Origin of the sequence: Klebsiella sp. C283, from assembly GCF_048822555.1 — a bacterium.
Taxonomy (GTDB): domain Bacteria; phylum Pseudomonadota; class Gammaproteobacteria; order Enterobacterales; family Enterobacteriaceae; genus Klebsiella; species Klebsiella quasipneumoniae.
This window is the reverse complement of the sequence record NZ_JBMEZS010000012.1, coordinates 55,770-113,440: the sequence shown is the minus strand read 5'-3', so window position 1 is coordinate 113,440 and position 57,671 is coordinate 55,770. Positions and strand designations below refer to the sequence as shown.

Sequence of the window (57,671 nt, the reverse complement as noted above, 5' to 3'; positions counted from 1 at the left end):
GGGGAAAACGGCTTACCAGCTGCCGGAGAAGCGGAGCCGGAATGGCCGCGGCCTCATCGACAATCAGCCAGGACGCCGTTTCTTTCGACGACAGCAGCGCATCAGGCGCCATAAAGCGAAACGCCTCGCCGGCAAAGCTCGCCAGCACATCGACGGCGCTGCGGGTCGGGGCGGTAACGATGGCCTCGCCCGCGAGCTGGCGCAGCAACATGCCAGCGAGGGCGGATTTGCCTCGCCCTCGTTCAGCCGTCACCGCCGCGATACCGGGCGGTAGACGCAACAATTGCGCAAGGATCGCCGCCTGTTCGGCCAGCGGGTGACCCTCGGCGGGATGCCAGTCAGGGCGCGGGACGGCCAGCGGGAGCCGCGGCGAGTCCGACTGCCGCCAGAGCAGCACATCGGGGTCGGCGATAAACTGCCGACAGCAGCGGAGAACAAAGTGGGGGGTAGAGATCGGGTCGGGCGTATCGCTCCAGCGCAGGGAGTCCTCATCCACCCGGGACGGCCAGTCGGCGAAGGGGGGCGTCAGCAGCACCAGCCAGCTTCCCGCCCGCAGGGTACCGCTCAGGGCCGCCAGGGCGGCTACATCAAATCCGCGCCGGGCATCGAAAAAGGCGTGCATGACTTCCCGCCCCAGCAGCGTCTTCAGGGCGCCAGGCGCCACCCCGGGCGCGAAAACCGGCTCGGGGCCCACCCACAGGCCATCGCCGGCGAGCCTCTCCCGCAGCGCCTGCGCCTGCTGCAGCGTCCAGGCCTCGTCGCCGCTGAGTACCAGCAGGCGGCGAATTCCCTCCCGCGCCATCTGCGCGGTGAGGTCAAGCAACGCGTCCATCATCGGTGGCGATTACAGGGCGCTGCCGAAGGTGTTGCACTGCGCCGGGTCGCCGCTGTCGAAACCGCGTTTGAACCAGGTGTAGCGCTGTTTTGACGTGCCGTGGGTAAAGCTGTCCGGTACCACCCGCCCCTGGCTCTGCTGCTGCAGACGGTCGTCGCCGATGGCCTCGGCGGCGTTCAGCGCCTCCTGCAGATCGCCGGTTTCCAGAATATCCTGCTGCTGCATATTATGGCCCCAGACGCCGGCGAAGCAGTCTGCCTGCAGCTCCATCTTAACCGACAGCCGGTTGGCTTCGGCCTCGGTGGCATGCTGCTGTTGCTGGCGGACCTTCGGCTCAATGCCCAGCAGTTTTTGTACGTGATGACCCACTTCATGGGCAATGACGTACCCCTGGGCAAAGTCGCCGTCGGCGCCCAGTTTATTTTTCATCTCATCGTAGAATGACAGGTCGATATAGACCGTGCTGTCGGCAGGACAGTAGAACGGCCCCATCACCGACTGGCCGGTACCGCAGCCGGTACGGGTCGCGCCGCGGTAGAGCACCAGCTTTGGCTGGGGGTACTGGCGGCCCATCTTTTCAAAGATCGGTCCCCAGGTATCTTCGGTGGTGGCCAGGATCACCGAAGTAAACTTCGCCGCTTCATCGTCTTTCGGACTGATGGAGCGCTGCGTGGAGGTCTGCTGCTGCGGCATCGGTTCGCCGGTCAGCATGCCGGTCAAATCCACGCCGTAATAGCCTGCCACCAGCACAATAATCAGCAGCACAATGCCGCCCTTCCCGCTCGGCAGCCGGAAGCCGCCGCCCCCGCCGCCAAACGGCGAGCCCGATTGACCGCGTCGATCTTCAACATTGTCGCTTTCGCGACGCCCTTGCCAGCGCATAAGCACCTCATTCCCTGTTATGTATCAATAGCAGAGATCGTAGGCGGTTCAGCGCAGGATTACCACAGGAAACAGCAAGAGACGCCAGAAGATGAGACCATCTTCTGGCGGCGGGCGAGTTAGTCGAGCTTAACGCCCAGGCGGTGAGCCACTTCTTCGTAGGCTTCGATCAGGCCGCCAAGGCTCTGGCGGAAGCGGTCTTTGTCCATTTTATCAAGGGTGTTTTTGTCCCACAGGCGGCTGCCGTCCGGCGAAAACTCATCGCCCAGTACCACTTCGCCTTTGAACAGACCAAACTCCAGCTTAAAGTCCACCAGAATCAGACCGGCGTCATCGAACAATTTTTTCAGCACGTCGTTGGCTTTGTAGGTCAGCTCGCGCATCCGCGCCAGATTCTCTTTGCTCACCCAGCCGAAGGTTTCGCAGTAGGAGTCGTTGACCATCGGATCGTGCATGGCATCGTTTTTCAGGAACAGATCGAACAGCGGCGGATTCAGCTCGATACCTTCTTCAATGCCTAAACGTTTTACCAGCGAGCCTGCCGCACGGTTACGCACCACGCACTCCACCGGCACCATATCCAGTTTTTTCACCAGGCATTCGGTATCGGAGAGCAGCGCTTCCATCTGGGTAGGGATGCCCGCTTCTGCCAGTTTGCTCATAATGAAGTGGTTGAACTTGTTATTCACCATGCCTTTACGATCGAACTGCTCGATGCGCGCGCCATCACCTGCTGACGTATCGTTACGGAATTCCAGTACCAGCAGGTCCGGATTATCGGTGCTGTATACTGTCTTCGCCTTACCACGATACAACTCAGCTTGCTTTTTCATCTTTCACTACTCCAGTGATATTGAGCCTAAAAATACGTTTCCACCTATACACAAAATCATTCAAAGTGCATCGAGGCGGCAACTGAGCGAATCCCCAGGAGCTTACAAAAGTAAGTGACTGGGTTGAACGAAGGCGGCCAACAAAGAGGCAATTTGAAGGATGATGTGTATACGCACACGTTTGCGTCACTATATATTAAAAGGGCCGGATTGCTCCAGCCCTTTTGATTACTTGTTAAATGCGGCCTGGAATACGGCTACCAGAGCGTCATTTTGCGACTGCGTCAGGGTGTGGCCTTTCGGGTCGATGAACTGCAGGCTACTGCGGTTATCGAGGTCGCCGACCTGAAGTTTGTAGTCACCGGAGACCAGCTGCGGGTCGCGTGCGCCCAGCTCCTGCCAGCTGCTGTCAGACAGCGGCTTGTAGGTCAGCGCCATGCTGCCCTGAGAGCGCGTGCTGTCGGTCACTTTCATCCCCACTTTCTCGAGGGCGCCCGGCAGACGCTGCCACACCATGTTAAACGGCGCGCGAACGACGAGCATTGGCAGGCCAGTATCGTCGGCAGCGCTCTGCACGTCGAAAGTGGCGCCCGCGCTGCGCTGAGCGGCGTTCTGGGCGCTGGTGGCGTTCATGTCCAGGCCTTCCGAAATGACGTTCAGCATGGCGGTGCTGTAGCGCTGCAGTGACGCCGGATCGGCAACCGGTTTACCCGCCTGCTCCAGATTCACCAGCTTGACCACAACCGCTTGCTGATAGCCCTGCGGTTTGACGGAGATTTGATAACGCCCGCGATACTGCTGATCTTCATCAAGACGGTTCCACTCAACCCAGTCGGTGTTCAGCGTCTGGCTCGCATCATCGCGCTTGGCGATAACGTAGTTCTTCGACTGAAGAATGCTGGTAACCTGCGCCCACAGCGAACCGCTGCGGCCGTTTTCGACCATCAGCGTCGCGGTATCGCCGTTGAACTGGGTGCGGGCGCCGCTAACCAATGCCAGCGGCTGCGCCGGCGGGCGAATGTCCAGCGCCTTGCCGACCGCGCCGGTGCTGTTGGCCACCGGAATGTTGTAATCACCCACCTGAATCGGCAGGATCATCCCCGCCGGCGCGTGAAGTTCGCTCAACGGTGACGCCTGTAAATAGGCCTCATCACCGCTCACCTGACGCTTATAGCGCGAGTCGGAACTACAGGCCGCGAGGAGTAGAACCAGCGAAACACCCGCAACCTTCGCCAGGCGCGACTTCTGTACTGAGTAAGCCATCAAATCTCCCTAAACTTTACAGCAAACCGGCATGCTTCAGCGCGGCGGTAACGGCTTCACGACCCTGGTCGGTGATAGGCGTCATCGGCAAGCGCAGCGTATCGGTCGCCACAAGACCCAACGCCTTGCATCCCCATTTCACCGGGATAGGATTGGGTTCGACAAATAATTTTGTATGCAATGGCATCAGACGCTGGTTAATCGCCCGGGCTTCGGCAAATTGACCCGCCAGCGCCAGACGGCACATGTCGGCCATTTCGCGCGCCGCCACGTTGGCGGTAACGGAAATCACGCCCACGCCGCCGAGCTGCATAAAGTCCATACCGGTCGCATCGTCACCGCTCAGCAGAATAAAGTCGTCTGAAACCAGCTCTTTGATCTGGTGAACACGACTTAAGTTCCCTGTTGCTTCCTTAATACCGACAATATTTTTAATTTGCGCCAGACGGCCAACGGTTTCCGGCAGCATATCGCAACCGGTACGGGACGGCACATTATACAGAATTTGCGGCAGGTCAGTATGTTCGGCGATAGCTTTAAAGTGCTGGAACAGGCCTTCCTGGGTCGGACGGTTATAATAAGGAGTGACCGTCAGGCAGCCGACAACGCCGCTGTCGTTAAAACGTTTGGTCAGGCTAATCGCCTCTGCGGTTGCATTGGCTCCCGTTCCCGCGATAACCGGGATACGCCCGTCAGCCAGTTCCAGCGTCATCATCACCACGTCGCCATGCTCTTCATGGCTCAGCGTTGCGGATTCACCGGTAGTCCCTACCGAAACGATCGCCGAGGTTCCGTTGGCGACATGGTAATCAATCAGTTTTTTCAGGCTTGTCCGGCAGACATTACCGTTTTCATCCATCGGCGTGACAAGCGCTACAATACTTCCCGTGAACATGGGCCATCCTCAGAGCAGAAGTGCGACAAGATTCTCAATGTTACGTTTGGAGCTGCAATAAAAGCAAGAGACCCGACGCCATCAGGGATGTTGTATGGCGGTTTTTTTTATGCTTTCCTAATGTTACCTCACCTTTTTAAAGGAAGAACAGGTTTGACAGCCTCATTACAACACTATCTGGTTATTACCGCCCTGGGGGCTGACCGTCCCGGCATCGTGAATACGATCACTCGCCACGTCAGCAGCTGCGGTTGTAATATCGAAGACAGCCGGCTGGCCATGCTCGGTGATGAGTTTACGTTTATCATGCTGCTTTCCGGTTCGTGGAATGCGATTAACCTGATCGAATCAACCCTGCCGCTGAAAGGCGCGGAGCTGGAGCTGTTGATCGTGATGAAACGCACCACCGCGCGCCCGCCGCAGGCCATGCCAAACACCGTCTGGGTCCAGGTTGAGGTGCCGGACTCACCGCATATCATCGAGCGCTTCACTGCCCTGTGCGATACATGGAATATGAATATCGCGGAACTGGTGTCCCGCACGCAGCCGGGAGACGGCGATTCCGCGCAGCTTTTTATCCAGATAACGGCTCACAGCCCTGCGACGCAAAATGCAGCAAATATCGAACAAGCGTTCAAAGCCCTATGTACAGAACTCAATGCACAAGGCAGTATTAACATCGTTAATTATTCACAGCATGATGAACAGGATGGAGTTTAACCCATGACCCCACTGAAAGCCGGTGATCTTGCACCGAAATTTAGCTTACCGGACCAGGACGGCGAGGAAGTAAATTTAACCGACTTCCAGGGACAGCGTGTCCTGGTTTATTTTTACCCGAAAGCCATGACCCCGGGCTGCACCGTCCAGGCGTGCGGCTTGCGCGATAATATGGACGACCTGAAAAAAGCCGGTGTGGAAGTGCTGGGCATCAGCACCGATAAACCGGAAAAGCTCTCCCGTTTCGCCGAAAAAGAGCTGCTGAACTTTACGCTGCTGTCTGATGAAAACCATCAGGTTTGCGAGCAGTTTGGCGTCTGGGGCGAAAAATCCTTTATGGGGAAAACCTACGACGGGATCCACCGTATCAGCTTCCTCGTCGATGCCGATGGCAAAATCGAACACGTCTTTGATGACTTCAAAACCAGTAATCACCACGATGTGGTGTTGAACTGGCTGAAAGAAAACGCCTGATGCAAAGCAAGACGCCGGGGGAGAAAACCTCGCCCGGCGTCTTTTTTTATCCTCAATGCCTTAGTCGTCGTCGACGACCAGGCCATCCGGCCAGGCATGCACCACCGCTTTAATTAACGTGGCCAGCGGAATGGCGAAGAAGACGCCCCAGAATCCCCACAAACCGCCAAAGATCACCACCGACAGGATAATCACCAGCGGGTGCAGATTCACCGCTTCCGAGAACAGCACCGGTACCAGCAGGTTACCGTCCAGTCCCTGAATAATCAGATAGACCGCGAACAGACTCCAGAACTCGGTGCCTGCGCCAAACTGAAACAGCGCCACCCCTACCACCGGAATGGTCACCACAAACGCGCCGATATAGGGGATCAGCACCGAGAAGCCCACCAGCACCGCCAACAGCAGCGAGTAGTTGAGGCCGAAAAGGATAAAGCCTATCCAGGTGGCGACGCTGACGACAATCATCTCCAGCACCTTACCGCGAATGTAGTTGGTGATTTGCTGGTTCATCTCCTTCCACACCTGCCCGGCCAGACCGCGGTTTCGCGGCAGCACGCGGCGTACCGCGTTGAGCATCTGCTCTTTATCCTTCAGCAGGAAGAAGACCATCAGCGGCACCAGCACCAGATAGACCGCCAGCGTGAGCAGCCCCACCAGCGAGGCGAGAGAATACTTGACCACCGAGTCGCCCACCGTCAGCATCCGGGTACGCATATTTTCCGCCATCGCGTCGATGATGCCGGCATCCATCAACGCCGGATAGCGCCGCGGCAGCGTGGCGGCGAAATCAGAGAGCTTGTTAAGCATGCCCGGCATATCGCGGATAAGGTAGATCCCCTGCTGCCAGGCCACCGGCAGCACCACAAAGGCCAGCAAGAGCAGAATACCCACAAAGAGGATTAGCACCAGCGAGGTCGCCCAGGTGCGCGACAGGCCGATGCGCTCCAGGCGAACGGTCGGCCACTCCAGTAGATAGGCCAGCACGATAGCCACCAGTAACGGGGCCAGCAGGCCGCTGAAAAAGAACATGATGCCGAAACCGGCAAGCAAAATAACCAGCAGCGCTATCGCCTCAGGGTCGCTGAATCGACGGCGGTACCACTGCATTAACATCTCGAGCATAAAACCTTCCCTGAAGCGCAACGCGGCGACAAACGGGGGAATTGTATCGAAATGTCACAAAAAAGACTTCGCTTTTTGATGCGCAGCAGACAAACCCGTCTCCGCCGTGAAGAACCTATTTTCAATGCGTCTAACGCCAGCTAAACTCGCTGGGATGCGGCCAGGGAACATTGCGTCGCACAATCGGTCAAACTGGCACACCCACATTACAGGACAGAGGTTATGTTCAGGCAGTTGAAGAAAACGCTGGTGGCGACCATGATCGCGTCGCTGACGCTGGGTTCGTTAGGCCCTGCTTTTGCTGACTCCGCAGATACCCTGCCGGACATGGGGACCTCCGCAGGAAGCACGTTATCGATTGGTCAGGAAATGCAGATGGGGGATTACTACGTCCGCCAGCTGCGCGGCAGCGCGCCGCTGATCAACGACCCTCTGCTGGTGCAATATATCAACGGGCTGGGCATGCGTCTGGTCTCGCATGCGAATTCGGTGCGCACCCCGTTCCACTTCTATTTGATTAATAACGACCAAATTAACGCCTTCGCCTTCTTCGGCGGCAATGTGGTCCTCCACTCCGCCCTGTTCCGCTACTCCGATAACGAGAGCGAACTGGCCTCTGTCATGGCGCACGAAATTTCCCACGTTACGCAGCGGCATCTCGCCCGCGCAATGGAAGATCAGAAACGCAATGCGCCGCTGACCTGGGTCGGCGCGCTGGGTTCAATTCTGCTGGCGATGGCCAGCCCGCAGGCCGGGATGGCGGCGCTGACCGGGACGCTGGCCGGCACCCAACAGGGCATGATCAGCTTCACCCGTCAGAACGAAGAAGAGGCCGACCGGATCGGTATTCAGGTTCTGCAACGCTCAGGATTCGACCCGCAGGCCATGCCGATGTTTATGGGTAAACTGCTTGATGAGTCGCGCTACTCAACGCGGCCGCCGGAAATGCTGCTCACCCACCCCCTGCCGGAAAGCCGGCTTGCCGATGCCCGTAACCGCGCCAACCAGATGCGCCCGGTTGTCGTACAGTCCTCAGCGGACTTCTATCTGGCGAAGGCGCGTACCCTCGGAATGTACACCAACGGCGACAATAAGCTAGGCACCGATCTGCTCAACGCCTGGGATAAAGGCAATATCCGCCAGCAGCATGCCGCGCAGTATGGCCGCGCCCTGCTGGCGATGGAAAGCAACAACTTTGACCAGGCGCGCAAAACGCTGCAGCCGCTGCTCAGCGCCGATCCGCAAAATCCCTGGTACCTCGATCTGGCCACCGATATCGACCTCGGGCAGAAGAAAACCGGCGACGCCATCAACCGCCTTAAAAACGCTCGTGAACTGCGCACCAATCCGGTGCTGCAGTTGAACCTGGCCAACGCCCTCCTGCAGGGCGGACAGCCCGGGGAAGCGGCGACCATCCTGAATCGTTATACCTTTACCTATAAAGAGGATGGCAACGGCTGGGACCTGCTGGCGCAGGCGGAAGGCGCCCTGGGCAATCGCGACCAGGAGCTGGCGGCGCGGGCAGAAAGCATGGCGCTGGTCGGCCAGCTGGAACAGGCGATTTCCCTGCTCAGCAGCGCCAGCTCGCAAGTGAAACTCGGTAGTCTGCAGCAGGCCCGCTACGATGCCCGCATCGACCAGCTACGTGAGCTACAGGCCCGCTTCCGCCCCTACCAAAAAATGTAAGGAGACCCCATGACCGACGCGGTAAAAATTTACCATAACCCACGCTGCTCGAAGAGCCGCGAAACGCTGAGCCTGTTGAAGAGCCACGGCATCGATCCTGAGGTGGTGCTTTATCTTGAGACGCCACCGGATGCCGGGACGCTGCGTCAACTGCTGCATCTGCTGGGTATGGAGAGCCCCCGCGAACTCATGCGCCAGAAAGAGGATCTGTATAAATCGCTCAATCTTGCCGACCCGGCGCTCAGCGACGCCGCGCTGATACAGGCGATGGTCGACAACCCTAAGCTCATCGAACGCCCAATTGTCGTCAGCCGCGGCCAGGCGCGTATTGGCCGACCGCCGGAGCAGGTCCTTGAGATCGTGAGCTAAGCCACCCGCGCCGCGCTTACGCGGCGCTTTTTTTACGTAGCTGATTCCAGATCTTCCACGCCAATCCCTCCCGCCCGTCTTGCAGTGCTACTGTTCATCTAACGCTCAATCCACTGGACGGATGAACATGAAAAAAACAACCTCAACGCCTCACGATGCCGTATTTAAGACCTATCTCTCCCACCCTGATACCGCCCGCGATTTTCTGCGGCTGTACCTGCCCGAGACGCTGCTTAAAGTGTGCGATCTACGTACGCTGCATCTCGAGTCCGGGCATTTTGTCGAAGACGATCTGCGTCCCTTTTACGCCGACATTCTGTATTCCCTGAAAACCACGGCGGGAGACGGCTATATTTATGCGCTTATCGAACACCAGAGCACGCCCGACCGGCATATGGCCTTTCGTCTGATGCGCTACGCCATCGCCGCCATGCAGCGCCACCTTGATGCCGGCCACGATCGGCTGCCGCTGGTGATCCCTGTTCTCTTCTACCACGGTCTGGTAAGCCCCTACCCGTTCTCACTGCGCTGGCTCGATGAATTCGTCGCTCCGGAGCTGGCCGGCCACCTTTATCACGGGGCGTTTCCGCTGGCGGACATTACCGTCATTCCGGATGACGACATTGCCACCCACCAGCGCAGGGCGACGCTGGAGTTACTGCAAAAACATATTCGACAACGCGATCTGGCGCAGCTCCTCGACAAACTGAGCGAATTATTATTGACTGGTCTGGCGACGGAATCGCAGGTACAAGCCCTGATGCACTATCTGGTGCAGGCAGGCAACGCGCGAGAGCCGATCAAGTTCATTCGCGAGCTGGCGTTACGTACGCCGCAGCACAAGGAGACGTTGATGACAATTGCGGAATATCTGGAACAGCAGGGTCTGGAGCGGGGCCTGGCGCAGGGACTGGCGCAGGGCCGTCAGGAAGGCCGGAAAGAAGAGGCGCAGCGTATCGCCGCCGCTATGCTACACAGTGGCCTGGCGCGCGACCTGGTCGCCCGGTTGACCGGGCTGACGGAGGAGGAACTGACTCCGCAGGCGGACTAGAGTTTAAGGATCTCTTTCACGAAGGGGATCGTCAGCTTGCGCTGAGCGGTAATCGAGGCATGATCCAGCTGATCGAGGGTCATAAACAGCGAGCGCATCTCGCGATCCAGCCGCTTCAGCAGGAAGCGGCACACGTCCTCCGGCATCTCGAAGCCGCGCAATCTGGCGCGCAGCTGCAGGGCCTGCAGCTTGTCTTCATCCGACAGCGGCTGCAGCTTATAGATCTGCCCCCAGTCAAGCCGCGAGGCAAGATCCGGCAGACCAAGATTCAGTTGCCGCGGCGGCCGGTCGCCGGTGATCAGCAGCCGGGTTTTACCTGATTCCAGGATCCGGTTGTAGAGATTAAAGATGGCCATTTCCCAGGGCTCATCCCCGGCGACGCACTCGATGTTATCGATGCAGACCAGGGCCAGCTGTTCCATCCCCTCCAGCACCTCCGGCACAAACCAGGTGCGTTTATCCAGCGGCACGTAGCCCACGGCATCCCCGCGCTGGGAAAGCTCTGCGCAGGCGGCGTGTAACAGGTGGCTGCGACCCGCCCCTTCACGTGACCAGATATAAATATACCCGCTGTGTTCCTGGCGCAGTACGTTCTGGAGGGCAGCAAGTAGAGAAGGATTATCACCCGGCCAGAAACTCGCGAAGGTTTCGTCGTCAGGAAGATACAGTGGCAAAGAGAGCTGTGCCGGTGCGTTCAGATGGACCTCAACATAGGCTTACAGAAAAACGCGAAGAGTTTATCACAGATTTAGGTCAGGAGAGAACCGGGCGGGATCGCCGCCCGGTCAGGCGATCGTTATTTAACCTCTTCGCTATCCACGGCGTCGAGAACCACCTCTTCCGGACGCAGGACGCTGATAAGCTTGAAAATCAGGCTGAGCGCGATACCCACGATGGTGGCCAGCGCCATCCCTTTCAGCTCAGCGGCGCCGATGTGCACTTTGGCACCGCTGACGCCGATGATCAGGATCACGGAGGTGAGGATCAGATTCTGCGCTTTGCTGTAATCCACCTTCGATTCAATCAGTACGCGGATCCCCGAGGCGCCGATCACCCCGTACAGCAGCAGCGACACGCCGCCCATCACCGGCACCGGGATGATCTGGATCGCCGCCGCCAGTTTGCCGACGCAGGAGAGCAGAATCGCAATGATCGCCGCGCCGCCGATAACCCAGGTGCTGTAGACGCGGGTAATCGCCATCACGCCGATATTTTCCCCGTAGGTGGTGTTAGGCGTCGAGCCGAAGAACCCGGAAATGATCGTCGACAGGCCATTGGCAAACATCGAACGATGCAGGCCCGGGTCGCGGATCAGATCGCGTTTGACGATATTGGCCGTCACCACCAGGTGACCGACGTGCTCGGCAATCACCACCAGCGCAGCGGGCAGAATGGTGAAGATAGCGAACCATTCAAAACGCGGCGTGTAGAAGGTTGGCAGCGCGAACCAGTGCGCTTCGGCGATCGGGGTGGTATCAACCACGCCCATCACAAACGACAGCGCATAGCCCACCAGAACGCCAATCAGGATCGGGATAATCGCCAGGAAACCGCGGAACAGGACCGAACCAAACACCGTCACCGCCAGGGTTACCATCGAGATAATAATGGTTTTGCTGTCCGGTGACTGGCCGTCGGCTGGCAGCAGCCCGGCCATATTGGCCGCCACGCCTGCCAGCTCCAGACCGATAACCGCCACGATGGCCCCCATCGCCGCCGGGGGGAACATCACATCCAGCCAGCCGGTACCGGCTTTTTTGACAATAAAGGAGACGAGGCAGAACAGCACGCCGCACATAATGAAACCGCCCAGCGCCACTTCATAGCCCAGCGGCAGCAGGAGCAGCACCGGAGAGATAAAGGCGAAACTCGATCCCAGATACGCCGGGATTTTGCCTTTACAGATAAAGAGGTACAGCAGCGTACCAATACCGTTGAACAGCAGCACGGTGGCCGGGTTGATGTGGAACAGGATTGGCACCAGCACCGTTGCGCCGAACATGGCAAACAGGTGCTGCAAACTAAGCGGGATAGTCTGTAAAAGCGGCGGTCTTTCACTCACCCCGATAGCACGGCGCGTCATAGTGTTTTCCTCTGAGATGGTTAGTTATGTGTGTTTTATTCAAAAAAAAGCCGACTCTCAAAGTCGGCTTATTTATCGTTATTCGATTATTTCGTACCAAAGATCTTGTCGCCGGCATCGCCGAGACCGGGAATGATGTACCCGTGTTCGTTCAGTCCCTTATCGACAGAGGCGGTATACAGCTCAACGTCCGGATGCGCTTTCTCCAGCGCGGCAATCCCTTCCGGCGCCGCCACCAGCACCAGCACCTTGATGCTGGTGCAGCCGGCGTTTTTCAACAGATCGATAGTGGCGATCATCGACCCACCGGTGGCCAGCATCGGGTCAACCACCAGCGCCATACGCTCATCGATGTTGGACACCAGCTTCTGGAAGTAAGGTACCGGCTCAAGGGTTTCTTCATTGCGATAAATACCCACCACGCTGATACGCGCGCTTGGCACGTGCTCAAGCACCCCTTCCATCATACCGAGGCCTGCGCGCAGGATAGGCACGACGGTAATTTTCTTGCCCTTGATCTGCTCAACTTCCACCGGGCCGTTCCAGCCTTCGATGGTCACTTTCTCGGTTGCCAGATCGGCGGTGGCTTCATAAGTCAGTAAGCTGCCCACTTCTGAGGCGAGTTCACGGAAGCGTTTGGTGCTGATGTCGTGCTCGCGCATCAGGCCCAGCTTGTGTTTGACGAGTGGGTGTTTGACTTCCACAATCTTCATTCTCTTTCTCCTCTGAGGGGCAGCCACAAAAAAAATCGCGGGATTATACCGCTTTTTTCGGATTAGGCCATACCCATCTTGCTTGACGTATATCAAGCAAAGTGATTTAGAGACAAAAAAAACCGGAGACGAGGCTCCGGTTTTAGCGCGGGGTTCTGCCGGGCGGCGCTAACGCTTACCCGGACTGGAAACCACGCAGGCCCGATAAGCGCAGCGCCATCGGGAAATTATAGCTGCTCCCCGTTGCTGGCAATCACCTTCTTATACCAGTCGAACGACTTCTTCTTACTGCGGTCCAGCGTGCCGTTGCCTTCATTATCTTTATCCACGTAGATAAAGCCGTAGCGTTTTTTCATCTCCCCCGTGCCGGCGGAAACCAGATCGATACAGCCCCACGGGGTATAGCCCATCAGGTCAACACCATCTTCGACCACCGCCTTTTTCATCTCCGCGATATGGGCGGAGAGATAATCGATACGGTACTGGTCATCCACGCTGCCGTCCGCTTCACGAACATCGATCGCGCCAAAACCGTTTTCGACAATAAACAGCGGTAGCTGATAGTGATCCCAGAACCAGTTCAGCGAATAGCGCAGGCCGACCGGATCTATCTGCCAGCCCCAGTCCGACTTTTTCACGTACGGGTTGGAGACCAGGCTGGTGGTTTCATCATAATCGAGCAATGGGTTATCTTCGGTGGCTTTGGTGGCGAAGGACATATAGTAGCTAAAGCCGATGTAGTCGACACAGCCTTCGGTTAACGCCTGACGATCGGCTTCGGTCATGTCCAGGCTAAAGCCGCGGCGGGCAAAATAGTTGAGCAGATGCTGCGGATAGCGGCCGCGCACGTGGACGTCGGTGAACCAGTACCGGCGGTGCATGGCGTTCATCGCCATCATCATATCGTCCGGCGCGCAGGTCAGCGGATAGATGGGACACATGGCGATCATGCAGCCTATCTGCAGAGCAGGGTTGATCTCGCGCGCCGCTTTCACCGCCAGGGCGCTGGCCACCAGCTCATAATGTGCGGCCTGGTACATCACCGGTTCCCGATCTTCACCCGGCACATACTTCAGACCGGAGTTGGTGAAGGGGGCAAAGTCCTCATGGTAGTTGGCCTGGTTGTTGATCTCGTTGAAGGTCATCCAGTACTTCACTTTATGCTGGTAGCGGGTGAAGACGACCCTGGCGAAGCGCACGAAAAAGTCGATCAGCTTGCGGTTACGCCAGCCGCCGTACTCGGTGACCAGGTGATAGGGCATTTCAAAATGCGACAGCGTAATGACCGGTTCAATACCGTATTTCAGACATTCGTCGAACAGATCGTCATAAAACTGCAGGCCAGCCTCGTTCGGCTCCTGTTCATCGCCCTGCGGGAAAATACGCGTCCAGGCAATCGAGGTGCGGAAACATTTAAAGCCCATTTCGGCAAACAGCGCCAGGTCCTGCGGGTAGCGATGATAAAAATCGATCGCCTCATGGTTCGGGTAGTTTTTCCCCGCTACCACGCCGTCGGTGATTTCCCGCGGCACCCCGTGGGCGCCGGCGGTCATGACATCCGCCACGCTGACCCCCTTGCCCCCCTCCTGCCAGCCGCCCTCTAACTGATGCGCCGCCACCGCGCCGCCCCACAGAAAACCTTCTTTAAATCCGGACATAATCTCTCCCTAAGGTCGATCGTCGCCAGGCGAACGATAGTGCTGATTGAAATGGTAAACCGCGCCAATCAGGCCGGCATCATTGCCGTGACTGACGGTATCGAGATAGTCGGCAATGCCGAACCAGGCCAGATGCTGGCGCAGCAGCGTCAGAAATCCAGGGCGTTCCACAATGCCGCCGCCGATAAAAATAGTCTGCGGATCGAAGATATTGACGAGGTTATAAAGGCCATGGCCCAGGCCATTGAAGAACTCGGCGACCAAACGCTGGCAAACCGGGTCGCCGGCGTCGTAGCGGTCAAAAATCATTTCACCAGTGACGCTATCCAGCGGCGCGCCAATATGTTCCGCATAGCGATGGCGCAGCACCCGCAGGGTGCAGTTTTCATTCATCGAGTAGCGACGGGGATCGCGTCCGCCAGGACGATCGGTAAGCATATAGCCGAACTCACCGGCGCGAAAACGCGCCCCGTGGATCAACTGATGTTGGCAAAAAATCGCTCCACCGATGCCAGTGCCGATAGTGAGCACCAGAAAATTGGCCATTTCCGCCGCTTTGCCCTGCCAGCGCTCAGCCAGCAGCACACAGTTGGCGTCGTTTTCCACCGAGACCGGCAGCCCGGTTCGCGTCTCGAGCCACGATTTCATGGCGAAGTTGTCAAATCGACGGATAGCGCCGCCCATGGTGATAAAGCCGCTGTGCGGATCGACATAGCCCGGCGCGCTGATGGCTATACCTTCGCACGACGGGTGGGCCGCCAGCCACGACAAGATGGTCTGTAAGATATGATCGCCATCGCTGTCATTGATTGACTGCTTCGCGGTTTCCAGCAGCCTGCCGTCGCGGGTCATGACGCCCATCTTTAGCGCGGTGCCGCCGATATCAAATGCCGCAATCTTCATTCATCCCTCCCCTGTCGAGCATAATGCACCGGTGATCCACACGGCGGCCAACCATAGAAACCGGTTTCATTCGTATGATGAGGATTCCCTGGCACTGAGGCAAGCACAAGGCTGTACCCGGTTTCATTTTCGTGAGCAGTATCAAATTTGACCATCCGCCAACGGTTTTACGCCGACTGTAAAGCAGGCTCGCAAACGTTTGCTTTCCCTGTTAGAATTGCGCCGATTTTTCTTGCTTACCGCAAACGCGTGGAGACTTCGCAGTGACCGACAAAACCTCTCTCAGCTATAAAGATGCCGGCGTGGATATTGATGCAGGCAACGCTCTCGTCGACCGTATTAAGGGCGTGGTGAAGAAAACCCGTCGCCCGGAAGTGATGGGTGGACTGGGCGGATTCGGCGCGCTGTGCGCACTGCCGCAGAAATACCGCGAGCCGGTACTGGTCTCCGGCACCGACGGCGTCGGTACCAAGCTGCGTCTGGCAATGGATCTGAAGCGTCACGACACCATCGGCATCGACCTGGTCGCCATGTGCGTGAACGACCTGGTGGTTCAGGGCGCTGAGCCGCTGTTTTTCCTTGATTATTACGCCACCGGTAAACTGGACGTCGATACCGCAGCCAGCGTCATCAACGGCATCGCCGAAGGCTGCCTGCAGTCCGGTTGCGCGCTGGTGGGCGGTGAGACCGCAGAGATGCCGGGGATGTACCACGGCGAAGATTACGACGTGGCGGGTTTTTGCGTCGGGGTGGTGGAAAAATCAGAAATCATCGACGGAAGTAAAGTCGCTGACGGCGACGTGCTGGTGGCGCTGGCCTCCAGTGGCCCGCACTCTAACGGCTATTCGCTGGTGCGTAAGATTATTGAAGTTAGCGGCGTTGACCCACAGACTACCGACCTTGACGGCAAACCGCTGGCCGACCATCTGCTGGCGCCGACCCGCATCTATGTGAAATCGGTTCTCGACCTGATTGCCAGCGTTGACGTCCACGCCATCGCCCATCTGACCGGCGGCGGCTTCTGGGAAAACATCCCGCGCGTGCTGCCGGACAACACCCAGGCGGTGATTGATGAGTCTTCCTGGCAGTGGCCGTCCGTCTTCAACTGGCTGCAAACCGCCGGTAACGTCAGCCAGCATGAGATGTACCGTACCTTTAACTGCGGCGTGGGGATGGTTATCGCCCTGCCGGCTGCAGAAGCAGACAAGGCCATTGCCCTGCTGAACGAGAAAGGTGAAAACGCGTGGAAAATCGGGTATATCAAAGCCTCCGATTCCGAACAGCGTGTGGTCATTGCATGAAAAACATTGTGGTGCTGATTTCCGGTAGCGGCAGTAATTTGCAGGCGATCATCGACGCCTGCGGCCGGAAACAGATAAACGGCACCCTGCGTGCGGTATTCAGTAACAAGGCCGATGCGTTCGGCCTTGAGCGCGCGCGCGCGGCCGGGATCCCGGCCCACGCGCTGGCGCAAAGTCAGTTTGCCGACCGGGAAGCGTTCGATCGTCAGCTGATGCATGAAATTGACGCCTACGCCCCGGATCTGGTGGTGCTGGCGGGCTATATGCGTATCCTGAGCCCCGCCTTCGTCAGCTACTATCAGGGACGTCTGCTGAACATCCACCCTTCGTTACTGCCGAAGTATCCTGGCCTGCATACCCATCGCCAGGTGCTGGAAAACGGTGACGAGGAGCATGGGACCTCGGTGCACTTCGTCACCGACGAGCTGGACGGCGGTCCGGTTATCCTGCAGGCCAAAGTGCCGGTCTTTGCTGGCGACAGCGAGGAAGAGGTCACGGCGCGGGTTCAGACCCAGGAACATGCCATTTATCCGCTGGTGATAAGCTGGTTCGTCGAGGGGCGTCTGCGCATGGAGGGCAACCACGCCTGGCTGGATGAACGACAGCTTCCCCCCCAGGGCTATGCCGCTGAAGAATGAACAACAGCCCCGCCTTTCGCCATCGCGGGGCTTTTTTTTAATTAAAATTGTTTATTAATCAAACATCTCACAGAAATAATTCTTCTTACTGTCATATAGTTGTGACACAGTAAATCGCTATGCAGAAAAATTCGTCATAATAGTCTACGTCCTGTGAGTAAAACGGAGTGTGAGCGGTAATGGGCCAGGAAAAGCTATACATCGAAAAAGAACTCAGCTGGTTATCTTTTAACGAGCGCGTGCTGCAGGAAGCGGCGGACAAGAGTAACCCGCTGATTGAGCGCATGCGCTTCTTAGGGATCTACTCCAACAACCTTGATGAGTTTTACAAAGTGCGCTTCGCTGAGCTTAAGCGCCGGATTATTATCAGTGAAGAACAAGGCAGTACCGCCCATTCTCGCCACCTGTTAGGCAAAATCCAGGCCCGCGTGCTGAAGGCCGATCAGGAATTCGATAGTCTGTATAACGAACTGCTGCTGGAGATGGCGCGCAATCAGATCTTCCTGATCAATGAGCGTCAGCTGTCCGTCAATCAGCAGGCCTGGCTGCGCAACTACTTTAAACAGTATTTGCGCCAGCATATCTCGCCGATCCTGATTAACCGCGAAACGGACCTCGTGCAGTTTCTGAAAGATGATTACACCTATCTGGCGGTGGAGATTATCCGCGGGGAAAACATCAATTATGCCCTGCTGGAAATTCCGTCGGATAAGGTCCCGCGCTTCGTAAACCTGCCGCCGGAAGCGCCTCGTCGCCGTAAGCCAATGATCCTGTTGGATAACATTCTGCGCTATTGCCTGGACGACATCTTTAAAGGCTTCTTTGATTACGATGCGCTGAACGCCTACTCGATGAAAATGACCCGTGACGCCGAGTACGATCTGGTGCATGAGATGGAGTCGAGCCTGATGGAGCTGATGTCCTCCAGCCTGAAACAGCGCCTGACCGCCGAGCCGGTTCGCTTCGTCTACCAGCGCGATATGCCGGACGCGATGGTCGAAATGCTGCGCGATAAGCTCTCCATCTCCAACTATGACTCAATGCTGCCGGGCGGCCGCTATCACAACTTTAAAGACTTTATCGGCTTCCCGAACGTGGGTAAGGCCAATCTGGTCAATAAACCTATGCCGCGCCTGCGTCATCTGTGGTTTGATAAATTCCGCAACGGCTTCGACGCCATTCGCGAACGCGATGTGCTGCTCTACTACCCCTATCATACTTTTGAGCATGTGCTGGAGCTGCTTCGCCAGGCCTCGTTCGACCCCAGCGTACTGGCGATCAAAATCAACATCTACCGCGTGGCCAAGGATTCGCGCATCATCGACGCGATGATCCACGCCGCCCACAACGGTAAAAAAGTCACCGTGGTGGTGGAGCTGCAGGCGCGTTTTGACGAAGAGGCCAACATTCACTGGGCGAAACGCCTGACGGAAGCGGGCGTTCACGTGATCTTCTCCGCGCCGGGCCTGAAGATCCACGCCAAGCTGTTCCTTATCTCGCGTAAAGAAGGCGATGAGGTGGTGCGCTACGCCCACATCGGCACCGGTAACTTCAACGAGAAGACCGCGCGGATCTATACCGACTATTCGCTGTTAACCGCCGATGCGCGCATTACCAATGAAGTCCGCCGGGTGTTTAACTTTATTGAAAACCCCTACCGCCCGGTCAGCTTCGATTACCTGCTGGTGTCGCCGCAGAACTCGCGTCGTCTGCTGTATGAGATGATCGACCGCGAGATCGCCAATGCGCAGAACGGGCAGCCGTCCGGTATTACCCTGAAGCTGAACAACCTGGTGGACAAAGGGCTGGTGGACAGACTGTATGCCGCCTCCAGCTCCGGCGTGCCGGTCAACCTGTTGATCCGCGGCATGTGCTCGCTGATCCCCGGTCTGGAAGGCATCAGCGAAAATATTCGCGTCATCAGCATTGTGGACCGTTTCCTCGAGCACGACCGGGTCTACTGTTTTGAAAACGGTGGCGATAAGCAGGTCTGGCTCTCCTCTGCCGACTGGATGACGCGTAATATCGATTATCGTATCGAAGTTGCCGCCCCGCTGCTCGACCCGCGCCTGAAACAGCGGGTGCTGGATATTTTTGATATCCTGTTCAACGATACGGTAAAAGCGCGCTATCTTGATAAAGAACTGAGTAATCGCTATGTGCCGCGCGGCAATCGCCGTAAAGTGCGCGCTCAGATGGCGATTTACGATTATCTCAAATCACTCGAACAACCCGACTAACCTATGCCAATAAACGAAAAAACCCCTCGACCGCAGGAGTTCGCTGCGGTTGACCTTGGTTCGAACAGTTTTCATATGGTGATCGCCCGTGTCGTCGACGGCGCCATGCAGATCATCGGACGCCTGAAACAGCGCGTACATCTGGCCGATGGCCTCGATGAAAACTCGGTGTTGAGCGAAGAAGCCATGACCCGCGGGCTGAACTGCCTGTCGCTGTTTGCCGAACGCCTGCAGGGATTTTCTCCCTCCAGCGTCTGCATCGTCGGGACGCATACGCTGCGTCAGGCGACCAATGCGGCGGAGTTTCTTAAACGCGCGGAAAAAGTGATCCCCTACCCGATCGAAATCATCTCCGGTAATGAAGAAGCGCGCCTGATATTTATGGGCGTGGAGCACACGCAGCCGGAGCGCGGCCGTAAGCTGGTGATTGATATCGGCGGCGGTTCGACTGAGCTGGTCATCGGTGAAGATTTTGAGCCCCGCCTGGTGGAAAGCCGCCGCATGGGGTGCGTGAGTTTCTCCCAGGCCTACTTTCCGGGCGGGACGATCAATAAGGAAAATTTTCAGCGCGCTCGCCTGGCGGCGGTGCAAAAGCTGGAAACCCTGGCCTGGCAGTTCCGTATTCAGGGCTGGACCGTGGCGCTGGGCGCCTCCGGCACCATTAAAGCCGCCCAGGAAGTGCTGGTGGCGATGGGCGAGAAGGACGGGTTTATTACGCCGGAACGCCTCGAAATGCTGGTCAGTGAGCTGCTGAAACATAAAAACTTCGACGCGCTCAGCCTGCCCGGCCTCTCGGAAGACCGTAAAGCGGTCTTTGCCCCGGGGCTGGCGATCCTGTGCGGCGTGTTTGACGCGTTAGCCATTAAAGAGCTTCGTCTGTCTGATGGCGCGCTGCGTGAAGGCGTGCTGTACGAAATGGAAGGCCGTTTCCGCCACCAGGATATTCGTAGCCGCACGGCGCAGAGTCTGGCGAATCAGTACAACATCGATCGCGAACAGGCGCGCCGGGTACTGGAAACCACCACCCTTATGCTGGAGCAGTGGCAGGAGCAGAATCCGAAGCTGGCCAATCCACACCTCGCGGCGCTGTTGAAGTGGGCGGTGATGCTCCATGAAGTGGGCCTGAATATTAACCACAGCGGTATGCACCGCCACTCGGCCTACATTCTGCAGAACAGCGACCTGCCGGGCTTCAACCAGGAGCAGCAGATGCTGATGGCCACGCTGGTGCGCTATCATCGCAAAGCGATAAAACTCGACGACCTGCCGCGCTTTACGCTATTCAGGAAAAAGCAGTTTCTGCCGCTGATCCAGCTGCTGCGCCTCGGCGTGCTGCTGAATAACCAGCGTCAGGCCACCACCACGCCGCCGACGCTACGGCTGCAGACGGAAGCTCACCACTGGACGCTGACCTTCCCGCACAACTGGTTTAGCCAGAATGCGCTGGTGCTGCTGGATCTGGAAAAAGAGCAGCAGTACTGGGAAGGTGTGCCGGAGTGGCTGCTGAAGATTGCGGAAGAAGAGCCAGACGCCTGATCGCCTCTGTGGATAGCATTCGAGCCGGGCCATCGCGCCCGGCTTTTTACCGCTTCAGGCGCTCATCCCCTCCGCCAGCTGCGCCAGAGGTACCGGAACGCCAATATCATAGCCCTGCATATAATCTATCCCCAGCGCGATGACCGCCTGGCGTATCTCCGGCGACTCGACATATTCGGCCACCACTTGCATGTTCTTCATCCGCGCCAGACGACAGATAGAGTCCACCACCTGGTAATCAAGACTGCTGGCGAGCAGATTGCGAATAAAGCTGCCGTCGATTTTAAGAATATCGACGTTCATCGTTTTTAACCGCGCATAGCTGGCGTAGCCGGTACCAAAATCATCGATCGCCACCCGGCAGCCCAGCGCCCGCAGACGCTCTAATGTCTGGCAAACCAGCTCGGGGTTGCTGAGCGCATAGTTTTCGGTCAACTCGAAGATAATCTGCCATGGCTCAATGTTATAGGCCTGCAGCAGGTTTTCCACCTCCTCGGGAAACTGACTGCGGCTCAGCGAGACCGGAGAGAGGTTGATCGCCAGCCGCAGACCGGGCAGCGCCCGCCGGTTGGCATCCATAAAGGCCAGGGTGTGATCAATGACCCACTGATCCACGCGCGTGGACAGCCCAAACTCGTGCGCCACCGGCAGGAACTCGTTTGGCCCCGTCAGCTCCCCCGACTCCCCTTTCATCCTTAACAACACTTCATGGTAGTTGTCGCCGCGAATGCCCTGGATAGGTTGCGCCATCAGGACAAAATGGTCTTGCTCCAGCGCCTTGAGGATGCGGTTCATCATCACCACTTTGTCTTTCAGATCCTGCTGGACATGCCCGGCGCCGCGGCGCTGCAAATTCTCCGGATGGCCGCTGGCCAGCGACATGTCGGCAATCGTGTTCAGCTCGCCAAGCAGCAAATACAGATGCTTCACCGGCGAGCGGACGTTGCAATAGCTCATGCCGATCCGCGGCTGCAGGGGGACCCCGTCCCAGTGAAAACGGAACTGTCGCAGGGAGCGCTCAATTAAATGAATGCGCGCCTGGTGCCCTTCGCTGTTGAGACGAAACACTAAATCGTGACCGGCAAGATGATATACCGCTTCGTTCGGCTGCAGCAGCGCACGCAGGTGATTCGCCAGCATTTGCTTATACTGAATGCGCAACAGCACCCCATAGTGGCGGCCCAGCAGCTCAAGCTCAGGAATACGCAAAAAACAGAGCGTCGACCAGCTCCCGCCGTTCAGCGCCCGGCTCAGCGCCCGCAGATTCGGCATATGTACCACCGGGTCGAGAAAGGCCATCTGTCGGACGCGGGCGTAGATCAGCCGCTGCTGTGTCGCCAGCATCGCCGTATAGGCGACAATAAACGAGAACACCAGATAGCTTGACGAGGTGATCGCCAGCTGAGTGTTATAACTTGGATAAATGGGTAAATAACGGTAATGAAAATGGATCACGGCGATCAGTACCGGCGTCCAGATCAGCGAGATAAAGCGATAGCCAAAACGCATCGCCCCCCACAGCATCACCGGCATCAGTAAGGATAATGTATAATTTGTACTAAATATAGTGCTGCTATCATTAAGCGGCATCAATAATAGCCCCAGCAGCAGGATTAATATCGCCACCCAGCTGATGATTTCAATTTTTTTTATTTTTGGATCAATTTGTAAGCGAACCTGAGAAATAAATCCGCGTAAATAAAAAGGGTTACGAATTACCCGCAGCAGTAAATAACATAAGGGCACGCCGGTCAGGCACCCTACCATCAGCGCCTGAAAGGTGATTAACGACCGTAAACTAAACGGCGAGACGCCGGTCATCTCCGTTGTGCGCGGATGCAGCCCCAGAAACTCGGCGATCTGCGACAGAATCAGAAAAATGACCGAAGGGAGCAGCATTTGCCAGAACAAACGATGCGGCATCAGTCTGACGTTACCGTGCGATACCTGCTGCCGTTGAGGAACAAAGATGCGGTATCCGCCCCAGCAGAGTACGCAGGGGATCAGAAAATGGAACAGTACGCCAAAGGCCTGTTCCGGCGTCATGCCCCGGGCCAGCGTAAGCAGCAGGCCAACGATAATACCGGGGATCGCCGCCCAGCCGAAAAACATCATCAGGCTGAGCACCAGCGCCAGGGGAAGATAATAAAGATAAACCATGTGACCATTCAGCATGGTATATGTATTCATCCCTCTGGCAAGGGGTAATAACAGCACAGGCAGGAGAAGCGGTAAGGCCCACCATTTGTCGCGATATTGTTGATAGTATTTTAATAAATTCATAGGTGCTCTACAGAGAGCCTCTGCTCCTGCGAGGCATATTCAGGCAGGCATCCAACCACCCCATGCTGACCGCATAAGTAATTACGATACGGTAACGTCCGCTGATTTTAGTGGCCAAGAGAATGAGGCTGTTGATATAAATCAACAAATGCTGACACCAACATTAATAAAACTTATTTTTTCACCTTTCCCTGGCTAATAAAGTGAGCATGTAAATACGCCGATTATCTTATATAACATTAATTAATGTTTTCACTGCCGCACTTTTACATCTGCATCAATTGACCCCACCTCGTTCCTGTGCCTTAATACCCCCATCGCCCATCTTCGGGTATACTTCAAGGAACCTTTTGTGAGTCAGGCACCCAGTATGCGTAAACGACATCGATTTAACCGTCGCATGACCCGTATCGTACTGCTTATCAGCTTTCTCTTCTTCTTTGGACGCTTTGTCTACTCCTCCATTGGCGCCTGGTACCATCACCAGGATAAAAAAGCGTCGCAGGAGTCAACGCTCACCGTCGAGCCTTCCGCCCGCGAGTAACCCGTTGAGCCCGTGCCGGGTGCGCCCCCAGCCGCAGTCAGAGACGCCCGTTTTCGAGACACTATTCCTGACGAGGCATGTGTTGACGCTGGCGATTTATAAGCGCACGGCCTGTAGCAGACGCAGCATTTCCGCCACTCCTTTGGTAATCACTTTATCCTGACGCATGACAACCGCCAGTTGACGGTACAGCGACGGGGCCAGAGAATGTACCGTTAAGCCACAGCGATCCTCCGCCTGCTCCACCGCCATGCGGGGCACAATACTGTAGCCCAGCCCGGCCCGCACCATGCGTTTGATCGCCTCGATGCTTCCCAGCTGCATCACCGGCGTAACCGCCAGGCCCGCCGAACGGAACCAGCGGTCAATCAGATCCCGCGTGCCGCTGCCCGCCTCGAAGGCAATGAGCGGCAGCGCCTGCAGCGCTTCAGGGGTGCACACCGCCGGGATCCCCGCCTCGTGGCTGGGATGAATGACCATGAACTCCTCGTCAACCACTGCGGTCACTGCCAGACTGCGCCCCTGCACGGGCAGGGTAACCAGTCCAAGATCGAGCCGGTTTTCCTCCACCGCCCGGACGATATCCAGCGTGTTGCCGGTGGTCACCCCCACCGTCAGCAGCGGATGCTGCTGACGAAGATGCTGCAGCAGCGGCGGAAGAAGATGAATGCAGGCCGTCGCGCCGGTCCCCAGCGTCAACGAGCCATTAACTTCCTGGCTAAATGCGCTGACCGACTGCACCGCGCTATTCACCGCCCGATCGATCTGCTCGCTGTGGGCCAGCAGCGCCATTCCCGCCGCCGTCGCCTTGATCCCACGCCCGGTGCGCTCCAGCAGCCGAGTCTGTAAAAATTGCTCCAGCTGACGCACCTGCAGGCTGACGGCAGGCTGGGAGATCCCCAGCGCGTCGGCGGCGGCGGAGAAGCTGCCGCGCTGTACGACCAGCCGGAAGGTCGCCAGGTTTCCCAGGTTCAGTGTTGTCATGCAAAGTTTCTCTTATACCGCGCATAAGGTGGCCGCTCTGCCAGAACAATAGCCTGCCGGGTATGCTCAGGACAACTGTCTTAACGGAATGAAAAACCATGGAAACACCGGCTATTCCCCGACGCCTCGCCTTCACGGCGGGCGCTCAGCAACTGATCAACTGGGGTATCTCTTTTTATATGCCCGGCACCTTTGCCGGGGCGATGTCGGCAGATACCGGCTGGTCATCCCCACAAATCTACTCAGGCCTGACGCTCGCCATGCTGGTGATGGCCACCCTCTCGCCGTTTGTCGCCCGGCTGCTGTCGCGTGCTGGCGGGCAACGCGTGGTGATGGCAGGCTCCCTGCTGCTCGCCGTCGGTTGTCTGCTTATGGCTGACGCACACTCGCTTGTCGCCTGGTACAGCGCCTGGCTGTTGACCGGCATCGGCATGCGTTTGTCGCTGTATGACGCGCTGTTTGCCGCGCTGGTTAATCTCTACGGCAAGCAGGCGCGACGGACGATCTCCCGCATAACCCTGACGGGTGGGCTGGCCTCGGTGGTGTTCTGGCCGCTGGGGGAGGCTCTGCTCGCGGCCATGAGCTGGCGGGAAGCACTGCTGATCTATGCCCTGTTCGGCTTGCTAAGCGCCGCGTTAACCCTGTCGCTACCCAATAAAACAGGCTTTATCGTCAATAAACCCGCCGCCCCTGCCGCGGTACGGGATCGGCGAAACGGCTGGCTGTACGCCGCGTTTATCGCGCTGATCACCTTTGTCTCTAATGGCACTTCCACCCATCTGCCGGAATTTATCATAAGCGTCGGTCTGCCGGTTGCCGTCGGCATGTTATGGGGCGTTGGACAGACTGGTGCACGGTTTCTGGAGGTGGTGGCCGGGGCGGGGCTCACCCCGCTTCGCCTGACGCTGCTTACCGCGCTGGCTATGCCGGTGTGCTTTATGCTCGGCCTGAGTAGCTCGCTTTTTCTCTGGTCAGCCGCCGGTTTTGTGCTGGGCTACGGGGCGATTAACGGGCTGGTGACCATCGTCAAAGCCACGCTGCCGCTGCAGTTGTTTGCCCCTGAAGCGTACGCCAGACGCACCGGGGTGCTGCTGATCCCGGCCCAGCTGATGGCGGCGGCCTCCCCGCTGGCCTATGCGTGGCTGAACCGGGCTTTAGGGACGATCGGGGCGATGTGGCTGTCGTGGGGGTTAACGCTGCTGATTGCCGTACTGGCGGTGGCTATCGTCAAGGGGCAGGCATCGCACCAGGCTGAGGGTATCCCTGCCCTTAGCGACTAGAGCACAAAGCCGCCGTCGATGGTCAGGCTTGTACCCGTCATGTAGCCGGACGATTCACCGGCAAGCCAGGCCGCCAGCGAGGCGATTTCGTCCGGTTCGCCCATACGCTGCAAGGGAATGCGCCCGACGATCTGCTCCGCCATTCCGGCAGTCATATCGGTGGCGATGGGCCCCGGCTGGATGTTGTTAATCGTGATGCGCCGTGGCGCCAGATCCAGCGCAAGGTTCTGCACCATTGAGGCGACAGCCGCTTTACTCATGGCATACACGCTACTGCCCACATGGCCGGTACGCACCGCGGTATTACTGCCGATGGTGATCACACGCCCCCCTTCCGCCATCGGCTTAACCGCCGCCTGAATGGCAAGGAAGACACCACGCACGTTGACGGCCAGGGTGGTATCCAGATCGTCCAGCGAATAGGCCTCAAGGGTACCGAGACGCAGCACGCCCGCATTTACCACCGCGACATCCAGCCTGCCGTAGTGCCGTAATGTCTTATCCACCGCGGCCTGGATAGCCCTGGGGTCTGCGCTGTCGGCTTCAATGGCTATCGCCTGACCGCCCCGTTGCTCAATCGTTGATACCAGCGCCTGCGCCCGATCCGGGCGTGATACCCAGGTGATGGCAACCCGATAGCCCTCGTGCGCCAGTCGCGCCGCAATGGCCGCCCCGATACCGCGCGCGCCGCCGAAAATCAACGCTACCTTTTCGTGATTCATGATGGTCATTCTCCTGTTTGCTGTAGCACCCACCCGGGTGCCTCTGCAGACACCATGCCAGCAGATACAGCCCTTCGCATGCGCGGAATGTATCGCACTGTATCCACGCCGCCCTGCTTACGCAGCCATACAAAAAAGCCGCCCACAGCAAACAGACCCGATACATAAAAATGGTTTTATGAGGCTGTCGCCATTGATGACCCGATGAGGAGATACCCCGATGATACGTCCACATTTACTCTTCACGCTGTTCGCGCTGACATCAGGCTGCGCCTGGGCTGCACCGCTTAGCGGACTCAGCGCCGCGGATGTTAACGGCCCCGCCGCCGTTGCACCGCCCGAACAGCCCCTGCCACCGGCAACACTGATTGTGGATCCGCCGCTGGCGGGCCCGCTGAGTAAAGGTGCGGTCTTTATTCAATACCGCGCCGAGAACATGCGTATTGAACCGGTGTTCGGGCCCGAGGCGCTGAAAGTGGCGCCGCGCATCGGCCATATCCACGTCATCGTGGATGACAACCCCTGGCACTGGGCCGACGCCAGCGGCGAGCCGGTTATTCTGGTGGGCCTGCCTGCCGGTCATCACAAGGTTACCCTTATTCTCGCCGATCCAACCCATAAACCTGTTGATCGCAAGACCGTCGAATTCATCGTACCGCCGCATGCTGCGGTTATGCACTGAACGCCACCAGTCACTTATTTTTGAGGATCTTAACCATGAAAGCATTACTGATTGCTGTTCTGACCTTCTCCGCCGCAATGGCGTCTTCCGCTTTCGCTGCCCGGGAAATTAACCAGCCTCAGGGGCTGCAAAAAATTGGCACCGTTTCCGACAGCAGCGGCGCAACGTCGCTGGCGGATCTGGAGGCGAAACTGCAGGCCAAAGCCGTTAAAGCGGGCGCCGGTGCGTTTCGCATTACCTCCGCCGGGGGGAACAACACCCTGTCGGGCACCGCAGATATTTACCGTTGAGGCGTCACCATGAAAAAACAGTCTCTTCATACCTTCGCGGTGGGCCTGCTGCTGGCCGCCGCCAGCGGTACCGCACTGGCGAGTAGCAATAAAACCGTGGTGCTGGTGCACGGCGCTTTTGCCGACGGCAGCAGCTGGAACCAGGTGATCGACAGACTGCAACGCCAGCATACCGAGGTCATTGCCGTTCAGCTGCCGCTCAACTCGCTGAAAGAGGATGTCGCCGCAACCCAGCGCGCCATCGCCCGGGCCCACGGGGATGTGGTGCTGGTAGGCCACTCCTGGGGCGGGACGGTGATCAGCGAGGCGGGTAACGCTGCGCGGGTCAAATCGCTGGTTTACGTGGCGGCGTTTGCCCCGGACTCGGGCCAGTCGACGGCGGATCTGGCGGGGAGCTACCCTGCCCCACCGGGCAGCGCAGGTATTGCTAAAACCGCAGAGGGTTTTCTCTGGTTACCTGAAAAATCGGTACGCCAGGACTTTGCGCCAGATATTAAGGCTGCTGAGCAAAACAGGCTGATCGCCACCCAGGGCCCGATCCGCGCGGAGGCCTTTACCGAAAAGGTCACGCATGCGGCCTGGCATGATAAGCCGAGCTGGTATGTGGTCAGCAAGAATGACCGGATGATCAATCCGGATCTGGAGCGTTCGATGGCGAAGGCGATTGATGCGAAAACCACTGAGGTGGCGGCAAGCCATGTGTCGATGGTGAGCCAACCGGAGGAGATTGCCCGGGTGATTGAGCAAGCGGTGAAATGAGACAGGCAATAAAAAGCCCGCAGGATGCGGGCTTAAATCAAAAACGATTAACGGGCGGGCGTTATTCCCACTCGATCGTTGCTGGCGGCTTACCGCTAATGTCATACACCACGCGGGAGATACCGTTCACTTCATTGATAATGCGGTTAGAGACGCGGCCGAGGAAATCATACGGCAGGTGCGCCCAGTGCGCGGTCATGAAATCGATGGTTTCCACCGCACGCAGGGAAACAACCCAGTCGTACTTACGGCCATCGCCCATCACGCCGACGGAGCGAACCGGCAGGAACACGGTGAACGCCTGGCTCACTTTGTTGTACAGATCGGCTTTGTGCAGCTCTTCGATGAAGATAGCGTCCGCGCGACGCAGCAGGTCGCAGTACTCTTTCTTCACTTCGCCCAGCACGCGCACGCCAAGGCCCGGGCCCGGGAACGGGTGACGGTAGAGCATGTCGTACGGCAGACCCAGCTCCAGACCGATCTTACGCACTTCGTCTTTGAACAGCTCGCGCAGCGGCTCAACCAGCCCCATCTTCATCTCTTTCGGCAGGCCGCCCACGTTGTGGTGAGATTTGATGACGTGCGCTTTACCGGTAGCGGAAGCGGCAGATTCGATAACGTCAGGGTAGATGGTGCCCTGCGCCAGCCATTTGACGTCGTCCAGCTTCAGCGCTTCTTCGTCGAACACTTCCACGAAGACGCGGCCGATAATCTTACGTTTCGCTTCCGGATCGTTCTCGCCTTTCAGCGCGTCGAGGAAGCGCTGCTCGCCTTCGACGTGAACAATGTTCAGGCCAAAGTGGTCGCCGAACATGTCCATCACCTGCTGGGCTTCGTTCAGACGCAGGAGACCGTTATCCACGAATACGCAGGTCAGGTTTTTGCCGATGGCGCGGTGCAGCAGCATCGCGGTCACCGAAGAGTCCACGCCGCCGGAGAGGCCGAGGATCACTTTGTCATCGCCAACTTGCTGGCGGATACGCTCAACGGCGTCGTCGATGATTTTCGCCGGGGTCCACAGGGCTTCGCACTGGCAGATGTCGCGCACGAAGCGCTCCAGCATACGCATCCCCTGGCGGGTATGGGTCACTTCCGGGTGGAACTGCACGCCGTAGAAGCGTTTTTCTTCGTTGGCCATAATGGCGAACGGGCAGTTGTCGGTGCTGGCGACGGTGACGAAGTCAGACGGGATGGCGGTGACTTTGTCGCCGTGGCTCATCCACACGTCCAGCAACGGTTTGCCGTCCGCGGTCAGAGAGTCCTCGATACCGCGCACCAGCGCGCTGTCGTTAACCACTTCAACCTGCGCGTAGCCAAACTCACGCTCGTTAGAGCCCTCTACATGGCCGCCCAACTGCATCGCCATGGTCTGCATACCGTAGCAGACGCCAAATACCGGCACGCCGGCTTCGAACACATACTGCGGCGCGCGCGGGCTGTTCTCTTCGGTGGTGCTTTCCGGGCCGCCGGAAAGAATGATGCCGCTTGGATTAAATTCGCGGATCTGTGCTTCCGTGACATCCCATGCCCACAGCTCACAGTAGACGCCCAGCTCACGCACGCGACGCGCCACCAGCTGAGTATACTGTGACCCGAAGTCGAGAATGAGAATGCGATGTTTATGAATGTTTTCCGTCATTGACGCTAATTCCGAGGCAAGTGAAACAGAGTAAATAAATCGCCCGACGCAAGGTCGGGCGAAGAAATCAGGAGCCCAGACGGTAGTTCGGGGACTCTTTGGTGATGGTCACGTCGTGAACGTGGCTTTCCTGAATGCCCGCACCGCTGATGCGTACGAATTCAGCTTTGGTACGCAGCAGGTCAATGGTACCACAGCCGGTCAGACCCATACAGGAGCGCAGGCCGCCCATCTGCTGGTGAATGATCTCTTTCAGGCGGCCTTTATAGGCCACGCGGCCTTCGATACCTTCCGGCACCAGTTTGTCAGCGGCGTTATCGCTCTGGAAGTAGCGGTCAGAAGAGCCTTTTGACATCGCGCCGAGGGAGCCCATCCCGCGATAGGATTTGTAAGAGCGCCCCTGGTAGAGTTCGATTTCGCCCGGGGATTCTTCGGTACCGGCCAGCATGGAGCCGACCATTACTGCCGCCGCACCGGCCGCGATCGCTTTAGCGATGTCGCCGGAGAAACGGATACCGCCGTCGGCGATAACCGGAATACCGGTGCCTTCCAGCGCTTCCACCGCGTCGGAAACGGCGGTGATCTGCGGCACACCTACGCCGGTCACGATACGGGTCGTACAGATGGAGCCCGGGCCGATGCCCACTTTCACCGCGCTGCAACCGGCTTCCGCCAGCGCGCGCGCGCCTGCGCCAGTGGCGACGTTGCCGCCGATGATCTGCAGGTCCGGGTATTTCGCGCGCGTTTCACGAATACGTTGCAGAACGCCTTCGGAGTGGCCGTGAGAGGAGTCGATCAGCAGGACGTCAACGCCCGCAGCCACCAGCGCGTCAACGCGCTCTTCGTTGCCCGCGCCGGCGCCGACCGCAGCGCCTACGCGCAGACGGCCCTGCTCATCTTTACAGGCATTCGGTTTACGTTCCGCTTTCTGGAAGTCTTTTACGGTGATCATCCCGCGCAGGTGGAAGCTCTCATCCACAACCAGCGCCTTCTCAACGCGTTTTTCGTGCATCTTCGCAAAGACTACTTCACGGCTTTCGCCTTCACGAACGGTAACCAGACGCTCTTTCGGGGTCATGTAGACACTGACCGGCTGGTTCAGATCGGTGACGAAACGCACGTCGCGGCCAGTGATGATGCCGACCAGCTCGTTCTCTTCGGTAACCACCGGGTAGCCGGCGAAGCCGTTACGCTCGGTCAGCTCTTTCACTTCACGCAGGGTGGTGGTCGGCAGAACGGTCTGCGGGTCGGTGACCACGCCGGACTCATGTTTCTTCACGCGGCGAACTTCTTCCGCCTGGCGCTCGATGGACATGTTTTTGTGAATAAAGCCGATGCCGCCTTCCTGTGCCAGGGCAATAGCCAGACGCGCTTCCGTTACGGTATCCATGGCTGCGGAGAGCATAGGAATATTCAGACGAATGGTTTTCGTCAGCTGAGTGCTGAGATCGGCTGTATTCGGCAGAACGGTAGAATGAGCGGGAACGAGGAGGACGTCGTCAAACGTCAGGGCTTCTTTAGCGATACGTAGCATGGGCAATATCTCGACCAGGGTGGATAAATATTGCCGTGGCATTATACAGAGCGTAACCGATTGCATCTACCCTTTTTTGCAAATAATACTTGCCATCCCCTCTGAGCGCGTTACTATCGACTGAATAACCTGCTGATTTAAAGTTTGATCTTGCTCACATGTTACCCTCTCAATCCCCCGCAATTTTTACCGTTAGCCGCCTCAATCAGACGGTGCGTCTGCTGCTTGAGCGCGAAATGGGCCAGGTCTGGATCAGCGGCGAGATCTCTAACTTCAGCCAGCCTTCTTCCGGCCACTGGTACTTCACCTTAAAAGACGATAACGCCCAGGTGCGCTGCGCGATGTTCCGCAACAGCAACCGCCGGGTCACGTTTCGCCCACAGCATGGGCAGCAGGTGCTGGTTCGCGCCAACATCACCCTGTATGAGCCGCGCGGCGACTACCAGATTATCGTCGAAAGCATGCAGCCCGCCGGCGAAGGGTTGCTGCAGCAGAAGTATGAGCAGCTGAAAGCGCAGTTAACCGCGGAAGGGCTGTTCGATCAAAAACATAAGCAGGCGCTCCCCTCCCCCGCCCGCTGCGTCGGGGTCATCACCTCGAAAACCGGCGCCGCGCTGCACGATATTCTTCATGTCCTCAGACGCCGCGACCCCGGGCTGCCAGTGATCGTCTACCCGACCGCGGTCCAGGGTGACGATGCCCCCGGGCAGATTGTGCGCGCCATCGCGCTGGCGAACGCGCGTCAGGAGTGTGACGTGCTGATTGTCGGACGCGGCGGCGGTTCGCTGGAGGATCTGTGGAGTTTTAACGATGAGCGGGTGGCGCGCGCTATTTTCGCCAGCCAGATCCCTATCGTCAGCGCCGTCGGCCATGAAACCGACGTCACTATCGCTGATTTTGTTGCCGACCTGCGAGCGCCGACCCCTTCTGCCGCCGCGGAGATCGTCAGCCGTAATCAGCAGGAGCTGCTGCGACAGCTACAGGCCGGGCAGCAGCGGCTGGAGATGGCGATGGACTATTTCCTCGCCAGTCGCCAGCGCCGTTTTACCCAGTTGTTCCATCGTCTGCAGCAGCAGCACCCGCAGCTGCGGCTGGCCCGCCAGCAGACCGCACTGGAACGCCTGCGCCAGCGGATGCGCATCGCCGTGGAATCGCAGCTTAAACGCGCCGAGCAGCGGCAAAAGCGCACTGTTCAGCGCCTGAATCACTATAACCCGCAGCCGCGTATCCACCGGGCGCAATCGCGCGTCCAGCAGCTGGAATACCGGCTGGCGGAAACGATGCGTAGCCGCCTCAGCGAGCGGCGTGAACGGTTTGGTCACGCGGTGACCCATCTGGAGGCGGTGAGTCCCTTAGCCACCCTGGCGCGCGGCTATAGCGTCACTTCGGTGAGCGACGGCACGGTGTTGAAGCAGACAAAACAGGTCAAAACCGGCGATCTGCTCACCACCCGCCTGAAAGACGGCTGGGTCGAAAGCGAAGTGAGGCAGATTGCGCCGGTGAAAAAAACGCGGGCCAGAAAGCCATCGCCGCCTAAACCAGCGGAATAAACTCCACCCGTTTTTTCGAGATCAGGCCGTGCCCGTGCTGGCAAAAGTAATCCACCGCGCCGCACGCCTTCAGCACCTCCAGCGGCTGGTGGCATTCCGGGCAGCGCGCCTCAAGGGCAAATACCCTTTCGCACTGAGCGCAATGCGCGCTGCTGCCTTTGACATCTAACGGCGCGTGGCACAGAGGGCAATCAAGTTCCATAACCATTCCTTTCAACGTTTATCTGCACCTATTTTATCATGTTCCGGGTTTAATGAGGGCCGCGTAATTGCTGCTGCAACCTGAGCAGCCATTCCACTTCCTCAAGCCGACGCCGCGTCAGCCCGGCCACGCTTTCGGGCGCCCGGGTAAACACATTCTCCGCGCCAAGGATCTGCTCATCGAGACAGTGCGCATAGATCGCTCCGGGTCGGGTCCAGCGCTGGATCCGCTCGCCGTCCTGTAGCGTCGCCACCTCGCCATCAAGGGCGCGATCGAGGGCAAGCAGTCGCCCGTCCCGCAGCCCTATCCGCATTCCCTTTTGCCCGCCCGCGGGACCGGCATATTTGTTAAGCCAGATATTCAGCGGGATATCGCCCAGGCGTCCCTGCAGATGCGCCTCTCCCTCGGCAGTGACCGTATCCCCATGAGCAATATCTCGGCCGAGACGGTCTTTCGCCGCCCGAACGGCGAGGTCCAGCGTCACAGCGCCTCCGCAGCCGAGCAGCGTTTCCCGCAGCATCGCCAGGACATGGGTACCGATATCGAGGATCACGCCGTCAGGATGACGCAGCCGCCGGGTATCCAACTCGCCGGTGGCGAAGTTAAGCGCGACCGGTTCTCCGGCAGCGTTAAAGCCGCTTGGCTCCTGCAAATAGCCTTCTATCCAGGCGATATCCTGCGCTGAAAGGTGCGGCGGCGGCAGGCCTCTGGCCTCCTCTTCCGCCTGCCACGGCGGAGCAAGAGCGTTCAGGGCTAACCCACGCGCCATCCAGTGGTCGAGGGCCAGCACCCGACCGGCCTCCCCCGCCGGCGCCAGCAGCGCCCGCAGCCGCGCGGCCTGCTCAAGGTTGGCCACTATCGGTTTCTCCACCACGATGCGGGGAATGGCGCTGGCTAACGCCCTCTCCAGCACGGGCAGGTGCTGGAGGGACGACGTGGTGATGAAGAGCGTATCCAGGGGTTTGGCCAGCAACGCCGACAGCGAACTGCAGCGCTGGATCCCCGGCAGCGCTCTGCTGCTGTCCAGGTCATAGCCCTGGCAGCTGTCAATACGGTATCCGAGGCGATGCAGCGCGGGTAAATAGGCGGTTTCCACCACCGCGCCGAGGCCGATAAATCCAATTTGCATGTTTAGTTCACCCCTGAGCCGCTCTGTTCCCGGCGAAGTATCGCGGGATTATGGCGGATGGTTTTGACATTTACCGGCATGGCGGCCACAAAAAAACCCGCCGAAGCGGGTTTAATGATTATTTGCTTTTCTTGATGTGCTTGATCAGGCGCTTACGTTTCCGCATCTGGTTCGGCGTCAGGGTGTTGCGCTTGTTGGCGAACGGGTTTTCCCCTTCCTTGAACTGGATACGGATTGGCGTACCCATCACGTCCAGGGATTTACGGAAATAGTTCATCAGATAGCGCTTGTAGGAATCCGGCAGATCCTTCACCTGGTTACCGTGGATCACCACGATAGGCGGGTTGTAGCCCCCGGCGTGGGCATATTTCAGCTTCACGCGACGGCCGCGAACCAGCGGTGGCTGATGATCTTCCGCCGCCATGTTCATGATCCGGGTGAGCATCGCGGTGCTTACGCGGCGGGTTGCGCTATCGTAGGCTTCACGTACCGATTCAAACAGGTTGCCGACGCCGCTGCCGTGCAGGGCAGAGATGAAGTGCACCCGGGCAAAGTCGATAAAGCCCAGACGATAGTCGAGGGTCTCTTTCACCTGCTCCTTCACTTCCTGGCTTAGGCCGTCCCATTTGTTGACGACGATCACCAGGGAGCGGCCGCTGTTGAGGATAAAGCCCAGCAGCGACAGATCCTGATCGGAGATGCCTTCGCGGGCATCAATCACCAGCAGCACGACGTTGGCGTCTTCAATCGCCTGCAGCGTCTTGATGACCGAGAATTTCTCCACCACGTCAGTAATTTTGCCGCGCTTGCGCACCCCGGCGGTATCGATGAGCACGTATTCGCGCTCGTCACGCTGCATCGGGATGTAAATGCTGTCGCGGGTGGTGCCCGGCATATCGTAGACCACCACGCGATCTTCGCCGAGGATGCGGTTGGTGAGCGTCGATTTACCGACGTTAGGACGTCCGACAATCGCCAGCTTGATCGGCAGATCCTGCGGATTGAAATCGTCTTCCGGTTCTTCTTCCGCTTCACCATTCTGCTCAGCTTCGAATTTTGCCCAGTATTCGGCGTCTTCATCCACTTCTTCCTGAGGATTAACCTCATCGACCCATGGCAGCAGGGCCTGCTCAAGCAGGCTGGTCACGCCGCGGCCGTGCGAAGCGGCAATAGGATAGATATCGCCCAGGCCGAGCGACCAGAAGTCCGCCATCGCCTGGTCGACGTCGATGCCGTCGGTTTTGTTAGCCACCAGGAAGGTGGGCTTTTCACGAGAGCGCAGGTGTTTAGCGATCGCGATGTCCGCCGGCATCAGGCCCGCGCGCGCATCGACCATAAACAGCACCACATCGGCCTCTTCGATTGCCAGCAGCGACTGCTCCGCCATCCGGGTTTCCACGCCCTCTTCCGTACCATCAATACCACCGGTATCGATACAGATGAATTCGCGGCCTTCGACTTCGGCCCGACCGTACTTACGGTCACGAGTCAGCCCCGGGAAATCCGCAACCAGCGCATCACGAGTGCGCGTCAGGCGGTTAAAGAGCGTGGATTTTCCAACGTTAGGGCGCCCGACAAGCGCGACCACAGGTATCATGTTAAATGCCTCATACAATCACTAAGCAACATCGTCATAACGACGTTTTTAAAAAAGTCAAAACGGCCCCTGTCTGCCAGGGGCCGTTTCTTAATCACTCACGACAGCGGTAATTAACGCGTAATCGCGTACAGCGTACCGTCTTTCGCCTGGATCAGCAGTCGACCATCGGCCACAACCGGGTCGGTCAGGAAACCGGAGCTGTCCACTTTCTGCTGCGCCACAAAATGGCCATCTTCCGGGTTCACCCAGTGCATATAGCCTTCGCTATCGCCGACCACCAGATTGCCATTATACAACACCGGCGCGGTCAGCAAACGGTGCAGCAGATCGCTTTGTGTCCACAGGGTCACGCCGCCATCGGTAGTCAGCGCCAGCAGGCGGTCATTCTGGTCAACCAGATAGATACGGTTGCCATCGACGATGAAATCATTCACCGAACCCAGCTCGCGTTTCCACATAATCTGGCCGCTGCGCAGATCCAGCGCGGTCAGGTTACCGTTGTAAGCCAGCGCATAGACAACGCCGTTGACGATAATCGGCGTGGTGTCGACGTCGCTCAGACGGTCGATTTCCGTCGGCCCGGTGGCCGTGGAAATACGCTGCTGCCAAATCATCTGCCCCTGCTGCATCAATACCGCGCTGACGCGGCCATTGTCGCCGCCCACGATCGCCGCGCCGTAGGCGGTGGCCGGAGCGGATTCGCCGCGCAGGGAGAGCGCAGGCATATCCAGGTTAACCGTCCACTTCACGGCGCCATCGGTCTCATTCAGCGCCTGCAGCTGGCCGTTACTGGTGTGGACCAGCACCATGCCATCGCTCACCACCGGGCGCGACAGCGCTTCGCCGGCGACGCGGGTTTGCCAGGCCACGGTACCATCGCTGGTATTCAGCGCATACAGCTGCGCTTTCTCACTGCCGATATAAACATGGCCGCCCGAGACGGTCACACCGCCGGAAAGCAGCGCCGGGGTGCGCGAGAACCAGCCATCTTTCTCCGCCAGATTCACCGACCACACCTCTTTGCCGTCGTCAGCGCTCAGCGCTTTGACGGTGCCTTTACGGTCAGCGGCATAGACTACGCCGTCGGCGAAGGCCGGATGAAGGTTAGAGTAAAATTCGCCGATACCATCGCCAACCGAGGTGCTCCAGGACGTGGACGGCGTAAACTGGTTTTCTACCGTCGGCAGCGGTGACATTTTCACCACATCTTCTTCGCTATTAAACAGCGAACACCCGCTCAGCAAGGTAACGGAAAGCAGCCCTGGCAAAAGTAATTTACGCAATTGCATCGAGTCCCTCTCAGATGGACAAATTATTCATTTTCATACGCATCATTTCGCTGAGCGCAGGAGAAGCATCGCTTTTCACGCCAGCTTCCCACGCCGCACGGGCCCCTTGCTTATCGCCTTTGCTCAACAGAATTTCGCCGCGCAAATCAGCCACAATCGCGGTCCAACCTTCGCCTTTAATGCTGTCGAGGGTTTTCAGCGCCGCATCAGCCTGCTTCATCTGCAGCTGAACGCGGGCAAGACGCATACTGATAACCGATTTCAGGTTATCATCAGACGCGGCCGCCAGCCCCTGCTGAAGCTGCTTTTCGGCGTTCGGCAGATCGTTCTGTTCAACAAAATGCTGTGCCAGCTCGAGAGAGGCGAAAGCGCCGTAGGTATTTTTATTGTCAGCCGCGAACTTCTCCGCCCCTGACAGCACGTCTGGCGTATTTGATTTCAGCGCGGAAGTCGCCTTTTCATAAGCCAGCGACGCGTCTCTGGCGGTATCCTGCTGATGGGAGGTCCAGTAGCGCCAGCCAACCAGCGCGCCAATCCCTAAAATCACCCCGACCGCCAGCGCTTTGCCGTTTTCGGCAAAGAAGCGCTTCAGCGCATCGACCTGATCGTTCTCGTTGTTAAAAGTTTCCACGCAGTCCTTCTCCTGACTAATAATTCCCGGGAGATTAACCCAGAAGTGTGCGCAAATGCGCGGCAACGCTCTCCTGCGTTACGGTAGTTTGCTCACCTGAGCGTAAATCCTTCACTACCACGTTTCCGTCAGCGATCTCTGACTCACCCACCACCAGGGCGATACGTGCGCCCCATTTATCGGCACGGGCGAACTGCTTCTTAAAGTTGCCGCCGCCGTGGTTGGTCATCAGTTTCACGCCGGGCAGCGCATCGCGAACCTGCTCAGCCAGACGCATGGCGGCGGACTGAGTATCGGTCCCGGAGGCTACCAGGTATATATCGACAACAGGATCGGCTTTAAATTCCGGATTCACTGCCTGGACCAGTAAAACAAGACGTTCCAGACCCATGGCGAAGCCCACGCCCGGGGTGGCACGACCGCCAAGCTGCTCAACCAGGCCGTCGTAGCGGCCGCCGGCGCAGACGGTGCCCTGAGAACCGAGACTGGTGGTCACCCACTCAAACACGGTGCGGTTATAGTAGTCGAGGCCGCGCACCAGGCGCTGGTTGACGGTATAGCGGATCCCGGCATCGTCAAGCAACGCGCAAAGGCCGGCAAAGTGGGCTTTCGACTCTTCGTCGAGATAATCGCCGAGCGCCGGCGCGTCGTTCAGCAGCGCCTGCACGTCCGGGTTTTTGGAGTCCAGCACCCGCAGCGGATTGGTATACATCCGGCGTTTGCTGTCTTCATCAAGCTTATCGGTAAACTGCTCGAGATAAGCCACCAGCGCGTCGCGGTAGTTGGCGCGGGCTTCCAGAGAACCGATGGAGTTCAGCTCAAGGCTGACATGATCGGAGATGCCCAGCTCACGCCACCAGCGCGCGGTCAGCATGATCAGCTCCGCATCGATGTCCGGCCCCTGCAGGCCGAAAACTTCGGCGCCGATCTGATGGAACTGGCGGTAACGGCCTTTCTGCGGACGCTCGTGGCGGAACATCGGCCCGACGTACCACAGGCGCTGTTCTTGATTGTACAGCAGACCATGTTCGATGCCGGCTCGTACGCAGCCCGCCGTCCCTTCCGGACGCAGCGTCAGGCTGTCGCCGTTGCGGTCCTCAAAGGTGTACATCTCTTTTTCAACCACGTCGGTCACTTCGCCGATCGCGCGTTTGAATAACGGGGTCTGCTCTACAATCGGCAAACGGATTTCGCTGTAACCGTAGCTACCGAGCACCTGCTTCAGTGAGCCTTCAATGCGCTGCCAGAGAGCGGTTTCGCCCGGCAGATAATCGTTCATGCCACGGATGGCTTGAATGTTCTTTGCCACGTTTATTCTCTTTATATATACAAAAATGAACCCCGGCGCCTCGCGCCCGCAGGTTCAATCATACACGGGAAGCGTATCGCTTCCCAACACGTTATTTTGCTTCAAGCTGTTGAACGTCAATCCGACGGGCTTCATCGAGCATCGAGGCTTTGGCGCGGATCCGCGCTTCCAGCTGGTCGATCATGTCGTTGTTGTCCAGGCGATCTTTACGCACGCCGTCTTCATACAGGCCGCTTTTCTTGTTGCCGCCGGTCACGCCGAGGGTGGAAACCAGCGCTTCGCCCGGGCCGTTCACCACGCAGCCGATGATCGAAACATCCATCGGAGTGATGATATCTTCCAGACGTTGCTCCAGGGCGTTTACCGTCCCGATAACGTCAAACTCCTGACGCGAACAGGTCGGGCAGGCGATGAAATTAATACCGCGGGAACGAATACGCAGCGATTTGAGGATATCGAAGCCGACCTTGATCTCCTCCACCGGATCCGCCGCCAGCGAGACGCGCAGCGTATCGCCGATCCCTTCGGACAACAGCAGCCCAAGACCGATCGCCGATTTCACCGCGCCGCTGCGCGCGCCGCCCGCTTCGGTGATCCCGAGGTGCAGCGGTTGATCGATCTGTTTCGCCAGCAGGCGATAAGACTCTACCGCCAGGAAGACGTCGGAGGCTTTAACGCTGACTTTAAACTGATCGAAATTGAGGCGATCGAGATGATCGACGTGGCGCATGGCGGATTCGAGCAGCGCCTGCGGCGTCGGCTCGCCATATTTTTCCTGCAGATCTTTTTCCAGCGAGCCGGCGTTAACGCCGATGCGGATCGGGATATTTTTATCGCGCGCGCAATCTACGACCATGCGGATGCGCTCTTCGTTGCCGATGTTGCCCGGGTTGATACGCAGGCAGTCGACGCCGTATTCCGCGACTTTCAGCGCAATACGGTAGTCAAAGTGGATATCGGCGACCAGCGGGACGTTGACCTGCTGTTTGATCAGTTTGAACGCCTCGGCGGCGTCCATCGTCGGAACAGAGACGCGGACAATATCCGCGCCCACGCGCTCTAACGCTTTGATTTGATTTACGGTTGCCGCCACATCAGTGGTGCGCGTATTAGTCATTGACTGAACGGCGATGGGAGCCCCATCGCCAATTGGCACATTACCAACGTAAATACGTTTAGATTTTCTACGTTGAATCGGAGCCTGGTTATGCATGAAAAATCTCCCGCGTTACCCGTCTGTTACTGCGCCGGTGATGATTCGGCATTAAGGGTCAGACGCGCAACCTGGTTAGTTCTGATAAAACGACTTAAATCGACAGGCTTGCCCAGATACTGGATCTCTACCGCAGCCGGGGCGCCAATTTTCAGCTTATACGGCGCCTGACCGCTCAGGTTCAGGTTGCCGCCTTTACGCTGCAGGCCGCTGAACAGTTTTTTGCCGGTGGCATCGCTCACTTCCAGCCAGCAATCGGCGGAAAAGTTCATCACCAGATCCTGCGCCGCCGCCGCCGGGTTCGTCACGTTCGCCTGATCGGTCGGCAATGGCGAGGCCGGGGTAGCCGGCGCCGTCGGCGCCGCGCCTGCGGTATCGACATTGGCCTGGGAAGGCGCGACAACGGCGTTATTGTCCGCCGGCGTCTGGGCCGGGGCGCTGGTGGTCGGGGCGCTGGCGGTATCGGTTGGCGCGCTGTTCGCAGCGCTATCGGCGGTCGGGGCTGCCGGGGCGCTGGTATCCAGCGGCACGCTCTGGCTGCTGGTGTCGCCGCTGTTAAGCTCAGCGGAAGACTGATCGGCCATGGTGGAGATCTCTTCCTGCTGCGCCTTATGATCTTGCCACCACCAGGCGCCGCTCAGGCCGATAACCACAAACAGCACCAGCCAGGTGAAGCTCATCAGCCAGCCGTCGCGTTTTTTGCGACGTTTACCTAAAGAGAAGCTCTGCATTGGCGCGACTTTCGCCGCGCGGATGGGCGCTTGCTTGGCCATCATCGGCAGCAGCTCGTCTTCCGGGATATGTACGAGGCGAGCATAGGAGCGGATGTACCCGCGCAGGAAGGTGGAAGCGAGGTCGGCAGGCGCCTTATCGTCTTCAATATCACGAACCGTGGACACCTTCAGGCATAAGCGTTCTGCCACCGCTTGCTGGCTAAGTCCGAGTTGTTCGCGGGCGTGACGCAGACGCGCGCCCGTGGTGTTTGCTTCTTGATGATCTTGAGTGGCTTCAGTATTCATTCGCTACAACTACTGGTACGTGAAATTTAAAGTTCAGCGCGGGAAAAAGCCGGCGCCGCGAGACATCTGTGGTACGTCAGCCTCACAGTATAGGACTGTCAGCCGCGCGATCACAGAGACGAATCAAAATTGAATGCTAAGCGGTTGTTGTGCCGCTACATACTGCCTCAAAGTCGACAAAAACGCACCGTAATTATTAACCGAATCAGCGTATTTCGCCTGGCTATTGGTCATAAATATGACCCGTGCCGCCTGCGCTGCACGGGCCATCATTTGTCAGACCGCTTTTACGTCAATCGCTTCGCCCTGCATCCGCTTACGCAGCGTGCGCTTGGTACGGTCGATGACGTCGCCCGCCAGCTGACCGCAGGCGGCATCGATATCGTCGCCGCGCGTTTTACGCACGATGGTCGTAAAGCCGTACTCCATCAGGACTTTGGAGAAACGGTCGATGCGGCTGTTGGAGCTGCGGCCATACGGCGCGCCCGGGAACGGGTTCCATGGGATCAGGTTGATCTTGCACGGCGTATCTTTCAGCAGCGCCGCCAGTTCGTGGGCGTGCTCGGTGCCGTCGTTGACATGATCCAGCATCACGTACTCGATGGTCACCCGGCCCTGGTTGGCGTTGGACTTCGAAATATAGCCGCACACCGAGTTGAGGAAGGTCTCGATGTTGTACTTTTTGTTGATCGGGACGATTTCGTCACGAATGGTGTCGTTCGGCGCGTGCAGGGAGATGGCCAGCGCGACGTCGATCATATCGCCGAGTTTATCCAGCGCCGGCACCACGCCGGACGTCGACAGGGTGACGCGACGTTTGGAGAGGCCAAAGCCGAAATCGTCGAGCATGATTTCCATTGCCGGAACGACATTGTTGAGGTTCAGCAGCGGCTCGCCCATGCCCATCATCACCACGTTGGTGATCGGACGTACGCCGGTGGTCTTCACCGCGCCGACGATTTTCGCCGCGCGCCAGACCTGGCCGATAATTTCGGAAACCCGCAGGTTGCGGTTAAAGCCCTGCTGGGCGGTGGAGCAGAATTTACACTCCAGCGCGCAGCCTACCTGGGAGGAGACGCACAGGGTGGCGCGGTCTTCTTCCGGGATATAGACGGTCTCGACACGCTGATCGCCAACGGCAATCGCCCATTTGATGGTCCCGTCGGTTGAGCGTTGCTCTTCAACCACTTCCGGGGCGCGGATCTCCGCCACTTCTTTCAATTTACTGCGCAGGACTTTGTTGATGTCAGTCATCTCATCAAAGTCGTCGCAGCAGTAGTGATACATCCATTTCATCACCTGATCGGCGCGGAAAGGCTTCTCGCCCATGTTTTTGAAAAACTCGCGCATCTGCTGACGGTTTAAATCCAGCAGGTTGATTTTGGCATCTTTGTTCGGCACCGTCAGAGCGGCGGTATCAGGCGTGACAATTTGTTCAGACATAATGTTTTCCGGCCTCGTTATTACACGTTATGGCCCCAGGTGGGTTGAAAAAGAAACGCCCCGGAGAGCGACAGCTCGTCCAGGGGCGCTATATTCTACAAATTCTGGCGCATGGAAGCCATGCCTGCACGTAGTCAATGATAAAAAAATCGTAACCGTGTGCTTAATCCTCTATGGCTTTTCGATTGTCGCAAGGCGGCAAGCAAGTGAATCCCCGGGAGCATAGATAACTATGTGACCGGGGTGAACGCGCGTAGCCAACGCCGCGACGGTCGAAAAGACGACGAGGATTAGCGAGTGCGCGGGCAAACCTCGCCTTCAGCAAAGAAGAACGCGATTTCGCGTGCAGCGGATTCTACAGAGTCGGAACCGTGGGTGCCGTTCTCGGTGAAGCTGTCAGCGTAGTCAGCGCGCAGGGTACCCGCCAGGGCGTTTGCCGGGTTGGTGGCGCCCAGCAGGTCACGGTGACGCTGAACGGCGTTTTCGCCTTCCAGGACGGAAACCACGATCGGGCCGGAGGTCATGAACTCAACCAGACCGTCGAAGAACGGGCGACCTTCGTGCTCAGCATAGAAACCACGAGCCTGCTCTACGGTCAGGTGCAGCATTTTGGTGCCGACGATTTTGAACCCTGCAGCTTCAAAGCGGGAAAAGATGCTGCCAATAACGTTTTTTGCCACCGCGTTTGGTTTGATGATGGAAAAAGTACGTTCAATAGCCATGATTACCTCTAATTAAATGTTCTGTTGTTGCGCATACGATCGTATGGCCTGGCGCGCATTATAATGAGCATCCCCGCCCCTGCCTACGGCTGAAGGTAACATTTTGTTAAAATAAGATGAGTATTGAAAACACAAACCGCCAACAACAAATTTACCCTGGTTATTGCAGGGTAAAACGCGCGGCCGCCGTTTGTCCTGCCTCGTCCATCACCACCAGCTGCCACTCGCCGGGCTTATCCAGAGTTAGCGTGGTTCTCGCGCCGGCGGCATCTATCGGCTGGCCGTTGATAAACCACCAGCGCCGCCCTTCACCACCGCTGGTTTGCAGGGGCAACATCACCCGCGCCTCCCCCGGCAGACGTTTAATCACCGCCCCCTCGCGGACCCCGGAGAGCACCAGCGGCGCGGCATCCTGAGTTTGCAACGGCGGGCATGCCTTCGATACCGGCCCCAGACGCGCGGAGCGACGTTCCCCCGGCGGTAGCCAGGGATCCAGCGGCAGCGGCCAGACCTCCACCACACTTTCGCGCGCCCCGGGACAATCCGCCGCCACCCGTTCGCCGTGTTCATTGCGCCACACCGGGAAGCGGATCCCGCGCACGCCCTCCTGCCCCGGCAGCAGCAGGGTCGGCGGCTGGCTATCTTCCAGCAGCCAGCTGGCCAGGCGACGACGGCAGTTGCTGTCGCCCGCCGGCAGCGCCTGGCCGCCGGGCCAGCAGAGCGTCCCGCGGCTAACCGTTGCCGGTCGCGGATCGACCGGCAGGCCACCGCGGCTCATCGCCGGGCGGGCGAGCAGCAGATTATTGACCTGATTGAGCAACGGCACCGCGCTGGCGAAGCCAAACTGCCCCACCACCGGCGTACCGTCCGGACGCCCGGTCCAGATGCCAATCAGATAACGCGCATTGAGGCCCACCGCCCACGCATCGCGATACCCGTAGCTGGTGCCGGTCTTCCAGGCCAGCGGCACCACTTGTGGGAGTGAGGCATCGGGAACCGGCTGCGCTTCGCCGGCCAGGATGCGCCGGACGATCCACGCCGCCCCCGGGGATATCAGCGCCCTTTCCACCAGTGGGTCTCCGGGCGTCATGCGCAGCCGCGCCGCCTTCCCGTGGCGGGCAAAGGCGCTGTACGCCGCGACGATATCTTCCAGCCTCGCCCCGGCGCCGCCGAGGATCAACGACAGATTCGGCTCGGCGCCAGCGGGCAGCATCAGGGGCAACCCGGCATTGCGCAAATTCGCCGCGAAACGTTTGGGCCCGTAGGCTTCGAGCACCTGGACCGCCGGCAGATTCAGGGAGCGCACCAGCGCGTCGCTGGCGCTCACCGGGCCGTGAAAGCCGCTGTCAAAGTTACCGGGGCGATAATCGCTAAAGCGCCGCGGCACATCCTGCAATAACGACGCCGGATGGATCAGCCCTTCATCCATCGCCAGCGCATAAATAAAGGGTTTCAGCACCGACCCAGGCGAACGGACCGCCGACGCCATATCAATGTGGCCAAAGCGACTGTCGTCCGTAATATCCGCCGACCCCACCCAGCCGCGGACTTTCATATCCGTGTGGTCGACGACAACCATCGCCAGCGAACTGCGCGGCGGGAGGCGCGACTTCCAGTTCAGCGCCAGATCCTCGAGCTGCCGCTGCAGTCCGGCATCGAGGGTCGTCACCACCTTTTCCTCACGACTGGTCGCCAGCACCCGGCGGGCGAAGAGCGGCGCCAGCTGCGGCATCTGCCGCGGAAACAGCCACACCGGCTCCTCCATCGCCTCCTTTACCGCCAGTCTCGGCCAGACGCCCTGGCTGACCATGCGCGCAAGGACTTTATCCCGCGCCGCCTGGGCCCGCTGCGGCCAGCGGTCCGGACGTAAACGGCTGGGCGCCTGGGGCAGCACCGCCAGCAGCGCCGCCTCGCCGTAGCTGAGCTGCGCGGGCGGCTTGCCGAGATAAGCCCAACTGGCCGCGCCGATCCCCTGCAGGGTGCCGCCAAAGGGCGCACGGTTCAGATACAGGGTCAGGATTTCGCTCTTTGACAGATGCCACTCCAGCTGCAGCGCCCGCCACAGCTGGCGCAGCTTACCGCCGAAAGTGCGGGGGTGGGGATCGAGCAGGCGCGCCACCTGCATGGTGAGGGTACTGCCGCCGGAAATGACCCGCCCGGAGGTGAGATCCTGCCAGGCGGCGCGCACTACAGCGAAGGGATTGACCCCCGGATGGCGCCAGAACCAGCGGTCCTCATACTGAATAAGCGCCTGCAGATAGCGCGGCGACACGTCGGCGAGAGTCACCGGATAACGCCAGACGCCCTGCGCGTCGGCAAACCGCCACAGGGGGGTCCCGTCCTCCGCCACGACCACCCGGGCAGGCGTGACGTCATGCAGCGGCAGCGGCCACAGGCGATCGGCGGTCAGAACCGCCAGCCACAGCAGAAAAATAAACGCCGCCAGCCAGCGCCAGCGGCGTTTTACCCGATGCACTACGCGCATTTACGGCGTCACGGTGAGCGGACCGCTGGCGGTCCCGGTCGCCCGCCACTGCGGCACATACATCGATTCCACCTGCGGCTGCGGGACCTGGTAGGTGCCCGGCGTGACCGCCCGCGCCAGGTAGACCAGCGTCACCGGCTGACCTTCATTGACCGCGACAGCGGCGACGAAGCGGTCGTCGCGGAACTCGATATGCTGAATATCGGCCTGCTGCATCTGGTTAAGAAGGTTTTGCACCGCTTCGCCATTCTCCTGCAGGCTGGCGCTGCTGTTGGCCAGATTCTGGTTTTCCAGCTCGAGTCCCGCCGGCAGCAGGTCAACCACCAGCGCGTCAGGCACGTTGCGTCTGGCGGTCACCTCCAGCTTGACCAGCACCAGTTCGCCGCTGCGCAGCGACGACAGCGACTTCTGCCGCCCCTGGGTATCGAAAACGGCGCGTTCAATTCCCAGGACGTTGCCGCCCGGCTGCGGCGCGCTTTGCGGATAGCCGCTGCTGTCCAGACGCAGCCACAGCGGTTGACTGCCGGTGTTGCTCACCTGCAACGTCGCCAGCCGATCGCCGTCGAGGTTACGGGTTTGCGCTTTATCGCCGGCCAGCGGCTCAGCCTGCAGCGAGGTTTGCGCCTGCCAGTCGCCCGGCAGGTCGGCCAGCGTGCGCCCGGCAAGGAACAGAGCATTGGTTTCCTGGGTCGACAGCCAGCGCTGGCCGTAGGCCTCTTCCGACAGCATGCTCAACAGCGTGTTTTGCGCCTCCGGCAGCAGCTTATTCTCTTCCAGCAGCGCCAGCTTCAGCGCGTCATCGCGAAGCGGGCTACCGTAATCGCCCAGCCAGCGATTCTCATCCTGGCGCGGCGTGGCAACCGCCAGCTTCATGGCCTCATCGCCGCGCGGCGCATCGCCCATGGTTTTCAGCGCAATGCCGAGCTGCAGCAGCGGCAGGCCGGAGCGCGCCTGGTCGTGACGGCTCCAGATTTCACGCAATGCGCCGAGCGGGGCTTTTTGCTGACGCGCCAGCACCAGTGCGGCGTATGCCTGAGCGGCAAAGCGGCTGGCCTGGGCGTCGTCGCTGTAGCGCACGGTCATCAGCCCCGGCTCCTGAAGATAGCGCAGCAGGCGTTCGTTACCTTTATTAATGGCGTTGACCGGTACGCTATAGCCCTGCTCGCCCGCGCGAACAAGGAAATCCATGGCGTAAGCGGTCAGCCAGTACTCTTCCGGCCCCTCTTTATCCCATAGCGCAAAGCCGCCGTTTTCCAGTTGCATCTGCAGCAGGCGCGAGATCCCGACATCGATTGCCGCGCGACGTTTTTCGTCGCTGTCCCCGCTGATGCCCAGCGCTTTTAGCTGCGCCGCGCTGGTATACAGGGACGGGAACAGGCCGCTGGCGGTCTGCTCAAGGCAGCCGTAAGGATAGGCTTTCAGGTCGCGGATATAGCGCGCGAGATTCAGCGGCGGCTTGCCGCTGAGCAGCAGCTGGCCCTGCAGCGTCTGCGGGGCGAAACCTGCCGATTGCGCCGCCGGCGCCTGCCAGCTTTCGCCGGGCTGCAACACGGCGCCGCTGTTGACGGTCTGCGCCGGGAACGCCGGACGAACGCCGATTTTCCACTGCTTCTGCAGCGGGGCGAAGGTTTCCCCCGGCAGGCTCAGGCCGCTGATAGTGGCGCTCACCTGGCCATCGCCAAAGCCCGGCAGCGCGCTCACCGGCACAAACAGCGTGCTGCGCGCCCCCGGCGCCAGCTGCACCGACGGCAGTTGACCCTCGGTCAAGGTCACCAGTCCGCTGGCGGCAAGATGTACCTGCAGAGTTTGCGGTTTATCGGTCAGGTTGCTGAGATCCAGCGCCAGACGGGTGGTGTCGCCGCTGGCGAGGAAGCGCGGGGTATTCAGCTCGGCGATGACCGGGGCGGCCACCACCACTTTGTCTTCGCTGCTGCCGAAGTCATCCGCCGTCCAGGCCTGAGCCATCACCCGCAGCTCGCCGTTAAAATCACCGATCGGCAGCGTCACCGTCCCTTCGCCCTGATCGTTCAGCACCACCGGCTGCGCCTGCTGGGCGATGATGGTCACATGGTTAACTGGCGGTTTACCGCCACGTTTTAACTCGTCGCCATCGCCGCCGAAGCGCAGACTGGCCACACGCCCCTGCCCTTCAATCACCTGGCCGTAAATATCATAAATATCCGCCCCATAACGTTTCTGGCCGAAGAAGGCGTTCCACGGATCCGGGGTGGCGTAATCGGTAATATTCAGCACCCCGCTATCGACAGCAGAGAGCAGAACGTTAACCTGCTTCGGCGCCTCTCCCTCTTTGACGCTGGCTTTCACTTTCACCGTCAGCGGCTGGTTGGGGCGCATTTTATCCGGGGCCTCCAGCGCCAGCGTCAGGCGACGGTTTTCATCGCCCAGCGGCAGATGCAGCAGGCCCACCGCGCGTTTCGGCGTCGCCGAGCGGGATTTATCGCCGGGGCGAACCACCAGCGTGCTGAGGTAGAGGTCGTGGCGATTCCAGGCGTTATCCACCGGGATCGACAGGTCCATCCCCTCGGCGGGTACGTCAATCTCCTGCCACCACAGCGGCCCTTCGCTGGATTCCACCATCGCGTAGCCTTTACCCGCCGCCGGGGCGGCGATGTGCAGCCTGATGGTGTCGCCCGGCTTATAGCTCGGTTTATCCAGCTTCATGGTGACCCGGTCCGGGCGCGCTGCGCCGGTGCCTTCGCTGTTATCCTGCCAGCTGTAGCCCGCCCAGAAGCGCACGCTGCTGACGACATCGTCCGGTCCTTTCACCTCCAGGCGATAGGAGCCCCACTCTACCGGAAAGCTCACTTTACCGATCTGGCCGGCCTGCAGATCCAGCGACTCCTCGCCCTCCTGCAGATCTTTTTGATCGAACTGCGACTGCCAGCCTTCGCTATCGGACCAGTTCCAGTAATAATCCCGGCGCTCGCGGATCAGCCGTACCTGCAGGCCGGAAACGGCTTTTTTCTCGCCTTTGGCGTCGGCATAGACGATATCGAACGCGGCGTTGCTGTTTTCATCCACCACCGGCTGCTTCACCGTGGTGTCGGTGCGGTAGTCGTAAACGTCCTTCAGGGTAAATTGCGGGCGGATCCCCGGCAGCGCCTCGGCAGGCCAGATCGGCTGCTTAACCGTACGGGTGACCGGACGCCCACCGGACTCCAGCAGGCTCGCCTGCAACACCACCTGCAGCGGCGAATGGCTATCCTGCCACTGGCTGGAGGTGGTCACTTCGCCATGGCCTTTTTCATCCAGCGTCAGCTGGACTTCATCAAGGCTGCGGGAGAGATTTTCTTCTGCGATATCGCCGAACTCAAAGCCCGGCAGCGCGGCGACGGCGTCGCGAAGCGGGCGCAGGAACAGTTTGCCCTGCAGCGGGTTGCCGCTGGCCGGCGCGCCGTAGAGATAAGCGCCGCTGACGTCAAAGGCGACATCGGCATTCGGCGCGACCGGCGCCGCCTGCGGCGTCAGCTTCAGCGCCATGCGTTCCGGCATAAAGTCTTCGACGTGGAAATCCCACTCGCGGGGCTGGTTGTCGCCGGTGCTGGCGCGAATGCGCCACATGCCGGTGGCCGCGCCGCTGTCGAGCGGATAAGTAAACTGGTACAGGCCGTTAACCGGTTTGCTCATCACCGAGCGGATCACCTGGCCATCCGGCTGGACCACCTCCAGCTTCACCGGCTGTTCCGCCAGCGGCTTGCCATCGCTATCGCGCAGCAGCGCATTGAGGATCACCGTTTCGCCCGGACGATAGAGATCCCGTGGGCCAAACATAAAGAACTGTTTGCTGAAGCCAGGCGCGCCGGCAATGGAGAACTCCGCCAGATCCAGCGCCGGCAGTTTGAGGTCGAGCAGCGTGGTCTGTCCCTCTTTGCGCGCCAGCAGCAGCGCGGCTTCTTTATCGGTTTGCAGGGTGACGTGGCCCTGGCTATCGCTTTTCGCCTGCGCCAGGGTCTGCCCTTTGGCGTTGAGCAGCTGGACATCGATACCAGACTGGGCGGCGCCGTTTTCCAGGCTCTGGGTAAAGACGTCCAGCCGGTTGTGGTAGCGATGCGCCGACACGCCGATGTCGCTAAGGGTAAACAGCGTCGCCGCGTTGCTGTAGCTATAATGACCCGCCGGGTTCATAACCGCCACGTAGACGCCAGGCTGCTGGAGCGGCTTGATGTCGCTCAGCGGCAGCAGCAGCTTTTCGCGGGTATTGCGCGCCGGATTGAGGTCAAAGCGGCCGCTGTATACCAGATCGGCCATCTTCAGCAGCTCGTCGGATTCCCAGTTGCTTAATGAATTGCGGTATTCCCACTGGCTGACGAAGGCCGAGAGCGATTCCGGCTTAATGCGGAAGAAGTTCACGTCGACGTTATCGACGTTCAGCGCCATCACCGGCAGACCGGCGATCACGTTGCCCGGCAGCAGCGAGCCGCGGCTGGCAAATCCGACGCTTGGCGCGATATCGCGGGTAGTCAGGGTCTTCTCGAACGGTTTATCGAGCGTCGCCTTGTTCAGGGCGGTCAGCGTCGGGTCGACCGAGACAATCAGCTCGCGCTTTGGCTCAAGGTGACGCAGACGCAGCTCTTTCAGGTTCGGCGCCAGCTCCCAGGCGCCATCTACCTTACCGCTCTTCTTATCCACCAGGTGCACGCTGCGGGAGAAATCCTGGTCCGGCTGCAGCGGTACGGAAAAGGTCAGCACCAGGGTCGCGGCGCCATCCAGCTGCACCTCCGAGGCGTCGAGCAGCGTCAGCGCTTTGTCCTGGCTTTTTTCCGCCAGCGCCGCCAGCTGGGCGCTGTCCGGTTTTGCCGCCGCGCCAGGGCCGCTATCGGCGGCCGGCGTCGGGGCCGTAGCCTGCGGTGTACCGCTGTCATCACACCCGGTTAATGAAAATGCGGTAAGGAGCGCCAGTGACAGCGCCGCTAAACGAAATGGTTTCATCCTTCTAACCCCTCGGCCGGTGGGCCTGATGCAAATTATCACTTTTTATTATGCGTTAAGGCGGCGCTTCTCAACAGTGATGACGCGGGTTTCTGCCGATTAATCAGAAAAGTGCCGTGACGTCGTCCCCACTCTGGCGTCCTTAACTTGTCAGCACCCGATAAAACGCCGACAATTCAGTCATGAATAGTAAAACGGAGGCACCTATGTCCACCTCGTTTTTTGTCGCCGCCGACTGGCTGGCGGAACATATTGATGACCCGGAGATCCAGATTATCGACGCCCGCATGGCGCCCGCCGGGCAGGAGACCCTGCGCGATATGGCCGCGGAGTACCGCGCCGGCCACGTGCCGAACGCGCTGTTTTTCGATATCGAGGCGCTGTCCGATCACACCAGCCCGCTGCCGCATATGATGCCGCGCGCCGAGGCGTTTGCCGTGGCCATGCGCGAACTGGGCGTCTGCAGCGATAAGCACCTGGTCGTCTATGACGAAGGCAATCTGTTTTCCGCCCCGCGCGCCTGGTGGATGCTGCGCGCCTTTGGCGTGGAGAAAGTGTCGATTCTGGCCGGTGGGCTGGAGGGCTGGCGTCGCGACGAGCTGCCGCTGGAACAAGGGGTGCCGGAGGTGGCCGAAGGAGAATTCGACGTGCGGTTCGATCCTCAGCAAATTAAGCGCCTGACCGACGTGCTGCTGGTCAGCCATGAAGGATCGGCGCAGATTGTCGATGCGCGTCCGGCGGCCCGGTTTAACGGCCAGGCTGACGAACCGCGCCCCGGCCTGCGGCGCGGGCATATCCCCGGCGCGCTGAACGTCCCGTGGACGGAGCTCGTGATTAACGGCGAGCTGAAGACCGTCGACGAGCTGAACGACATCTTTTTGCGTCAGGGCGTCGATTTTGATCGGCCCATTATCGCCAGCTGTGGGTCCGGCGTGACGGCGGCGGTGGTCGTGCTGGCGCTCACCACGCTTGGCGTGAACGGCGTCTGCCTGTACGACGGCTCATGGAGCGAATGGGGGGCGCGCAGCGATCTGCCGATTGAACCGGCTCCTGCCGCTCAGTAAACGCCGCATGGCCGCGGACATCCCGTCCCGCGGCCACTAAATAATTTCTGATTTTCTCCGCCTCATTCTCCTGCCAGTCGCTAAACCAGCTACTCTGTGCGGCCGCAGGGCTTGCGCCTGCCGTGTTGGCTTTATTGCCGCCCACTCTATAAGGAAATTGAATGATGGCTTTTTCATTAGCGGATCTCATGGATGTCGTACACAAGCACAACCGCAATCCCACCCCGAAACCGATGCCCGTAGACGAAGTGGATCGCCTGCGCGTCCGGAAATACCGTGATCCGCAAAATAGCGAAACCGTGGCGCTTCCGGAGAGTCTGAAAGCGCTGCTGGCCTACGATTGCCAGCTGACAAGCCCCTACGGTCAACGGGTGCTGGAATCGGTTCTGAACGCCATTGATGAACATGGCGTCCTGCTTTCCGACTCGCTGGATGAAGAGGCTTATTATATGAATGGCCTTGATATGATCGGGCTGGATTTTGAAGAGCTAATGCCCGTCTGGAACGACGATCCGCGTCTTCCTGCCCTGATTCGCCTCTGCCATCCCGGGGATCAGCAGGTATTTATCTACGTCACCGAGCGTGATGAACAGGGTGAATATCCTGTCGTCCGCTTCGAGGGTAAAGAAAATGAGCTTTGGCTGGCAGAATCGTCGCTGATTGAATATTTGCAGGGGATTTTTACCGGTGGAAAGGAGAGCCACGACGAATGGCAGCATCAACAAGCCCTCAACGAGTCACGCGATGGCGCCTTGCTGGAGCTGGAATATATTCATGAGGATCTTTACGCCAGGCTCGAAGGTTGTCCTGACTAATTCACCATCTCCCACCGATAGCGCGATTACCGCGCGCCGTCGGGGCCAGCGCCAGGATTGAGCGTTTAATCTATAACCTGATGGCACCACAAGGAGTGAAAATGGCATTAGTCTCCAACCCACATTCTGCTTATTCCCCGCGCCTTCCCTGGCTGGGAGGCATAGCTGGCCTGCTGGTCGGCGGCGCAATCCTCTATTTTTGGCCGCAATGGAACCGGACATGGTTAAGCCTGGTTCCTGCGCCCGTTTCCGTTTATACCCGCTTTCTCGGCGTCACTTTGGAAGACGTCCCGCTGATCACCTATGGTCATCAGGCGCTGCTGGGTTTTCTGATGGTGCTGCTCGCCGGGCTGGTAGCAGCGCTACGCTATCTGCTGGGAGAGGAAAGGTGCCGGGCCTGGCGCGGGGATATGGCGCTCTTCAACGGCGTCGTCACGCTGTGCGTGACGGGATTTCTGCTCTATAACATGGCGTCAGCCTATCCACGGATCGTTGCCGCCCTGCATTAACCTTTGCAACCCCGCTTTTGCATCGAGCTGAAAGCATACCGAAACCGGGGGCAGCCGCCCCCGCTGTCAGATAATACGGTTTTGTTTGAAATCGCGCAGGAAGCTGCCCCAGCGCTTTTCATAGAACGGCGTGATATGGGCAATCATAAAGTGGCTGATGCCCTTCTCGCCTTCCACCACCTGGCAAATATCGATCGGCTCATCGCCGGGCAGGGTATCGGTGGCCACGCTGCCGGTGGTCTGAATGATGGACTCGATATCCCCTTCCGCTTCAATGCCGATCAGCAGATTAGCGGGCGCGTCGGCGTGCTCTTTGATCGAGCACAGGAACGCCCGCTTGACGGTTTTCAGCGTTTTGAACAGCGTGGTCAGCGAATCCACCATCTGCGCCGGCGGCTCGGCGACTTCAGACAGCAGCAGCGCTTCCCCCCCTTCCAGCACCGTCTGGGTGCTGAGCGGGCTACCCTCTTCCCCGAGCAGATGGCTGATTTCGCGCGGGGTGAACGCTTTACCGTTCGGCAGCTTCGGGTTGAGGAACAGCGATTCACCGAGAGTCATCGCCATCAGCGTGCGGGCCGGCATCATTACGAAAGCCTGTTCGTCTTCCACCGCCTGCTGCAGGGCCTCAAGCGAAGTGAAGAACGGAATGACCGACGTGCCGTCATCTTTTTCCCAGTGCTGCAGATCCAGCGCGCTATCTTCGACAATCTGCTCGCCATCGGCTGCGCGGCCTGGTACCCAGACGGTGGCCTCAAGCAGCGCGCTGAAAAATGCCGGACGATGAGCGGGCTCGGTAGCCGCTTTTTCCAGCAGGGTTTCTAATTCGTTTTTGGTTTCGGACATAGTTTGGCTACTTCAAAAATCGCCCGGCGGCGCGACGTCCGCACGGGCCTGCGGATTTTCCAGGCCGGGTAAGCGTCGCGCCACCCGGCAAGGCCATTACTCAGCCGTCAGCAGATTGGCGATAGCACGTACGCCAAGCCCCGTCGCGCCCGCCGACCACTGCTCAACGGCAGATTTGCGGTAGGTTGCCGAACAGTCGATATGCAGCCAGCCCTGGTGGTAGTTTTCCACGAAGTGGGACAGGAAGCCCGCCGCGGTGCTGGCGCCGGCCGGATAGGCGGCGCTGCCGGTATTGTTCAGTTCCGCGAAATTAGACGGCAGCTGATGACGGTGGAATTCGGCCAGCGGCAGACGCCAGAACGCTTCATTTTCCGCCTGAGCGCTCGCCAGCAGGCGATTCGCCAGCGCATCGTCAAAGCTGAACAGCGCGTGGTAGTCGTTGCCGAGCGCGGTTTTCGCCGCGCCGGTCAGGGTGGCGGCATCGATGATCAGCTCCGGCTTCTGCGCCGAAGCGTCAATCAGGCCATCCGCCAGCACCAGACGACCTTCGGCGTCGGTGTTCATGACTTCGACGGTTTTGCCGTTGCGATAATGAATAATATCGCCCAGTTTGAAAGCGTTACCGCTGATCAGGTTGTCGGCGCAGCACAGATAGAGCTTCACGCGCTTGTTCAGCCCGCGGGTAATAGCGAAGGCCAGGGCGCCGGTGATAGTCGCCGCGCCGCCCATATCGGATTTCATTGAATCCATAAAGGCGCTCTGTTTGATGCTGTAGCCGCCGGAATCAAAGGTGATGCCTTTACCTACCAGACAGGCGTATACCGGGGCTTCTTTATCGCCGGTCGGGTTATAGTCCAGCGCCAGCAAAACCGGCGGACGCTCGGAGCCGCGGCCCACCGTGTGCAGGCCGAGATAGCCCTGCTCACGCAGATCTTCGCCTTTGGTGATGCGATAGCTCATCTTCTCGCCCGCCACGCTGCACAGCAGGTCGACGGCGCGCTGGGCCAGCTGTTCCGGGCCCAGCTCTTCCGCCGGCGCATTGATGGTGTCGCGCACCCAGTCAATAATGGTCAGACGGTTATCCAGCTCGCTTTTCTGCGCATCGTCCAGCGTCGGCCATTCAACTTTACGAGTGCCTTTCGGGCCTTTATAACCCGCCCAGAACGCCCACGCGCGGTCGGTGTTCCAGCCTTCGCCGCTTAACGCGACATGTTTGATTCCCATGCCGTCAATTTTACGCGCCGCGCGCTGAATCAAGCCCAGGTCGTCTTTGCCGTTGAGATGCAGGGCGATGCCGTCATGATTAATGCTGTAAGACGCCTTTTCTCCCCAGCGCGCATCGGCTGGCTGAGTGGAAAGCGTAATCTTCATGGCTTCGGTCATTATCATTATCCTTCTTAGCAAACGGGCCACCGTATGGCAGCCCGTAACGTTCTCTCGCTCAATGATTCATCCGACTTTATACCGCCGCATAAATCATGATGCGAAAATTATTCGGCTTCGTCTAACCAGACTAACAGAATCGCCTCGAGAATTTTTTCATTGGATGCGTTCGGGTCATCATCAAACTCTTCCAGATCGCAAATCCACTGATGCATGTCGGTAAAGCGAACGGTTTTTGGGTCGAGGTCAGGGTAAGCGTCATACAGCGCTTCGCCGATTTCACGACTGTCGGTCCATTTCAGTGCCATATTAGTGCTCGCGTGCGTGGTTGATGGTGTAACGCGGGATCTCAACGACCAGATCTTCGTCGGTGACGCGCGCCTGGCAGCTCAGGCGGCTGTCAGGCTCCAGTCCCCAGGCTTTATCCAGCATATCGTCTTCATCTTCGGTACTTTCCGCCAGCGAGTCAAAGCCTTCACGCACGATGCAGTGGCAGGTGGTGCAGGCACAGGATTTTTCGCAGGCGTGTTCAATCTCGATGCCGCTACGCAGCGCCGCATCCAGAATAGTTTCACCGGTCTCAGCTTCCACAACGATGCCATCCGGACACAGGTCCTGGTGGGGCAGAAATACAATTTTTGGCATTTTAAACCTCGTCCACGGATTGGCCTTTCAGCGCGATACGGACCGACTGATCCATACGGCGGGCGGCGAATTCCTGGGTTTGTGTGTCGATATTTTTAATCGCTTCTTTAATGGCGTCGGCGTCGTCGCCTGCCGCGGCGGCGCGTACCTGCTCCGCAGCGGCATCGATAGCCTGACGCTCCGCGGCGCTTAACAGCGCGGCGTCGGCGGCCAGCGCGCTTGTCAGGCTCTCCAGGACGCGTGCGGCTTCCACTTTCTGTTCAGCCAGCATGCGCGCCTGAATATCCTGTTCGGCGTAGCTCATCGAATCTTTAATCATGGTGGCGATTTCGCCATCGGTCAGACCGTAAGACGGTTTCACCTGAATAGAGGCTTCCACGCCGGTCGACTTTTCCATCGCCGTGACGCTCAGCAGGCCATCGGCGTCCACCTGGAAGGTGACGCGAATATGCGCCCCGCCCGCCGGCAGCGCCGGGATACCGCGCAGCGCAAAGCGCGCCAGGGAGCGGCAATCCTGCACCAGCTCACGCTCGCCCTGCATCACATGAATGGACATCGCCGTTTGGCCATCTTTGAAGGTGGTGAACTCCTGGGCGCGGGCCACCGGAATGGTGGTATTACGCGGGATCACTTTCTCCACCAGGCCGCCCATGGTTTCCAGCCCTAACGACAGCGGGATAACGTCGAGCAGCAACAGTTCGCTGTCCGGCTTGTTGCCGACCAGAATATCGGCCTGGATCGCCGCGCCAATGGCGACGACTTTGTCAGGGTCGATGGAGGTCAGCGGGGTGCGACCGAAGAAGTCGCCGACGCGCTCGCGCACCAGCGGCACGCGGGTGGAACCGCCGACCATCACCACTTCCAGCACCTCTTGCGCCTCAACGCCAGCGTCTTTCAGCGCCCGGCGGCAGGCCATTAACGTGCGTTTTACCAGCGGGGCGATGAGAT

51 protein-coding genes and 1 pseudogene (2 of these 52 cut by a window edge) are annotated in these 57,671 nt (G+C 59.0%); 18 read left to right on the top strand and 34 right to left on the bottom strand.

Annotated features, from left to right (window positions below):
* The 5 genes from ACOI7Z_RS22600 to dapA form a co-directional block, all read right to left on the bottom strand.
* A protein-coding gene (locus tag ACOI7Z_RS22600; protein ID WP_087848847.1) for a tRNA(Met) cytidine acetyltransferase TmcA crosses the window boundary here: on the bottom strand, nt 1-835 show its beginning. It extends 1,169 nt beyond the left edge of the window; only the first 835 of its 2,004 coding nucleotides appear in the window; the start codon lies at nt 833-835; its stop codon lies beyond the left edge, outside the window.
* A gap of 9 nt (nt 836-844) precedes the next feature.
* Entirely contained in the window at nt 845-1,717 is an 873-nt protein-coding gene (locus ACOI7Z_RS22595) for a neutral zinc metallopeptidase (protein ID WP_023290614.1), read from the bottom strand.
* A 119-nt stretch (nt 1,718-1,836) separates the two neighbouring features.
* Nucleotides 1,837-2,550, bottom strand: coding sequence for a phosphoribosylaminoimidazolesuccinocarboxamide synthase (gene purC, locus ACOI7Z_RS22590; RefSeq protein ID WP_002913801.1), 714 nt, complete (start codon nt 2,548-2,550; stop codon nt 1,837-1,839).
* A gap of 228 nt (nt 2,551-2,778) precedes the next feature.
* The gene (gene bamC, locus ACOI7Z_RS22585) at nt 2,779-3,813 is read right to left on the bottom strand and encodes an outer membrane protein assembly factor BamC (protein WP_023290615.1); all 1,035 of its coding nucleotides are present in this window, start codon (nt 3,811-3,813) and stop codon (nt 2,779-2,781) included.
* 16 nt (nt 3,814-3,829) lie between these two features.
* Nucleotides 3,830-4,708: a 4-hydroxy-tetrahydrodipicolinate synthase gene (gene dapA / locus ACOI7Z_RS22580; protein WP_023290616.1), complete on the bottom strand. Its 879-nt coding sequence runs from the start codon at nt 4,706-4,708 to the stop codon at nt 3,830-3,832.
* Nucleotides 4,709-4,861: 153 nt separating this feature from the next.
* On the opposite strand from dapA, the gene ACOI7Z_RS22575 reads away from it, so the two are divergent.
* Entirely contained in the window at nt 4,862-5,428 is a 567-nt protein-coding gene (locus ACOI7Z_RS22575; RefSeq protein ID WP_002913804.1) for a glycine cleavage system transcriptional repressor, read from the top strand.
* Nucleotides 5,429-5,431: 3 nt separating this feature from the next.
* The gene (bcp, locus tag ACOI7Z_RS22570; protein ID WP_004201935.1) at nt 5,432-5,902 is read left to right on the top strand and encodes a thioredoxin-dependent thiol peroxidase; all 471 of its coding nucleotides are present in this window, start codon (nt 5,432-5,434) and stop codon (nt 5,900-5,902) included.
* A 60-nt stretch (nt 5,903-5,962) separates the two neighbouring features.
* On the opposite strand, the gene ACOI7Z_RS22565 is transcribed toward bcp, so the two are convergent.
* On the bottom strand, nt 5,963-7,027 hold the full coding sequence (locus ACOI7Z_RS22565; protein WP_004201933.1) for an AI-2E family transporter: 1,065 nt from the start codon (nt 7,025-7,027) through the stop codon (nt 5,963-5,965).
* A gap of 54 nt (nt 7,028-7,081) precedes the next feature.
* Nucleotides 7,082-7,198 (bottom strand): hypothetical protein, encoded by a 117-nt coding sequence (locus tag ACOI7Z_RS22560; protein ID WP_032429201.1) that lies wholly within the window; start codon nt 7,196-7,198, stop codon nt 7,082-7,084.
* A 51-nt stretch (nt 7,199-7,249) separates the two neighbouring features.
* Here ACOI7Z_RS22560 and bepA point away from each other — a divergent pair, with 51 nt between their 5' ends.
* The 3 genes from bepA (at nt 7,250) to ACOI7Z_RS22545 (ending at nt 10,133) form a co-directional block, all read left to right on the top strand.
* Nucleotides 7,250-8,713, top strand: a complete 1,464-nt coding sequence (gene bepA / locus ACOI7Z_RS22555) for a beta-barrel assembly-enhancing protease (RefSeq protein WP_065883051.1) — start codon at nt 7,250-7,252, stop codon at nt 8,711-8,713.
* A 9-nt stretch (nt 8,714-8,722) separates the two neighbouring features.
* Nucleotides 8,723-9,082, top strand: a complete 360-nt coding sequence (gene arsC / locus ACOI7Z_RS22550; RefSeq protein ID WP_087848846.1) for an arsenate reductase (glutaredoxin) — start codon at nt 8,723-8,725, stop codon at nt 9,080-9,082.
* 127 nt (nt 9,083-9,209) lie between these two features.
* Nucleotides 9,210-10,133 carry an Rpn family recombination-promoting nuclease/putative transposase gene (locus ACOI7Z_RS22545; protein ID WP_087848845.1) on the top strand — a complete coding sequence of 308 codons (924 nt, stop codon included), beginning with the start codon at nt 9,210-9,212 and terminating at the stop codon, nt 10,131-10,133.
* Here the strand turns inward: ACOI7Z_RS22545 and ACOI7Z_RS22540 are convergent.
* The 5 genes from ACOI7Z_RS22540 to bglK form a co-directional block, all read right to left on the bottom strand.
* Nucleotides 10,130-10,831 (bottom strand): DnaA inactivator Hda, encoded by a 702-nt coding sequence (locus ACOI7Z_RS22540; protein WP_020947395.1) that lies wholly within the window; start codon nt 10,829-10,831, stop codon nt 10,130-10,132. The two genes, ACOI7Z_RS22545 and ACOI7Z_RS22540, sit on opposite strands and share 4 nt — an antisense overlap.
* 98 nt (nt 10,832-10,929) lie before the next feature.
* Entirely contained in the window at nt 10,930-12,216 is a 1,287-nt protein-coding gene (uraA, locus tag ACOI7Z_RS22535; protein ID WP_023290621.1) for a uracil permease, read from the bottom strand.
* An 86-nt stretch (nt 12,217-12,302) separates the two neighbouring features.
* Entirely contained in the window at nt 12,303-12,929 is a 627-nt protein-coding gene (upp, locus tag ACOI7Z_RS22530; RefSeq protein WP_004201927.1) for a uracil phosphoribosyltransferase, read from the bottom strand.
* A gap of 227 nt (nt 12,930-13,156) precedes the next feature.
* Nucleotides 13,157-14,587, bottom strand: coding sequence for a 6-phospho-beta-glucosidase (locus ACOI7Z_RS22525; protein ID WP_087848844.1), 1,431 nt, complete (start codon nt 14,585-14,587; stop codon nt 13,157-13,159).
* Between the two features lie 9 nt (nt 14,588-14,596).
* Nucleotides 14,597-15,490, bottom strand: a complete 894-nt coding sequence (bglK, locus tag ACOI7Z_RS22520) for a beta-glucoside kinase BglK (protein WP_023290623.1) — start codon at nt 15,488-15,490, stop codon at nt 14,597-14,599.
* Between the two features lie 263 nt (nt 15,491-15,753).
* On the opposite strand from bglK, the gene purM reads away from it, so the two are divergent.
* From purM to ppx, 4 genes are all read left to right on the top strand, one after another.
* A complete protein-coding gene (gene purM, locus ACOI7Z_RS22515; protein ID WP_004201922.1) occupies nt 15,754-16,791 on the top strand; it encodes a phosphoribosylformylglycinamidine cyclo-ligase in 1,038 nt (345 codons plus the stop codon).
* On the top strand, nt 16,788-17,429 hold the full coding sequence (gene purN / locus ACOI7Z_RS22510; RefSeq protein ID WP_087848843.1) for a phosphoribosylglycinamide formyltransferase: 642 nt from the start codon (nt 16,788-16,790) through the stop codon (nt 17,427-17,429). The genes purM and purN overlap by 4 nt, the downstream gene beginning before the upstream one ends.
* Before the next feature lie 179 nt (nt 17,430-17,608).
* The gene (gene ppk1 / locus ACOI7Z_RS22505) at nt 17,609-19,669 is read left to right on the top strand and encodes a polyphosphate kinase 1 (RefSeq protein WP_002913838.1); all 2,061 of its coding nucleotides are present in this window, start codon (nt 17,609-17,611) and stop codon (nt 19,667-19,669) included.
* 3 nt (nt 19,670-19,672) lie between these two features.
* Nucleotides 19,673-21,205: an exopolyphosphatase gene (ppx, locus tag ACOI7Z_RS22500; protein ID WP_004201914.1), complete on the top strand. Its 1,533-nt coding sequence runs from the start codon at nt 19,673-19,675 to the stop codon at nt 21,203-21,205.
* A 54-nt stretch (nt 21,206-21,259) separates the two neighbouring features.
* Here the strand turns inward: ppx and ACOI7Z_RS22495 are convergent, their stop codons facing one another.
* Nucleotides 21,260-23,488, bottom strand: a complete 2,229-nt coding sequence (locus ACOI7Z_RS22495; RefSeq protein ID WP_087848842.1) for an EAL domain-containing protein — start codon at nt 23,486-23,488, stop codon at nt 21,260-21,262.
* Between the two features lie 370 nt (nt 23,489-23,858).
* On the opposite strand from ACOI7Z_RS22495, the gene ACOI7Z_RS22490 reads away from it, so the two are divergent.
* On the top strand, nt 23,859-24,032 hold the full coding sequence (locus tag ACOI7Z_RS22490) for a YfgG family protein (RefSeq protein WP_017900441.1): 174 nt from the start codon (nt 23,859-23,861) through the stop codon (nt 24,030-24,032).
* Nucleotides 24,033-24,128: 96 nt separating this feature from the next.
* On the opposite strand, the pseudogene ACOI7Z_RS22485 reads toward ACOI7Z_RS22490, so the two are convergent.
* A pseudogene (locus tag ACOI7Z_RS22485) lies at nt 24,129-25,041 on the bottom strand (LysR family transcriptional regulator).
* A 73-nt stretch (nt 25,042-25,114) separates the two neighbouring features.
* Between ACOI7Z_RS22485 and ACOI7Z_RS22480 the strand changes: the two are divergent.
* Entirely contained in the window at nt 25,115-26,296 is a 1,182-nt protein-coding gene (locus ACOI7Z_RS22480) for an MFS transporter (protein WP_044524332.1), read from the top strand.
* Here ACOI7Z_RS22480 and ACOI7Z_RS22475 read toward each other — a convergent pair.
* Nucleotides 26,293-27,018 (bottom strand): SDR family oxidoreductase, encoded by a 726-nt coding sequence (locus tag ACOI7Z_RS22475; RefSeq protein ID WP_077255383.1) that lies wholly within the window; start codon nt 27,016-27,018, stop codon nt 26,293-26,295. The two genes, ACOI7Z_RS22480 and ACOI7Z_RS22475, sit on opposite strands and share 4 nt — an antisense overlap.
* A gap of 220 nt (nt 27,019-27,238) precedes the next feature.
* Between ACOI7Z_RS22475 and ACOI7Z_RS22470 the strand changes: the two genes are divergently transcribed.
* From ACOI7Z_RS22470 to ACOI7Z_RS22460, 3 genes are read left to right on the top strand one after another with little or no spacing between them, the layout of a single operon-like run.
* Nucleotides 27,239-27,700, top strand: a complete 462-nt coding sequence (locus ACOI7Z_RS22470; RefSeq protein WP_087848840.1) for a DUF6130 family protein — start codon at nt 27,239-27,241, stop codon at nt 27,698-27,700.
* A 35-nt stretch (nt 27,701-27,735) separates the two neighbouring features.
* Nucleotides 27,736-27,990, top strand: coding sequence for a YdgH/BhsA/McbA-like domain containing protein (locus tag ACOI7Z_RS22465; RefSeq protein ID WP_044524334.1), 255 nt, complete (start codon nt 27,736-27,738; stop codon nt 27,988-27,990).
* Between the two features lie 9 nt (nt 27,991-27,999).
* Entirely contained in the window at nt 28,000-28,749 is a 750-nt protein-coding gene (locus ACOI7Z_RS22460) for an alpha/beta fold hydrolase (protein WP_032453711.1), read from the top strand.
* Between the two features lie 61 nt (nt 28,750-28,810).
* Here the strand turns inward: ACOI7Z_RS22460 and guaA are convergent, their stop codons facing one another.
* Both guaA and guaB read right to left on the bottom strand, forming a co-directional pair.
* Entirely contained in the window at nt 28,811-30,388 is a 1,578-nt protein-coding gene (gene guaA / locus ACOI7Z_RS22455; RefSeq protein WP_008803811.1) for a glutamine-hydrolyzing GMP synthase, read from the bottom strand.
* A 67-nt stretch (nt 30,389-30,455) separates the two neighbouring features.
* Complete coding sequence (gene guaB / locus ACOI7Z_RS22450) at nt 30,456-31,922, bottom strand: IMP dehydrogenase (protein ID WP_004151980.1); 1,467 nt, start codon at nt 31,920-31,922, stop codon at nt 30,456-30,458.
* Nucleotides 31,923-32,080: 158 nt separating this feature from the next.
* Here guaB and xseA point away from each other — a divergent pair, with 158 nt between their 5' ends.
* Nucleotides 32,081-33,472, top strand: coding sequence for an exodeoxyribonuclease VII large subunit (gene xseA, locus ACOI7Z_RS22445; protein ID WP_023290630.1), 1,392 nt, complete (start codon nt 32,081-32,083; stop codon nt 33,470-33,472).
* Here xseA and ACOI7Z_RS22440 read toward each other — a convergent pair.
* From ACOI7Z_RS22440 to ACOI7Z_RS22385, 12 genes are all read right to left on the bottom strand, one after another.
* Nucleotides 33,456-33,674 carry a zinc ribbon domain-containing protein gene (locus ACOI7Z_RS22440; RefSeq protein ID WP_004201901.1) on the bottom strand — a complete coding sequence of 73 codons (219 nt, stop codon included), beginning with the start codon at nt 33,672-33,674 and terminating at the stop codon, nt 33,456-33,458. The genes xseA and ACOI7Z_RS22440 overlap by 17 nt on opposite strands.
* Nucleotides 33,675-33,723: 49 nt before the next feature.
* Complete coding sequence (locus ACOI7Z_RS22435; RefSeq protein WP_087848839.1) at nt 33,724-34,803, bottom strand: Gfo/Idh/MocA family oxidoreductase; 1,080 nt, start codon at nt 34,801-34,803, stop codon at nt 33,724-33,726.
* Between the two features lie 118 nt (nt 34,804-34,921).
* On the bottom strand, nt 34,922-36,400 hold the full coding sequence (gene der, locus ACOI7Z_RS22430; protein WP_004144309.1) for a ribosome biogenesis GTPase Der: 1,479 nt from the start codon (nt 36,398-36,400) through the stop codon (nt 34,922-34,924).
* A 113-nt stretch (nt 36,401-36,513) separates the two neighbouring features.
* On the bottom strand, nt 36,514-37,692 hold the full coding sequence (gene bamB, locus ACOI7Z_RS22425) for an outer membrane protein assembly factor BamB (protein WP_023290632.1): 1,179 nt from the start codon (nt 37,690-37,692) through the stop codon (nt 36,514-36,516).
* Between the two features lie 10 nt (nt 37,693-37,702).
* Nucleotides 37,703-38,323: a YfgM family protein gene (locus ACOI7Z_RS22420; protein WP_023290633.1), complete on the bottom strand. Its 621-nt coding sequence runs from the start codon at nt 38,321-38,323 to the stop codon at nt 37,703-37,705.
* A 34-nt stretch (nt 38,324-38,357) separates the two neighbouring features.
* Entirely contained in the window at nt 38,358-39,632 is a 1,275-nt protein-coding gene (gene hisS / locus ACOI7Z_RS22415) for a histidine--tRNA ligase (protein WP_012540880.1), read from the bottom strand.
* Between the two features lie 91 nt (nt 39,633-39,723).
* Nucleotides 39,724-40,845: a flavodoxin-dependent (E)-4-hydroxy-3-methylbut-2-enyl-diphosphate synthase gene (gene ispG, locus ACOI7Z_RS22410; protein ID WP_004201890.1), complete on the bottom strand. Its 1,122-nt coding sequence runs from the start codon at nt 40,843-40,845 to the stop codon at nt 39,724-39,726.
* Between the two features lie 26 nt (nt 40,846-40,871).
* Nucleotides 40,872-41,864: a cytoskeleton protein RodZ gene (gene rodZ / locus ACOI7Z_RS22405; RefSeq protein ID WP_023290635.1), complete on the bottom strand. Its 993-nt coding sequence runs from the start codon at nt 41,862-41,864 to the stop codon at nt 40,872-40,874.
* 276 nt (nt 41,865-42,140) lie between these two features.
* Entirely contained in the window at nt 42,141-43,307 is a 1,167-nt protein-coding gene (locus ACOI7Z_RS22400; protein WP_087848838.1) for a bifunctional tRNA (adenosine(37)-C2)-methyltransferase TrmG/ribosomal RNA large subunit methyltransferase RlmN, read from the bottom strand.
* 290 nt (nt 43,308-43,597) lie between these two features.
* Nucleotides 43,598-44,029: a nucleoside-diphosphate kinase gene (ndk, locus tag ACOI7Z_RS22395; RefSeq protein WP_004144312.1), complete on the bottom strand. Its 432-nt coding sequence runs from the start codon at nt 44,027-44,029 to the stop codon at nt 43,598-43,600.
* 160 nt (nt 44,030-44,189) lie between these two features.
* Entirely contained in the window at nt 44,190-46,514 is a 2,325-nt protein-coding gene (pbpC, locus tag ACOI7Z_RS22390; protein ID WP_087848837.1) for a peptidoglycan glycosyltransferase PbpC, read from the bottom strand.
* The gene (locus ACOI7Z_RS22385; RefSeq protein WP_087848836.1) at nt 46,515-51,464 is read right to left on the bottom strand and encodes an alpha-2-macroglobulin family protein; all 4,950 of its coding nucleotides are present in this window, start codon (nt 51,462-51,464) and stop codon (nt 46,515-46,517) included. It abuts the gene before it with no gap.
* Nucleotides 51,465-51,670: 206 nt separating this feature from the next.
* Between ACOI7Z_RS22385 and sseA the strand changes: the two genes are divergently transcribed.
* The 3 genes from sseA (at nt 51,671) to ACOI7Z_RS22370 (ending at nt 53,852) form a co-directional block, all read left to right on the top strand.
* Nucleotides 51,671-52,528, top strand: coding sequence for a 3-mercaptopyruvate sulfurtransferase (sseA, locus tag ACOI7Z_RS22380; protein ID WP_087848835.1), 858 nt, complete (start codon nt 51,671-51,673; stop codon nt 52,526-52,528).
* 164 nt (nt 52,529-52,692) lie between these two features.
* Nucleotides 52,693-53,343, top strand: a complete 651-nt coding sequence (locus ACOI7Z_RS22375; RefSeq protein ID WP_023290639.1) for a DUF5066 family protein — start codon at nt 52,693-52,695, stop codon at nt 53,341-53,343.
* Nucleotides 53,344-53,444: 101 nt separating this feature from the next.
* On the top strand, nt 53,445-53,852 hold the full coding sequence (locus ACOI7Z_RS22370) for a hypothetical protein (RefSeq protein WP_087776050.1): 408 nt from the start codon (nt 53,445-53,447) through the stop codon (nt 53,850-53,852).
* Between the two features lie 66 nt (nt 53,853-53,918).
* On the opposite strand, the gene sseB is transcribed toward ACOI7Z_RS22370, so the two are convergent.
* The 5 genes from sseB to hscA all read right to left on the bottom strand — a co-directional run.
* Nucleotides 53,919-54,695, bottom strand: coding sequence for an enhanced serine sensitivity protein SseB (gene sseB, locus ACOI7Z_RS22365; protein WP_023290641.1), 777 nt, complete (start codon nt 54,693-54,695; stop codon nt 53,919-53,921).
* Nucleotides 54,696-54,791: 96 nt separating this feature from the next.
* On the bottom strand, nt 54,792-56,078 hold the full coding sequence (pepB, locus tag ACOI7Z_RS22360; RefSeq protein WP_087848834.1) for an aminopeptidase PepB: 1,287 nt from the start codon (nt 56,076-56,078) through the stop codon (nt 54,792-54,794).
* A gap of 107 nt (nt 56,079-56,185) precedes the next feature.
* Nucleotides 56,186-56,386, bottom strand: coding sequence for a Fe-S cluster assembly protein IscX (gene iscX, locus ACOI7Z_RS22355; RefSeq protein ID WP_002913954.1), 201 nt, complete (start codon nt 56,384-56,386; stop codon nt 56,186-56,188).
* A 1-nt stretch (nt 56,387) separates the two neighbouring features.
* Nucleotides 56,388-56,723, bottom strand: coding sequence for an ISC system 2Fe-2S type ferredoxin (fdx, locus tag ACOI7Z_RS22350; RefSeq protein WP_004201872.1), 336 nt, complete (start codon nt 56,721-56,723; stop codon nt 56,388-56,390).
* Between the two features lies 1 nt (nt 56,724).
* Nucleotides 56,725-57,671 carry the 3' portion of a Fe-S protein assembly chaperone HscA gene (gene hscA / locus ACOI7Z_RS22345; RefSeq protein WP_023290643.1) on the bottom strand. 904 nt of this gene lie beyond the right edge of the window, so only the last 947 of its 1,851 coding nucleotides appear in the window; the start codon falls outside the window, past its right edge — the gene reads right to left on this strand; the stop codon is at nt 56,725-56,727.

Coding starts and splice junctions, on each gene's coding strand:
- ACOI7Z_RS22595 (WP_023290614.1), bottom strand. CDS start 1,717: ATGCGCTGGCAAGGGCGTCGCGAAAGCGACAATGTTGAAGATCGACGC.
- purC (WP_002913801.1), bottom strand. CDS start 2,550: ATGAAAAAGCAAGCTGAGTTGTATCGTGGTAAGGCGAAGACAGTATAC.
- bamC (WP_023290615.1), bottom strand. CDS start 3,813: ATGGCTTACTCAGTACAGAAGTCGCGCCTGGCGAAGGTTGCGGGTGTT.
- dapA (WP_023290616.1), bottom strand. CDS start 4,708: ATGTTCACGGGAAGTATTGTAGCGCTTGTCACGCCGATGGATGAAAAC.
- bcp (WP_004201935.1), top strand. CDS start 5,432: ATGACCCCACTGAAAGCCGGTGATCTTGCACCGAAATTTAGCTTACCG.
- ACOI7Z_RS22565 (WP_004201933.1), bottom strand. CDS start 7,027: ATGCTCGAGATGTTAATGCAGTGGTACCGCCGTCGATTCAGCGACCCT.
- ACOI7Z_RS22560 (WP_032429201.1), bottom strand. CDS start 7,198: ATGTTCCCTGGCCGCATCCCAGCGAGTTTAGCTGGCGTTAGACGCATT.
- bepA (WP_065883051.1), top strand. CDS start 7,250: ATGTTCAGGCAGTTGAAGAAAACGCTGGTGGCGACCATGATCGCGTCG.
- arsC (WP_087848846.1), top strand. CDS start 8,723: ATGACCGACGCGGTAAAAATTTACCATAACCCACGCTGCTCGAAGAGC.
- ACOI7Z_RS22545 (WP_087848845.1), top strand. CDS start 9,210: ATGAAAAAAACAACCTCAACGCCTCACGATGCCGTATTTAAGACCTAT.
- uraA (WP_023290621.1), bottom strand. CDS start 12,216: ATGACGCGCCGTGCTATCGGGGTGAGTGAAAGACCGCCGCTTTTACAG.
- upp (WP_004201927.1), bottom strand. CDS start 12,929: ATGAAGATTGTGGAAGTCAAACACCCACTCGTCAAACACAAGCTGGGC.
- ACOI7Z_RS22525 (WP_087848844.1), bottom strand. CDS start 14,587: ATGTCCGGATTTAAAGAAGGTTTTCTGTGGGGCGGCGCGGTGGCGGCG.
- bglK (WP_023290623.1), bottom strand. CDS start 15,490: ATGAAGATTGCGGCATTTGATATCGGCGGCACCGCGCTAAAGATGGGC.
- purN (WP_087848843.1), top strand. CDS start 16,788: ATGAAAAACATTGTGGTGCTGATTTCCGGTAGCGGCAGTAATTTGCAG.
- ppk1 (WP_002913838.1), top strand. CDS start 17,609: ATGGGCCAGGAAAAGCTATACATCGAAAAAGAACTCAGCTGGTTATCT.
- ppx (WP_004201914.1), top strand. CDS start 19,673: ATGCCAATAAACGAAAAAACCCCTCGACCGCAGGAGTTCGCTGCGGTT.
- ACOI7Z_RS22495 (WP_087848842.1), bottom strand. CDS start 23,488: ATGAATTTATTAAAATACTATCAACAATATCGCGACAAATGGTGGGCC.
- ACOI7Z_RS22490 (WP_017900441.1), top strand. CDS start 23,859: ATGCGTAAACGACATCGATTTAACCGTCGCATGACCCGTATCGTACTG.
- ACOI7Z_RS22480 (WP_044524332.1), top strand. CDS start 25,115: ATGGAAACACCGGCTATTCCCCGACGCCTCGCCTTCACGGCGGGCGCT.
- ACOI7Z_RS22475 (WP_077255383.1), bottom strand. CDS start 27,018: ATGAATCACGAAAAGGTAGCGTTGATTTTCGGCGGCGCGCGCGGTATC.
- ACOI7Z_RS22470 (WP_087848840.1), top strand. CDS start 27,239: ATGATACGTCCACATTTACTCTTCACGCTGTTCGCGCTGACATCAGGC.
- ACOI7Z_RS22465 (WP_044524334.1), top strand. CDS start 27,736: ATGAAAGCATTACTGATTGCTGTTCTGACCTTCTCCGCCGCAATGGCG.
- ACOI7Z_RS22460 (WP_032453711.1), top strand. CDS start 28,000: ATGAAAAAACAGTCTCTTCATACCTTCGCGGTGGGCCTGCTGCTGGCC.
- guaA (WP_008803811.1), bottom strand. CDS start 30,388: ATGACGGAAAACATTCATAAACATCGCATTCTCATTCTCGACTTCGGG.
- guaB (WP_004151980.1), bottom strand. CDS start 31,922: ATGCTACGTATCGCTAAAGAAGCCCTGACGTTTGACGACGTCCTCCTC.
- xseA (WP_023290630.1), top strand. CDS start 32,081: ATGTTACCCTCTCAATCCCCCGCAATTTTTACCGTTAGCCGCCTCAAT.
- ACOI7Z_RS22440 (WP_004201901.1), bottom strand. CDS start 33,674: ATGGAACTTGATTGCCCTCTGTGCCACGCGCCGTTAGATGTCAAAGGC.
- ACOI7Z_RS22435 (WP_087848839.1), bottom strand. CDS start 34,803: ATGCAAATTGGATTTATCGGCCTCGGCGCGGTGGTGGAAACCGCCTAT.
- der (WP_004144309.1), bottom strand. CDS start 36,400: ATGATACCTGTGGTCGCGCTTGTCGGGCGCCCTAACGTTGGAAAATCC.
- bamB (WP_023290632.1), bottom strand. CDS start 37,692: ATGCAATTGCGTAAATTACTTTTGCCAGGGCTGCTTTCCGTTACCTTG.
- ispG (WP_004201890.1), bottom strand. CDS start 40,845: ATGCATAACCAGGCTCCGATTCAACGTAGAAAATCTAAACGTATTTAC.
- rodZ (WP_023290635.1), bottom strand. CDS start 41,864: ATGAATACTGAAGCCACTCAAGATCATCAAGAAGCAAACACCACGGGC.
- ACOI7Z_RS22400 (WP_087848838.1), bottom strand. CDS start 43,307: ATGTCTGAACAAATTGTCACGCCTGATACCGCCGCTCTGACGGTGCCG.
- ndk (WP_004144312.1), bottom strand. CDS start 44,029: ATGGCTATTGAACGTACTTTTTCCATCATCAAACCAAACGCGGTGGCA.
- pbpC (WP_087848837.1), bottom strand. CDS start 46,514: ATGCGCGTAGTGCATCGGGTAAAACGCCGCTGGCGCTGGCTGGCGGCG.
- ACOI7Z_RS22385 (WP_087848836.1), bottom strand. CDS start 51,464: ATGAAACCATTTCGTTTAGCGGCGCTGTCACTGGCGCTCCTTACCGCA.
- sseA (WP_087848835.1), top strand. CDS start 51,671: ATGTCCACCTCGTTTTTTGTCGCCGCCGACTGGCTGGCGGAACATATT.
- ACOI7Z_RS22375 (WP_023290639.1), top strand. CDS start 52,693: ATGGCTTTTTCATTAGCGGATCTCATGGATGTCGTACACAAGCACAAC.
- ACOI7Z_RS22370 (WP_087776050.1), top strand. CDS start 53,445: ATGGCATTAGTCTCCAACCCACATTCTGCTTATTCCCCGCGCCTTCCC.
- sseB (WP_023290641.1), bottom strand. CDS start 54,695: ATGTCCGAAACCAAAAACGAATTAGAAACCCTGCTGGAAAAAGCGGCT.
- pepB (WP_087848834.1), bottom strand. CDS start 56,078: ATGACCGAAGCCATGAAGATTACGCTTTCCACTCAGCCAGCCGATGCG.
- iscX (WP_002913954.1), bottom strand. CDS start 56,386: ATGGCACTGAAATGGACCGACAGTCGTGAAATCGGCGAAGCGCTGTAT.
- fdx (WP_004201872.1), bottom strand. CDS start 56,723: ATGCCAAAAATTGTATTTCTGCCCCACCAGGACCTGTGTCCGGATGGC.